Annotated in this window: 50 protein-coding genes (1 of these 50 cut by a window edge); 7 read left to right on the top strand and 43 right to left on the bottom strand. The window is 38.7% G+C overall.

All coding sequences use genetic code 11. The features are described 5' to 3' along the window. From atpD to BM350_RS20900, 15 genes are all read right to left on the bottom strand, one after another. On the bottom strand, window positions 1-729 hold the 5' portion of the coding sequence (gene atpD / locus BM350_RS20820; protein ID WP_090917907.1) for a F0F1 ATP synthase subunit beta. Its footprint begins 666 nt before the window's first position; 729 of the gene's 1,395 nt are visible here — the first part of the coding sequence; the start codon lies at window positions 727-729; its stop codon lies beyond the left edge, outside the window. A 219-nt stretch (window positions 730-948) separates the two neighbouring features. Then, complete coding sequence (gene atpG, locus BM350_RS20830) at window positions 949-1,806, bottom strand: ATP synthase F1 subunit gamma (RefSeq protein ID WP_090917911.1); 858 nt, start codon at window positions 1,804-1,806, stop codon at window positions 949-951. A gap of 453 nt (window positions 1,807-2,259) precedes the next feature. Beyond that, a complete protein-coding gene (gene atpA / locus BM350_RS20840; protein WP_090917913.1) occupies window positions 2,260-3,768 on the bottom strand; it encodes a F0F1 ATP synthase subunit alpha in 1,509 nt (502 codons plus the stop codon). Between the two features lie 11 nt (window positions 3,769-3,779). Beyond that, complete coding sequence (locus tag BM350_RS20845) at window positions 3,780-4,322, bottom strand: F0F1 ATP synthase subunit delta (RefSeq protein WP_090917914.1); 543 nt, start codon at window positions 4,320-4,322, stop codon at window positions 3,780-3,782. Further along, window positions 4,319-4,828 carry a F0F1 ATP synthase subunit B gene (atpF, locus tag BM350_RS20850; RefSeq protein ID WP_090917916.1) on the bottom strand — a complete coding sequence of 170 codons (510 nt, stop codon included), beginning with the start codon at window positions 4,826-4,828 and terminating at the stop codon, window positions 4,319-4,321. The genes BM350_RS20845 and atpF overlap by 4 nt, the downstream gene beginning before the upstream one ends. A gap of 126 nt (window positions 4,829-4,954) precedes the next feature. Next, entirely contained in the window at window positions 4,955-5,173 is a 219-nt protein-coding gene (gene atpE, locus BM350_RS20855) for a F0F1 ATP synthase subunit C (RefSeq protein WP_020061436.1), read from the bottom strand. Window positions 5,174-5,230: 57 nt separating this feature from the next. Further along, on the bottom strand, window positions 5,231-5,950 hold the full coding sequence (gene atpB / locus BM350_RS20860; protein ID WP_090917918.1) for a F0F1 ATP synthase subunit A: 720 nt from the start codon (window positions 5,948-5,950) through the stop codon (window positions 5,231-5,233). A 7-nt stretch (window positions 5,951-5,957) separates the two neighbouring features. Next, the gene (locus BM350_RS20865) at window positions 5,958-6,350 is read right to left on the bottom strand and encodes an ATP synthase subunit I (protein WP_090917920.1); all 393 of its coding nucleotides are present in this window, start codon (window positions 6,348-6,350) and stop codon (window positions 5,958-5,960) included. After that, window positions 6,350-6,574, bottom strand: a complete 225-nt coding sequence (locus BM350_RS20870; RefSeq protein WP_139207717.1) for an AtpZ/AtpI family protein — start codon at window positions 6,572-6,574, stop codon at window positions 6,350-6,352. The genes BM350_RS20865 and BM350_RS20870 overlap by 1 nt, the downstream gene beginning before the upstream one ends. A 482-nt stretch (window positions 6,575-7,056) precedes the next feature. Beyond that, window positions 7,057-7,686, bottom strand: a complete 630-nt coding sequence (gene upp, locus BM350_RS20875) for a uracil phosphoribosyltransferase (protein ID WP_020061432.1) — start codon at window positions 7,684-7,686, stop codon at window positions 7,057-7,059. A gap of 1,163 nt (window positions 7,687-8,849) precedes the next feature. Then, window positions 8,850-10,091, bottom strand: coding sequence for a serine hydroxymethyltransferase (gene glyA, locus BM350_RS20880; RefSeq protein WP_139207718.1), 1,242 nt, complete (start codon window positions 10,089-10,091; stop codon window positions 8,850-8,852). Between the two features lie 189 nt (window positions 10,092-10,280). Next, window positions 10,281-10,853 carry a TIGR01440 family protein gene (locus tag BM350_RS20885; protein ID WP_090917925.1) on the bottom strand — a complete coding sequence of 191 codons (573 nt, stop codon included), beginning with the start codon at window positions 10,851-10,853 and terminating at the stop codon, window positions 10,281-10,283. 66 nt (window positions 10,854-10,919) lie between these two features. Beyond that, window positions 10,920-11,363, bottom strand: a complete 444-nt coding sequence (rpiB, locus tag BM350_RS20890) for a ribose 5-phosphate isomerase B (RefSeq protein WP_090917926.1) — start codon at window positions 11,361-11,363, stop codon at window positions 10,920-10,922. Between the two features lie 162 nt (window positions 11,364-11,525). Continuing rightward, the gene (locus BM350_RS20895; protein WP_090917927.1) at window positions 11,526-11,966 is read right to left on the bottom strand and encodes a low molecular weight protein arginine phosphatase; all 441 of its coding nucleotides are present in this window, start codon (window positions 11,964-11,966) and stop codon (window positions 11,526-11,528) included. A gap of 374 nt (window positions 11,967-12,340) precedes the next feature. Next, a complete protein-coding gene (locus tag BM350_RS20900; RefSeq protein WP_090917928.1) occupies window positions 12,341-12,838 on the bottom strand; it encodes a PTS sugar transporter subunit IIA in 498 nt (165 codons plus the stop codon). A 509-nt stretch (window positions 12,839-13,347) separates the two neighbouring features. Here BM350_RS20900 and BM350_RS20905 point away from each other — a divergent pair. Together BM350_RS20905 and BM350_RS20910 are read left to right on the top strand one after the other, a co-directional pair. Then, window positions 13,348-13,734: a DoxX family protein gene (locus BM350_RS20905; protein ID WP_090917930.1), complete on the top strand. Its 387-nt coding sequence runs from the start codon at window positions 13,348-13,350 to the stop codon at window positions 13,732-13,734. 153 nt (window positions 13,735-13,887) lie between these two features. Further along, window positions 13,888-14,496: a flavin reductase family protein gene (locus BM350_RS20910; RefSeq protein WP_090917932.1), complete on the top strand. Its 609-nt coding sequence runs from the start codon at window positions 13,888-13,890 to the stop codon at window positions 14,494-14,496. 324 nt (window positions 14,497-14,820) lie between these two features. Here the strand turns inward: BM350_RS20910 and BM350_RS20920 are convergent, their stop codons facing one another. From BM350_RS20920 to BM350_RS20980, 13 genes are all read right to left on the bottom strand, one after another. Continuing rightward, window positions 14,821-15,381: a manganese efflux pump MntP gene (locus BM350_RS20920; RefSeq protein WP_090917934.1), complete on the bottom strand. Its 561-nt coding sequence runs from the start codon at window positions 15,379-15,381 to the stop codon at window positions 14,821-14,823. A gap of 57 nt (window positions 15,382-15,438) precedes the next feature. After that, window positions 15,439-16,482, bottom strand: a complete 1,044-nt coding sequence (locus tag BM350_RS20925) for an L-threonylcarbamoyladenylate synthase (protein WP_090917935.1) — start codon at window positions 16,480-16,482, stop codon at window positions 15,439-15,441. Between the two features lie 106 nt (window positions 16,483-16,588). After that, window positions 16,589-17,047, bottom strand: coding sequence for a GNAT family N-acetyltransferase (locus tag BM350_RS20930; protein WP_090917937.1), 459 nt, complete (start codon window positions 17,045-17,047; stop codon window positions 16,589-16,591). Between the two features lie 53 nt (window positions 17,048-17,100). Beyond that, window positions 17,101-17,934, bottom strand: coding sequence for a stage II sporulation protein R (gene spoIIR, locus BM350_RS20935; protein WP_090917939.1), 834 nt, complete (start codon window positions 17,932-17,934; stop codon window positions 17,101-17,103). Between the two features lie 423 nt (window positions 17,935-18,357). Next, a complete protein-coding gene (prmC, locus tag BM350_RS20940; RefSeq protein ID WP_090917941.1) occupies window positions 18,358-19,206 on the bottom strand; it encodes a peptide chain release factor N(5)-glutamine methyltransferase in 849 nt (282 codons plus the stop codon). Next, window positions 19,206-20,273 carry a peptide chain release factor 1 gene (gene prfA, locus BM350_RS20945; protein ID WP_139207720.1) on the bottom strand — a complete coding sequence of 356 codons (1,068 nt, stop codon included), beginning with the start codon at window positions 20,271-20,273 and terminating at the stop codon, window positions 19,206-19,208. The genes prmC and prfA overlap by 1 nt, the downstream gene beginning before the upstream one ends. 391 nt (window positions 20,274-20,664) lie before the next feature. Further along, entirely contained in the window at window positions 20,665-21,249 is a 585-nt protein-coding gene (locus BM350_RS20950) for a thymidine kinase (RefSeq protein WP_090917945.1), read from the bottom strand. Window positions 21,250-21,554: 305 nt separating this feature from the next. Then, entirely contained in the window at window positions 21,555-21,800 is a 246-nt protein-coding gene (locus BM350_RS20955) for a type B 50S ribosomal protein L31 (RefSeq protein ID WP_034635411.1), read from the bottom strand. A 141-nt stretch (window positions 21,801-21,941) separates the two neighbouring features. Then, complete coding sequence (gene rho / locus BM350_RS20960) at window positions 21,942-23,213, bottom strand: transcription termination factor Rho (protein WP_020059786.1); 1,272 nt, start codon at window positions 23,211-23,213, stop codon at window positions 21,942-21,944. A 381-nt stretch (window positions 23,214-23,594) separates the two neighbouring features. Then, on the bottom strand, window positions 23,595-24,560 hold the full coding sequence (glpX, locus tag BM350_RS20965; protein ID WP_090917947.1) for a class II fructose-bisphosphatase: 966 nt from the start codon (window positions 24,558-24,560) through the stop codon (window positions 23,595-23,597). A gap of 90 nt (window positions 24,561-24,650) precedes the next feature. Beyond that, the gene (locus tag BM350_RS20970; protein WP_090917948.1) at window positions 24,651-25,940 is read right to left on the bottom strand and encodes a UDP-N-acetylglucosamine 1-carboxyvinyltransferase; all 1,290 of its coding nucleotides are present in this window, start codon (window positions 25,938-25,940) and stop codon (window positions 24,651-24,653) included. Between the two features lie 261 nt (window positions 25,941-26,201). After that, window positions 26,202-27,059: a class II fructose-bisphosphate aldolase gene (locus BM350_RS20975; RefSeq protein ID WP_090917950.1), complete on the bottom strand. Its 858-nt coding sequence runs from the start codon at window positions 27,057-27,059 to the stop codon at window positions 26,202-26,204. A 211-nt stretch (window positions 27,060-27,270) separates the two neighbouring features. Next, window positions 27,271-27,639, bottom strand: coding sequence for a response regulator (locus BM350_RS20980; protein ID WP_090917952.1), 369 nt, complete (start codon window positions 27,637-27,639; stop codon window positions 27,271-27,273). A 191-nt stretch (window positions 27,640-27,830) separates the two neighbouring features. Here BM350_RS20980 and BM350_RS20985 point away from each other — a divergent pair, with 191 nt between their 5' ends. Further along, on the top strand, window positions 27,831-28,358 hold the full coding sequence (locus BM350_RS20985) for a DUF2529 domain-containing protein (RefSeq protein WP_090917954.1): 528 nt from the start codon (window positions 27,831-27,833) through the stop codon (window positions 28,356-28,358). A gap of 38 nt (window positions 28,359-28,396) precedes the next feature. Here the strand turns inward: BM350_RS20985 and pyrG are convergent, their stop codons facing one another. The 8 genes from pyrG to BM350_RS21025 form a co-directional block, all read right to left on the bottom strand. Beyond that, window positions 28,397-30,004, bottom strand: a complete 1,608-nt coding sequence (gene pyrG / locus BM350_RS20990) for a CTP synthase (protein WP_090917957.1) — start codon at window positions 30,002-30,004, stop codon at window positions 28,397-28,399. A 256-nt stretch (window positions 30,005-30,260) separates the two neighbouring features. Beyond that, window positions 30,261-30,791: a DNA-directed RNA polymerase subunit delta gene (gene rpoE, locus BM350_RS20995; protein WP_090917959.1), complete on the bottom strand. Its 531-nt coding sequence runs from the start codon at window positions 30,789-30,791 to the stop codon at window positions 30,261-30,263. 149 nt (window positions 30,792-30,940) lie between these two features. Then, window positions 30,941-31,582 carry a TetR/AcrR family transcriptional regulator gene (locus BM350_RS21000; protein WP_090917961.1) on the bottom strand — a complete coding sequence of 214 codons (642 nt, stop codon included), beginning with the start codon at window positions 31,580-31,582 and terminating at the stop codon, window positions 30,941-30,943. 245 nt (window positions 31,583-31,827) lie between these two features. Further along, window positions 31,828-32,967: an acyl-CoA dehydrogenase AcdA gene (acdA, locus tag BM350_RS21005; protein WP_090917964.1), complete on the bottom strand. Its 1,140-nt coding sequence runs from the start codon at window positions 32,965-32,967 to the stop codon at window positions 31,828-31,830. A 13-nt stretch (window positions 32,968-32,980) separates the two neighbouring features. Then, a complete protein-coding gene (locus BM350_RS21010) occupies window positions 32,981-34,111 on the bottom strand; it encodes an acyl-CoA dehydrogenase (protein WP_090917966.1) in 1,131 nt (376 codons plus the stop codon). 76 nt (window positions 34,112-34,187) lie between these two features. Further along, window positions 34,188-35,039, bottom strand: a complete 852-nt coding sequence (locus BM350_RS21015; RefSeq protein ID WP_090917968.1) for a 3-hydroxybutyryl-CoA dehydrogenase — start codon at window positions 35,037-35,039, stop codon at window positions 34,188-34,190. Between the two features lie 18 nt (window positions 35,040-35,057). Next, window positions 35,058-36,254, bottom strand: coding sequence for an acetyl-CoA C-acetyltransferase (locus BM350_RS21020; protein ID WP_244548055.1), 1,197 nt, complete (start codon window positions 36,252-36,254; stop codon window positions 35,058-35,060). Between the two features lie 108 nt (window positions 36,255-36,362). After that, a complete protein-coding gene (locus BM350_RS21025) occupies window positions 36,363-38,471 on the bottom strand; it encodes a (Fe-S)-binding protein (RefSeq protein ID WP_090917995.1) in 2,109 nt (702 codons plus the stop codon). Between the two features lie 337 nt (window positions 38,472-38,808). Between BM350_RS21025 and cls the strand changes: the two genes are divergently transcribed. After that, window positions 38,809-40,002, top strand: coding sequence for a cardiolipin synthase (gene cls, locus BM350_RS21030; protein ID WP_090917972.1), 1,194 nt, complete (start codon window positions 38,809-38,811; stop codon window positions 40,000-40,002). A 255-nt stretch (window positions 40,003-40,257) separates the two neighbouring features. On the opposite strand, the gene BM350_RS21035 is transcribed toward cls, so the two are convergent. Next, window positions 40,258-40,404, bottom strand: a complete 147-nt coding sequence (locus BM350_RS21035) for a quorum-sensing peptide PapR (RefSeq protein ID WP_090917974.1) — start codon at window positions 40,402-40,404, stop codon at window positions 40,258-40,260. 87 nt (window positions 40,405-40,491) lie between these two features. After that, a complete protein-coding gene (locus tag BM350_RS21040) occupies window positions 40,492-41,349 on the bottom strand; it encodes a helix-turn-helix domain-containing protein (protein WP_090917975.1) in 858 nt (285 codons plus the stop codon). Between the two features lie 168 nt (window positions 41,350-41,517). Between BM350_RS21040 and BM350_RS21045 the strand changes: the two genes are divergently transcribed. Further along, entirely contained in the window at window positions 41,518-43,278 is a 1,761-nt protein-coding gene (locus BM350_RS21045) for a M4 family metallopeptidase (RefSeq protein ID WP_090917977.1), read from the top strand. Between the two features lie 42 nt (window positions 43,279-43,320). Here the strand turns inward: BM350_RS21045 and BM350_RS21050 are convergent, their stop codons facing one another. The 4 genes from BM350_RS21050 to BM350_RS21065 are packed head-to-tail and all read right to left on the bottom strand — an operon-like array spanning window position 43,321 to window position 46,682. Then, window positions 43,321-43,923, bottom strand: coding sequence for a response regulator transcription factor (locus tag BM350_RS21050; protein WP_090917979.1), 603 nt, complete (start codon window positions 43,921-43,923; stop codon window positions 43,321-43,323). Next, on the bottom strand, window positions 43,920-45,047 hold the full coding sequence (locus BM350_RS21055; protein WP_090917981.1) for a sensor histidine kinase: 1,128 nt from the start codon (window positions 45,045-45,047) through the stop codon (window positions 43,920-43,922). The genes BM350_RS21050 and BM350_RS21055 overlap by 4 nt, the downstream gene beginning before the upstream one ends. A 1-nt stretch (window position 45,048) precedes the next feature. Next, complete coding sequence (locus BM350_RS21060; protein ID WP_090917983.1) at window positions 45,049-45,783, bottom strand: ABC transporter permease; 735 nt, start codon at window positions 45,781-45,783, stop codon at window positions 45,049-45,051. Beyond that, window positions 45,780-46,682: an ABC transporter ATP-binding protein gene (locus BM350_RS21065; RefSeq protein WP_090917985.1), complete on the bottom strand. Its 903-nt coding sequence runs from the start codon at window positions 46,680-46,682 to the stop codon at window positions 45,780-45,782. The genes BM350_RS21060 and BM350_RS21065 overlap by 4 nt, the downstream gene beginning before the upstream one ends. Before the next feature lie 146 nt (window positions 46,683-46,828). Here BM350_RS21065 and map point away from each other — a divergent pair, with 146 nt between their 5' ends. Next, window positions 46,829-47,623 carry a type I methionyl aminopeptidase gene (map, locus tag BM350_RS21070; protein ID WP_090917987.1) on the top strand — a complete coding sequence of 265 codons (795 nt, stop codon included), beginning with the start codon at window positions 46,829-46,831 and terminating at the stop codon, window positions 47,621-47,623. A 294-nt stretch (window positions 47,624-47,917) separates the two neighbouring features. After that, window positions 47,918-49,318 (top strand): M28 family peptidase, encoded by a 1,401-nt coding sequence (locus tag BM350_RS21075; RefSeq protein WP_090917989.1) that lies wholly within the window; start codon window positions 47,918-47,920, stop codon window positions 49,316-49,318. Window positions 49,319-49,500: 182 nt separating this feature from the next. Here BM350_RS21075 and BM350_RS21080 read toward each other — a convergent pair. Continuing rightward, the coding region (locus BM350_RS21080) for a Cna B-type domain-containing protein (RefSeq protein WP_090917991.1) at window positions 49,501-49,842 on the bottom strand (342 nt) is incomplete at its 5' end.

The raw sequence follows: 49,842 nt of genomic DNA on the forward strand, positions 1-49,842 counted from the left end.
GAACAGAAGTACGTCTTGTCCTTGCTCATCACGGAAATGTTCAGCCATTGTTAAACCTGTTAACGCAACACGTTGACGTGCTCCAGGTGGCTCATTCATTTGTCCGAATACCATCGCTGTTTTCTTGATTACGCCGGAATCACTCATTTCGTGGTATAAGTCATTACCTTCACGAGTACGCTCACCTACACCAGCGAATACAGAGATACCACCGTGCTCTTGTGCGATGTTGTTAATTAATTCTTGGATTAATACCGTTTTACCTACGCCGGCACCACCGAATAGACCGATTTTACCACCTTTAATATAAGGAGCTAATAAGTCTACTACTTTAATACCAGTTTCAAGAATTTCTACTTTTGTAGATAACTCTTCAAATGCAGGTGCTTGGCGGTGAATTGGATCACGGCGTACATCCGCTGCTACTTCTTCACCTAAGTCAATTGCATCACCTAATACGTTAAATACACGACCAAGTGTTGCATCACCAACTGGAACAGAAATTGGTTTACCAGTGTCTTCTACTTCTGTACCACGAACAAGTCCGTCTGTAGAAGACATTGCTACTGTACGAACTGTATTATCACCAAGATGAATCGCAACTTCTAAAGTTAAGTCGATTGCGTCTTCTTTAATTCTAAGGGCATTGTAGATTTCAGGTAGCTTTCCGCCGTCAAACTTAACGTCTACAACCGGACCCATGATTTGCGTAACGCGCCCTTTATTCATCGGGTTCCCTCCTAGCTTTCTTTAAATTAACCGGCTTTTCTGCGAACAGTCGGTTTTATTTTTTATATTTTGCATCGAGACTATCGATTCCGCTTTTTTATCAATCCAGCTCCAGTGGCTAGAATGGTCGGTGGCTTCGCTTCTTCCTGCGAGGCAAAGAACGCCTCTATGTCTGAAGCTCCATCCTCCTCCCATTCTGAGCGAGCCGCTTCCGCTTTTTTATTCTAACGCTGCTGCACCGCCGACGATTTCCGTAATTTCTTGCGTAATCGCTGCCTGACGAGCGCGGTTGAAGGAAAGTGTAAGTGTATCGATAACTTCCATTGCGTTGTCTGTAGCACTTTTCATTGCTGTCATACGCGCTGCGTGCTCACTTGCTTTACCGTCTAGCAATGCACCGTACACTAAGCTCTCTGCGTATTGTGGCAATAATACTTTTAAAATATCTTCTTCAGATGGTTCAAATTCATATGAAGTTGTTGCTTTGTCAGATGCCACATCCGTAAGCGGTAAAATTTTCTTCTCCGTTACTTCTTGTGAGATCTTACTTACATAATGATTGTAGTAAATATACAATTCATCATAAGCACCATCAGTAAACATAGAAATTGCTCTTGAAGCAATATCTTTAATATCAGCGAATACTGGTTGATCAGATAATCCAATTACTTCATCAATGATATTAAAACCACGACGTTTTAAGTAATCACGTCCTAGACGTCCAAGTACAATAATTGCGTATTGGTTTGCATCCATGTTGTGACGCTCTTTCACTACGTTGCTTACTGCACGTAAAACGTTACTGTTATATCCACCTGCTAGTCCGCGATCCGATGTAATAACGATGTATCCTGTTCGTTTCACAGGACGCGCTGTTAGCATTGGGTGATTTACCCCGCTACCTTGCGCTATGCTCGCTACTACTTCTTGAATCTTATCCATATACGGAACGAAAGATTTAGCATTTTGTTCTGCACGGTTTAATTTTGATGCAGATACCATCTCCATCGCTTTCGTAATTTGACTCGTTTTCTTTGTCGAGTTAATTTTCGCTTTTATATCGCGTAAAGATGCCACAGGTTTTCACCACCTTTTTTCCGGAAGTTGGCATGATCAGAAAGACTTCCATTTTGTCGATCTTCCTAATCGTTATACTTGTTCATGATTGAAGGAAAAGAATAGGTGCACCTACTCTTTTCCTCTTCATATCCGTTAGCACTCCTTGTAAGAGCGCCTATTTATATAGAAGTGGAGCGGCCTAACGAGCCGGCTCCGCTTTTTGTTTAATCTAGCTTTGCCTCCTAGCCCCTTCCGTCTAAGAACCTTCCCCACGAGAAGGTAAAAAGCACCTTCTGTGGGAAAGAACCTTAGCCGACGGGGCTAAACAGTCGGCTCCGCTTTTTGTTATAATCTAGCTCCAGCAGCTAGAAAGGTCGGTGGCTTCGCTTCTTCCTGCGAGGCAAAGAACGCCTCTACGTCAAAAGCTCCATCCTCCTCCCTTTCTGAACGAGCTGCTTCCGCTTTTTGTTATTATTCAGACGCCACAAAAACTTTTTTGAAGCCGTTAATAGCAGTTGCCATTTTTTCGTCTTCAGGAAGTTTTGTTGTTGTACGAATTTCAGTTAATAATTCAGCAGCATTTGTATCTAACCAAGCATGGAACTCGTCTTCGAAACGAGTGATATCTACTACTGGGATATCATCTAAGAATCCCCGTGTTAATGCGTAAAGAATCATAACTTGCTTCTCTACTTTTAATGGCTTATGTAAGCCTTGTTTTAATACTTCTACTGTACGTGCACCGCGGTTTAATTTCGCTTGTGTTGCTTTATCAAGGTCAGAACCGAACTGAGCGAACGCTTCTAATTCACGATAAGATGCAAGGTCAAGACGAAGTGTACCAGATACTTTGCTCATCGCTTTAATCTGAGCCGCACCACCAACACGAGATACAGAAGTACCTGCGTCGATCGCTGGACGTACACCAGAGAAGAATAGATCAGATTGTAAGAAGATCTGTCCATCCGTAATAGAGATTACGTTTGTTGGGATGTAAGCTGATACGTCCCCTGCTTGTGTTTCGATGAAAGGTAATGCTGTTAAAGAACCAGCGCCTTTTGCATCACTTAATTTCGCCGCACGCTCTAGTAAGCGGGAGTGTAAGTAGAATACATCCCCTGGATACGCTTCACGACCTGGAGGACGACGTAATAATAATGACAATTCACGGTATGCAGCCGCTTGTTTTGATAAGTCATCATATACAACTAATACGTGTTTGCCGTTGTACATAAATTCCTCACCCATTGTTACACCAGCATATGCAGCTAAGTATAATAATGGAGCAGGTTGAGAAGCAGATGCAGTTACAACGATTGTGTACTCTAATGCACCGTGCTTACGTAATGTTTCAACTACGTTACGAACTGTAGATTCTTTTTGTCCGATTGCTACATAGATACAAACCATATCTTGATCTTTTTGATTCAAGATTGTATCAAGTGCAACAGCTGTTTTACCAGTTTGGCGGTCACCGATGATTAACTCACGTTGTCCGCGACCGATTGGTACAAGAGCGTCAATCGCTTTAATACCAGTTTGAAGTGGCTCATGAACAGATTTACGATCCATTACACCTGGTGCTGGGCTTTCGATTGGACGAGTTTTTGTTGTGTTAATTGGACCTAAACCGTCTACTGGTTGTCCTAGTGGGTTTACAACACGACCAATTAATTCTTCCCCTACTGGCACTTGCATGATGCGACCTGTACGACGTACTTCGTCACCTTCACGAATTTCAGTATAAGGTCCTAAAATAATGATACCTACGTTATTTTCCTCTAAGTTTTGTGCTAGTCCCATAACGCCGTTAGCGAACTCAACAAGCTCACCAGCCATAACGTTATCAAGACCATGAGCACGTGCAATACCGTCACCAACTTGAATAACTGTACCAACATCGCTAACTTCGATCTCAGACTGATAGTTTTCAATTTGTTGCTTAATCAGTGCGCTAATTTCTTCAGCTCTGATGCTCATGCGCTTCACCCCTATCTATTCTTCATAAGTTCACGCTGAATACGTGCTAATTTTCCTTGTAAACTGCCGTCGTAAATGCGGTTTCCAATGCGTACTTTAATACCGCCTAGTAAATCTTCATCTACAACATTTTGAACGCGAATTGCATCTTTTCCTGTTTTCTTTGCAAATGCTTCTGCAATGCTAAGCTTCTCATCTTCTGATAAAGAACGAGTAGAGTAAACCGTTGCATCAGCTACGTTACGCTCTTCATTGGCAAGTGCAACATACACATCTACAATTTCAGGTACTAATGTTTCGCGATGATTATCGATTAAAAGATATAACGTGCTTAAAATTGGCTGAGAAACAGTAGAAAACACGCTAGAAAGAAATTGTTTTTTCTTTTCTGCTGAAATGTTTGGTTGCCCTAAAAAAGTATGTAGTTCTTTACTACTTACAAAAGCACTTTGCACAAGGCGCAGTTCTTCCTCAAACATTTCTAGTACATGTTTTTCTTTTGCGATTTGAAAAAGAGCGACAGCATAACGTTTAGCTACAATCTCATTGCTCATCGCGCTTCTCCTACCTCTTTAATATAATCGCGAATTAATTGAACTTGGTCTTCTTCTTTCAGTTCTTTTTGCATAACTTTAGAAGCAATTTGGACAGATAAAGAAGCAACCTGTTCTTGAAGAGCAGTAATTGCTTGCTCTTTTTCGCGTTGAATTTCTTGTACAGCAGATTCTTTAATAGATACCGCTTCCTCTTTGGCAGCAGCAATAATACTTTCTTTTTGATCTTCTGCTTGTTTTTTTGCTCTCTCGATTAATTCTTGCGCTTCAATACGTGATTGTTTTAACATTTCACGTTGTTCTTCTACTAACTTTTTCGTCTCTGCATTGTTCTTTTCTGCAGCGTCGATTTCGCTAGAAATATGATCTTCACGTTCCTTCATAATTCCCATTAAAGGTCCAAATGCATATTTACGAAGTAATGCTAATAGAATTAGGAAAACGACAATTGTATAAATTACTGTTCCGTATGGGACAGCAGCAGCTCCTAATAATAGAGTTGGCACAAGGATTCACTCCCTTCAAAAATCTAAATTAAACAAATGAAAAGACAAGTAATGTTTCATTCATAAAGCAATGGCGAAGAAGGTCTCAAAACGATCTTCGCCACTTATTGTAAGGGGAGCTATCCCTTATTTGTTTAATACGATAAACGCGATTACTACACCGATGATTGGAAGCGCCTCAACTAACGCTACCCCGATGAACATGATTGTTTGAAGTACACCACGTAATTCTGGTTGACGAGCAACACCCTCAACTGTGCGAGATACGATAAGACCGTTACCAATACCAGCACCTAATGCAGATAAACCAATTGCAATTGCAGCTGCGATTACACCTAAACTCATTTTAAAAGTCCTCCTTTTTATCAATAAAAAATAAATTTTGTACTTACTTTAAATATATTAATGGTCGTGGCTTACTTTATGAGCCATGTATACCATCGTTAACATTGTAAAGATAAATGCTTGGATAGCGCCTACGAAAATACTGAAGCCCATCCATGCTAACATCGGCAGAACAGCACCTAATGCGCCAAACGCACCGCTTGCTCCTAATTGAGCAAGTAACGTTAATAAAATCTCACCCGCATAAATGTTACCAAATAAACGCAGACCTAACGTCAATGTATTCGCAAATTCCTCAATTACCTTTAAAGGGAATAAGAATTTCATTGGTTGAATATAGCCTTTTAAATATTCTTTCGTACCCTTCATTTTAACTCCATAATAATGGGTGAGGGCAACTACCATCACGGCTAAAGTTAGAGTAACTGCTGGGTCAGACGTTGGAGATCTCCACCATGCAATATGCTCTCCGCCTTCAGCTGTCGCAATCATGAACGGCAAACCGAGCATGTTTGCTACAAAGATGTACATAATGAGTGTAACTCCAAGCGTTAAAAAGCGTCCACCTGTTTGCCAATCCATCGTACTATTAATCATACCTTTTACGAAGTCCATAACCCATTCAAGGAAATTTTGTATTCCTGTTGGACGTAGAGCTAAGCGACGGGTACCAATAACAGCGATGATAAATACGATTACTGCCGCAACAGTCGTCATCATAACAGAGGACAAGTCGAACGTTAAACCTAGAAATTCAACTAATTTACCGTGTTCCACTAGTAATTCACCTCTCTTCCCTGCTCTTATACTGTAGATAAAGAAAATCTATGATCATGACAAGATATCCTGTCAGTAATCCTAATCCTAAGCTCCACATCGCCATTAAATGTTGATATTTTGCTGCAAATAAAATTAATAGCCCTATCGCGGCTAATCTCGAATATGTACTCACTGCGGTCGCTTTATACTTCACTGTCTCTCCTTGTGTAACGCGATCTAACAGCTTGTCCGTCTTGTGTGCAACGATGCGCAAACTAAGAAAACCGAAAATCGTTCCGATAATCAGTCCTAGAAAGACATCTTTGTATGAGGTAAAGCCCCATCCTAATACAAAGAGTGCGAGAAGGTTGTACATATATTTCTTTTGTCTTTGGACAAGTTCATGTACTTCTATCATCATTGCTCTCCCGAATAAAATTGTCGAATGAGTCGAATCATAGCATAAACCCCTGTTCCAAGTCCTAGTAATAACCCGATTACTAGAAATAATGGAAACGTTCCAAGCTTACCATCAATCCATTGCCCGCCAAAAATTCCAACTAAAATAGCGCCAACGAGCTGAGAAAGAATTCCAGTCATTAAAGCATACGCCTTAAATTGACTACGCTTGTTTCCCTCCAAGGATTCATCCCTCCATATGTAAAGCCTCATTCACTATGTGTTAAGAATGTGTTAATAATAACTCATTTTTTTGCATAAATCCTATTTAAATGAGAAAATTATTTTTTTTGTCAAAGAATAGACGAAAATTTGTCAATGAAAACCCTACCATCTATCCCCGTTGTTAGCATACAATAGGGTATTAAACAGTGTCAACGTCAAATCGAAAAAAATCAAAAAATTTGAGTATTAGGTATTTATTCCCATAACTGAAAACGTTCTCCTTCAAAATAATGTTAAAAGACGTCTAATTTCTAGACCTTTTCTCTTTATAATAGAAGAAAAAAGTTCACAAGTTTGTCACTATTACACCTTCTAGATATATAAATTTTCACATTTCATATGACTTTCTCAAATGAGAAGTTTCTATATTATATGCAATTTCACTATATAATATGTTGCATAAAAAAACAGACGAGAAGGGTGTCTTCTCGTCTGTTGTCTTACTTCGTTCCAAATAAACGGTCGCCAGCATCTCCAAGACCTGGTACAACATATCCATGATCGTTTAATTTTTCGTCTAATGCAGCCACGTAAATATCCACATCAGGATGGTCTTCTTGAATAACTTTTACCCCTTCTGGTGCACCAACAATACACATTAATTTAATATGTTTTGCACCGCGCTTCTTTAAGGAAGTAATCGCTTCTGATGCAGAGCCGCCTGTCGCTAACATTGGATCAAGTACGATAAAATCACGTTCTTCTACATCAGTTGGAAGTTTCACATAGTATTCTACAGGTTGTAATGTTTCTGGATCACGGTATAAACCGATATGACCTACTTTTGCTGCTGGAATTAATTTTAAAATCCCATCTACCATTCCTAAGCCTGCGCGTAAAATAGGAATTAAACCAAGCTTCTTACCTGCAATCACTTTTGTTTTCGCTTTACTTACAGGTGTTTCAATTTCAATTTCTTCAAGTGGAAGATCGCGTGTAATTTCAAACGCCATCAAACTTGCTACTTCATCTACTAGTTCACGAAACTCTTTCGTACCTGTATTCTTATCGCGAATATATGTAATCTTATGCTGAATTAAAGGGTGATCAAAAACATACAGTTTTCCCATGTGAATCGCTCCTTCAGATGATATTGATGCGTGAGGTCACGCTGTTTTTACACTATGTACGATTGTAAAGAAAACGCTTCTAATATTCAAGGGTGAATTTGGAATATAGATGTAAAACAGCTGTCATTTTTTATTTATCTTTCTTATTTAGACAAAAAACATACTTTTTCTCTTCTCTAAAGGAGATACATGGACTCAATATAGGAACGTCTACTCAAAAACGAGAAACGTTTGGACATCGGTAAATGTTCTCGTAATAACTTAGCAATATCACGACAAGAATAGATTTTTTTGGATAATAAGAGAAGAACAAGTCATCACTTATTGGTTCCTCCATGCTATTGATCATTTCTTACTACATGATCTTATGGAATTAATTTCTATATCCCATTGGTAGAATTAACTGATCCATGCTATAAAAATGAAAGCAGCTGAATTGTTACTCATAAAAAGAGGTTGTCCCATAAATCAGTTACACAGACTTATGAGACAACCCTTTTTATCTACTTGGACTTTTGTTTTGACTATTTACCCTTGAAATGAAATAAGGTATATAGCTTTGTTAGAACCTTTCAACTCCTATTATTATAACCCTTTCAACAACTTACCTTTCATGCAATATTGCATATCAAAATAAGTTGTAAAGTTTATTACCCTAAAGTATACTAAAATTATAAATAAATAATTAAATATTCAGAAAAAAGGAGAGATTGTTTATGCAAATCGCAATGGCAGTTTTAAAATTTCTAGGTGCAGTAATTCCATTAGTAGCAGACCTTTTAAAATCAGTAATGTAAGTAGTATTTATTGCCATTATATTATTTTATAAATATTATACAAATAATCTGTATATCGAACAAATACTATTTTGATATACAGATTATTTGTATGAGTTTTTTATTTTTCTCTTCTTATTCTATATAAACTAAAAGTTCTGTATTAACTTCTCATGCAAATGGATCTGTTAGTGAAGAAATCACAAAATGTCTAGTAGCAATGACTAAACAACAAGTTAGTGGTGAATAAGTTAATGAATAAAAAGGAAAGGCAACTTTCCGTTCAAGGTTGAATGGAAAGTTGCCTTTTAGCTTTACATACTTTTTATGAAATTAAAAACGTATGTTTTTCGGTGTCCTCTATGTTCACCATCTCTTTTCTCTATCTTATAGCTCTTTATACATTGGGAATTTATCTGTTAAAGCATTTACACGTACGCGTGCTTCTTCTAACGCTGCTTCATTATCATGATTTTTTAATGTGTACGCAATAATTGATGCGATTTCATCCATTTCAGCAAATCCGAAACCTCTTGATGTTACAGCTGCAGTTCCAATACGAACGCCGCTTGTTACAAATGGGCTAGCTGGATCAAATGGAATTGTATTTTTGTTTACTGTGATACCAACTTCATCTAATACATGCTCTGCAACTTTTCCAGTAATGTTTAAATTGCGAACATCAATTAAAATTAAGTGGTTGTCCGTTCCACCAGAAACAAGAGTAATACCTTCTTTTTGTAGACCTTCTGCTAAACGATTTGCATTGTTAATAATGTTTTGTGCATATACTTTGAAGTCGCTCTGCAATGCTTCTCCAAATGCAACTGCTTTTGCTGCGATTACATGCATAAGCGGTCCGCCTTGAATACCAGGGAAGATGGATTTATCAATTTGCTTTGCAAATTGTTCTTTACATAAAATCATACCGCCGCGTGGTCCGCGTAATGTTTTATGAGTTGTTGTTGTTACAAAATCAGCATATGGTACTGGATTGGGGTGTAAGCCTGCTGCTACAAGTCCTGCGATATGTGCCATATCTACCATTAAATATGCACCAACTTCATCAGCGATTTCACGGAATTTCTTGAAATCGATCACACGAGGATATGCACTAGCACCGGCAACGATTAATTTTGGTTTATGCTCTTTCGCTTTTTCTAATACGTCCTCATAATTAATGCGATGTGTATCAGGATCTACACCGTATTCAATGAAGTTATATTGTACACCACTAAAGTTAACAGGACTTCCGTGTGTTAAGTGACCGCCGTGAGATAAGTTCATACCAAGCACTGTGTCACCTTGCTCTAGAATTGTGAAGTATACAGCCATATTTGCCTGTGCACCAGAGTGCGGTTGAACGTTTACGTGCTCTGCGCCAAAAATTTCTTTTGCGCGATCACGTGCGATATCTTCGGCGATATCTACATGTTCACAACCACCATAATAACGTTTCCCAGGATACCCTTCTGCATACTTGTTCGTTAATACAGACCCTTGCGCTTCCATTACTGCTTCGCTTACGAAGTTTTCAGATGCAATAAGCTCGATTTTTGAACGCTGTCTTCCTAATTCTAATTCAATTGCAGCAAACACCTTTTCATCTTGACGTTTTAAATGCTCCACCAAAATCCCCCTTTTCTGAACGAACTACACCTATTTCCGATATTTTCTCTTCATTTTCTAAGAAAAAACGAAAGTTCTAGTTGTAATTCTTTTAAATCTTCACATTTTCAACTACATTCTAACACGACTCCACACATGATAAAAGAAAAAAAGACCAAATTTGGCCCTTTTTTATTAGAAGTTTATTACTTAACTACAAGTAAACGTTTCCTCTTTTATTGCATATGCTGCACGCGCTCCACCAATTAACTTCGGACGCGTTTTTGCCATCGTTACATGAGCATGCCCAATCTCTTTCACTCGCGTGCGTACCGGAACAGCTACATGTTTTAAATGCATACCGATAAATGTATCTCCAATATCAATACCTGCATCCGCTTTTACGAACTCTACGATAACAGGGGCTTTCATATTATGATATGCATATGTTGCAAGAGCCCCACCCGCTGATCTGACAGGCGTAACAGTTACAATCTCAAACTGATGCTTTTCTGCGACTTCTCTTTCTACCACTAAAGCACGGTTTAAATGTTCACAGCACTGAAATGCTAGGGTAATGCCACACTGCTCTTGAAAGTGTTTTAACTCAGAAAAAATTGCCTCTGCTACTTCCATCGTTCCCGATGTTCCAATTCTTTCACCAAGCACCTCACTCGTACTACAGCCCACAACAAAAAGGTTCCCATTTCGCAGCGTGGCTTGCTCTTGAAACTCAAAAAGCGCTGTTTGCAACTGCTCTTTTAATTGTAATATTTCACTCATTACGCTCTTCCTTTCGCAGGTAGGTTCAACAAATTATATTACTTCTTACTAGAAGTTAGAATACAATTACTTCGCTTCGTATGCTTTAATTTTTCCTACACGATTTTCGTGACGGCCGCCTTCATAGTCCGTTGTTAACCAAATTTTTGCGATATCGCGTGCTAAGCCAGCTCCAATTACACGCTCACCCATCGCTAACATATTCGTATCATTATGTTCTCTCGTTGCTTTTGCACTAAATGTATCATGTACTAATGCGCAGCGAACGCCGTGTACTTTATTTGCCGCAATTGACATACCAATGCCTGTTCCACAAATTAAAATACCGCAATCTACTTCACCATTTGCAACCATTTCTGCTGCTGGAAATGCAAAATCAGGATAATCTACTGAACCCGCCTCACACTCACAACCCAAATCAATATATTCAATGTTCAATTCTTCTAATAGACTCACGATTTCTTTACGAATATTCATTCCGCCATGATCAGACGCTACAACTACTTTCATTCTAAATCCCTCCAAATATAAAGTGAAACTTCCATCAGTGAAGATTGCTTCTTTCCACTGACAGTGAAATAAACAATATCTTCCGCCTCATACCTCTGAGAATAGAAGATATATTACCCATTAAATCAGCATAATCTCCAATATCGTATTATACACGAAACATCAACCTTCTGAATGCTTTTTCACCAAAGTGTGCACAAGTTGTTCCATTTCTTCCAGCGTTGCTTTATATATAGCAAGCGAACCACCAAAAGGATCAGAAATATCCTTATTTGTACCTTCTACAAATTCATATAATGTATACACTTTTTCACTTACTTCTGGATGGTGCGCTAATAAAAGTTGACGATGTCCTGTTGTCATCGTCAATACAACATCGGACCACTCTAGCAACTCTGCCGTCACTTGCTTTGAAGAATGTGCAACCCGGATACCTTTTTCTTGTAGCGCATTTTTAGCATGAGTAGATGCATCGCTACCAACCGCCGCAAAAACACCAGCAGATTGCACGTCAAACTGCTCCTTACCATGATGACGTAATAGCGCCTCTGCCATTGGGCTGCGGCACGTATTGCCTGTACAAACGAATAATACTCGCTTCACCAAACACCACTCCTTATGATGAATATCTATTTTCATCATAACTCACAATGGTAACGAAAAAAAGAAATGTATATATAAGTTAAAAAACTGACATAAAAAACCTTTCTTTTTAGGGGAGAACGGGAGCGTCTGGCCGTGCATAGAAGCGGTCAGGGCCTTCTCCTGCCACATGCGAGGTTTCAAACAAAAGGAGCAAACAAGGAGCAATCATGTTTTATTCTGTATAGCAACAGCTTATATGTCAGAAAATTAAAATGGATATATAGTAATATAAGAAAACAAAAAATCCACCACTATTCCCCACTCCAACACCATCCACAAAAAAAAAAGGAATCCATTCCAATTATGAAATGGATTCCTGACTCATCAAACGATTATTTCATTGTTACTTTCATTACTCCAGTTGAGCCTTTTGTAGCTGTTACACCTACAGTTGTTTCAATAGATTCTGTTGCATCTGTGTTTGTAATAACGATTGGTGTGATTGTACTTTTAGCTTTTTCACGAATTAATTCTAAATCGAAAGAGATTAATTTATCGCCAGCTTTAACAGCTTGCCCTTCCGATACATACGTTTCGAAACCTTCGCCTTCCATTTTTACAGTTTCTAACCCAACATGGATTAAGATCTCTGCACCGTTTTTCGCTTTAATACCTACAGCATGTTTTGTGTGAAATAGTTGTACAATCTCACCATCTACCGGAGATACTACTACACCTTCAGTTGGTTCGATTGCAACACCGTTCCCCATCATACGACCAGCGAATACTGGATCTGGTACTTCTTCAATATTTTTCACTTCTCCAGTTAATGGCGATACAATTGTTTCTGCATTTGTTTTAGAACCAAAACCAAATAATTTTTTAAACATAGGATAATCCTCCTTATAATCCTTACTCAACAATAAACCTCATATAGCTCACTGCTTTAGTGGCATAAAAACATTCCCATATAAAAAAATGAAGTTATCAACCCGCCTCTTATTGTATCGCCTTGCAAAATTCCGGTCAATTCAGACTGTCTGAATTCAATCGGAAAGGAAGTAAACTTCTTTTGCTTGTTTCCCACAAATTGTCTAAAAATCTTAACATGACAACATCATTATTTTTTCATTTACTATTTATCCCGCATTAACGGGCAGTAATACTCCCACCTCAAAATTCAGCGAAAGCAAAGAAGTTAGGTGGGAGTATTACTGCCCGTAAAAGCCCGATTGGTTCAACTAATAATCAGTGGGGGATGAAGAAAACCCCCACTGATTAAAGTTTCACTTTATAAAATTTATTTTCGTTTTTTATAAAATCTACTTGACTAAAGTAAGTAACTATTTTATCATCACTTACATAAGATAAGTAAATAACTTTTTGGAGGTTTTATAAAATGATGAACATTGGTCTTCTTATTATTCGTCTTATTATCGGGATTACTTTCATGGGGCATGGCGCTCAAAAATTATTCGGCTGGTTTGGTGGTCACGGTTTAAAAGGAACTGGCGGCTGGATGGAATCAATCGGCTTACGCCCAGGCGTATTTATGGCATTTATGGCCGGGGCAACTGAATTACTAGGCGGTTTCTTATTTGCTGCTGGTATTTTCACTTGGGTAGGTGCTCTATTTATTGTTGGTACGATGTTAGTATCTATCATCACAGTTCACGGTAAAAACGGCTACTGGGTTACACAAAATGGTTTTGAATATAACCTTGTTTTAATCACAGTTGCAGTTGGCGTTGCGCTTATTGGACCCGGCGCTTACACTTTAATTTAATTAAATATCTTGAATTCAAGATAAAAAAACCTCACAATTGTGAGGTTTTTTTCATACCCTTTACAAAAATATATTTTTTCAGCAGGAGTTTTCCCCCTTTATCTTGTAAACAAACAAAGAAGCGTTACAGATATAAGAAGGGAGATTACATATATGCTGTCTATTAATCCAAATGAACAAACTGAAAAAGACAATTACAAATTACTAACGGGAAGTATTATTCCGCGCCCAGTTGCCTTCGTTACAACTGTTACAAATGACGGGGTACTAAACGGCGCCCCATTTAGCTATTTTAATATTGTTGCTGCGAATCCGCCTCTTATCTCAGTTTCTGTACAACGAAAAGACGGAGAACCAAAAGATACAGCACGAAATGCGATGGAAAAAGAAGAATTTGTCGTTCATATTTCTGATGAATCTTATGCAGAAGCCATTAACGAAACAGCAGCTAATCTTCCTCCGAATGAAAGCGAAATTAAACTTGCGAAACTAACACCAATTGATAGCGATGTAATTTCCGTACCAGGGGTACAAGAAGCAAGTATTCGTATGGAGTGTGTATTAGAACGCGCTCTTCAATTAGGCGGAACAGAAGATTCCCCGGCATGCGATCTATTAATCGGTCGCATTGTACGGTTCCATATCGCTAAGCACTTATATGAAAATGGACGCATTCATGCTGAAGAACTAAAACCAATAAGCCGATTAGCTGGACATAACTACGCAAAGCTTGGAGAGCAATTTGAACTTGTAAGGCCATAAATAAAAGCGGAAGCGGCTCGCCCAGAACAGGAGGGGGATGGAGCTTCTGACATAGAGGCGCTTTTTGCCTCAGCGGAAGACGCGAAGCCACCGAATGTTTTAGCCGCTGGAGCTAGATATTAACTGGAGACCTCCAACCAAGAAGTATATTTTTGTCGTACATTATAGAAGCGCCGATATATTATGTATATACTATAAAAGCCCAGCTACTTATCGTAGTTGGGCTTTTATGCTATAACTTTTCACAAAATGATTCTATTTCTTCTTTCTTCGGTTTCGCTAATTTAACCATAACCGTGATCCCCTCTAAGAAGTTGGCTGCGTTCATACCGAAAACAATAATTTTATTCCAAATCCAACAAGTATAATGCCGCCAAGTACTTCTCCATATGTTCCAAGAATACTATGTGCCTTACGGCCAATTAGCAATCCGAACCAAGTAAGCATCATACTCACAACACCAAATATGAGAATTGTGACAAACGTACGCGCTCCATAAATACCGAGACTTAAGCCGACAGAAAAGCTATCCATACTCACACTAAAAGCAAACAATAGTAAACTCGCCCCGGCCGGAACATTTCTATGCTCATCATCGTGAGACATTGACGTATACACAATGTGAAATCCTAATCCCATTAATAAAATACTACCTATAATAGTGGCAATGGAGCCAAATTGCTCTGATAAAAAACGGCCAAGTATCATACCGATAAAAGGCATAATTATATGAAATGTACCAATTGTAATGCCGATATAAAAGATTTGACGCAGCTTAAGCGTAATCATCCCCATACCGAGACTAACAGAAAACGCATCAAGCCCTAGCGCAAATGCCATAATACATAGCGGCAACAATTCGCTTATAATATGTTCAATTGTCATAATGTCCCCCCTCGGACTTGCTACTTCACAATATGCACGTTCGAGGAGAGATAGAATTTATTTTTCGAAGATGATTTGGTGACCTGCCGCTTTTGTTAAACGATTCATGATGGCACTACCAATCCCTTCACTTGGGAACGACTCACTAAAAATAATATCGACACCACTTGCATCAAATGTACGCAATACATCATAAAGCTTTGTCGCAACGGTTGCTAAATCACTGCGTTTTCCACAAGAGAGAACAACGTCTGCTTTATATACATGCTCATATTCCTCTGTTGTTAATACACCTACTTTATAACCTTCTTGCTTTTTATTATCCACAAGTTGCTGAATAAATGTACGCGATCCCTCAACAATACTAAGCGGGGCTTTCGGTGCATAATGTGTATATTTCATCCCCGGCGATTTTGGTTTTTCCGTTGCATCTTTTAATGCTGGATCTAATAAAACAGGACCAATCACTTCTTCTAGTTGCTCTTTTGTAATACCGCCTGGGCGCAAAATTGTCGGTATTTCACTCGTACAATCTACTACAGTAGACTCAACACCGACACCAGTTGCCCCGCCATCAACGATACCAGCAATTTTTCCGTCTAAATCTTCATATACATGAGAAGCAAGAGTTGGGCTAGGACGCCCAGAACGATTCGCACTTGGGGCTGCTACCGGTACACTCGCTGCTTCAATAAGTGCTAATGCTACCGGATGATCCGGCATACGAACTGCCACGGTCTGTAATCCAGCCGTTACTTTTTCAGAAATCCCTTCTTTTTTCGGGAAAACAAGTGTTAAAGGTCCTGGCCAAAAATGCTTCATTAACACATTTGCAACTGGCGGAACATGAGCCACAATACCATTTAATTGTTCTTCCGTACCAATATGTACAATAAGCGGATTATCGCTTGGTCTTCCTTTTGCTTCAAAAATTTTTGCAACAGCCTCATCACTTAATGCATTCGCACCAAGTCCGTACACTGTTTCAGTCGGAAACGCTACTGCTTCATTTTCTCGTAATAAATGCGCTGCTTCTTGTAATTGTGGATAATCTTTTTTTATTTCCACAACATTATCCACAGTCCACATTTTTGTATTCATTTTTTCCACGTCCTTTTCTGCCATGAAATGCTTGTTATTTATAGTTTACTATGAAATTTATCCAAAAGCCAAATAAGGTTTATCCACAAAATGTGGATAAATCCATTTAATCAGTGGATAACTTTGTGAATAGCTGACAATTTAGTATAATTACATTTGGTTGATTTACATTTTTACAAAAATGTTCTAATGTCTGTATTTCTTTTGATACAACATCCTTTTCCACAGTTTCAAATTGAAAAAACTTAAATATTGTAACAGACTGTGGACTATTCGTGAGTAAATATAATTGTTCAATACTTTTCTCTTTCATATACTGCAAAAACGTTTCGAAAAAATGTAAGAACGTAGCTTTATCCACAGTAGGTGTGAATAAACACGAACGAAGAAGCGCATCACTTCCAACTCGCTCATATCCAACAGCCGCTTGAATTTGCCCTTCTTCTTCTAATATCATAAAATTCCTATATAATCGATCCAGACGTTCTTCCTTTATATGAGCTTGTCCAAAAAAGGTTTCCAGTCTTTCTACATCTGTTTTTGTAGCAAAGCGTATTTGCTTCATACATAAATCCCTCCCCATACTTTTATATATGAGGAAGGGTTATCTTTTAGAACTTATTTTGAAAATAAAGATGTAAATGCTTCCACGATAAACAATTTAACCTCTGGCTTTTCTTCCATTTCTTCTACTACCTTCACTTGCTCTTCTTTTTGAATAGTACGCGGTTCTTCTTGCTTTACTTCTTCTTGTTCTCGTAATTCTTTCTCGGCACGGTTTTCTCGCACAGACTCTACTTTCACGTTTTGTTTAGGTGCGATGTTTGTCCCTTTCTTAGCTTTAAGAGATTGTTTTACTTCTTCTTTTACAATTTCCTTTTGCAAATTATTTTCTTCTACATCCACCTCGTCAATTGTTTCTGCCTTTACCACACGCTCTTCTCGTTTCACTGCTGTACCGCTAGAGAAATCTAAGAAACACATTGGAGGAAATAGTACACACCACCAATTTGCTCCTTCACCTTTCCCAATTGTCACAAGTACTGCTTCATACTCTCCAGCTGGATAAATAAAATTCCCATATACTTTCGTCGGAAATTTTATATGTTTATTAAACCGAACTGTAAAAGTGTCCTTACTACCTTCTCGTTTTAACGTGTTTGCAACTGTTTGTTCAAGTTCTGGGATGCGGCCTTGGATGATACGACGTGCGTCTTCAAATGATTTTAAATCTTCCACCCAACCATCGATTTGCGCTTTCACTTCATCACGCACTTTACGTTTTAACTCTTGATCTTCCTTCGAATCACTATTAGCCAAAATACGTAATCGAATCGCTTCTTTCGGAATCACGACAGGTTCCTTTGCATCAACTTTCATATATCCAAAATACGCAATCATTTGCGCACCGATTAATAATAAAAGTAAGTAAGCAATCGCTTGTTTTTTCATCTTATCTCCACCGCCCCTTCAGTAAAACAGTGTAGACAAGTTTTTTTCTTTCTAAACTACTAAATTCAGAATCTATTCGTTTTTTAGGTGATTATATAAATATAAATTGAAAAACGAGCAAAAAACCCTTTTCTTTTTAGATGGGTGAGAGCGTCTGGCCATGCATAGCAGCGGCTTTTATGTAGAAAAATTAAAATATACTTATATATAAATACAGATTGAAAAATCCTTTTCCTGCTACGGGTCAAAGAAAACCGACTCAAAAGGGATGTAGATTTCTTTGGGAGGTTAATTCCTTCTTACATGCCCATTGATATATCGGCGATTTGATACAACATAAAGATCCTTCAACAATGTTCGACATGCTTGATACACTAAAGGGAGCTGACAAAAGTCCATTTTCAGGTCAGCTCCAAATTAAAATTACATTTCGGCAAAGACCATACGATCTTTCCCATTAATATCAAAGACCACTTCCACATGTGCATGTGGGAATGTTTCTTTCAATAAAGCACGCACATCTTCACCTTGTCCTACGCCCACTTCAAAAGCAACAATCGCCTCTTCTTGCAGCACCTTTGGCAATTCCTCCATAAAGCGTCTATAGAAATCAAGTCCATCTTGACCACCAACAAGCGCACGCTTTGGCTCATGCTCTTTCACTAAAGAAGAAAGCCCTCTCCAATCCTCTTCTGGAATATAAGGTGGATTTGACACAACGACATCTAGTTTTTGCTTCGTTTCCTGGAATGGCGACAATAAATCACCGTGATAGAACGTTACATTCGCCTCAAGTTCTGCCGCATTTTTCCGCGCCACTTCAATTGATTCCGTGGCAATATCGACTGTGTATACATGTAAATGCGGATTTTCTAAAGCCAGAGTAATGGAAATTGCACCGCTGCCAGTACCAATGTCCGCCACATGGATGTGTTTATTCCCAAATTTACGGCGAATACGTGTTAACACCCCTAGCACAAGCTCTTCTGTTTCCGGCCTTGGAATTAGCACTTCTTCATTAACGAAAAATGAACGTCCATAAAACATTTCATATCCAATTAAATACTGAACAGGTATGCCCTCTACATGCTTGTGGATAAAGTCTGCAAAAGTGCGCTCTTGTTCTGCCGTTAATTCTTCACGCATGTTCATCATCAAACCTGTTCGATTCGTCTTTAATACATGACAAAGGACAATTTCTCCCGCATTTTCATCACGTCCATGTTCACGTAAAAAAGAAGAAGCCCATTTCAGGGCTTCATAGACACGCATTACTCAGCTGCCTCCATCTTTTGCGCCTGATCTTCCATCACTAAGGCGTTGATGAAATCATCTAACTTACCTTGTAAGATTTGATCTAGCTTTTGAATCGTTAAACCGATTCGATGGTCTGTAACACGGTTTTGCGGGAAGTTGTACGTACGAATACGCTCAGAACGGTCTCCCGTACCAACAGCTTGTTTACGGTTTTGATCGTACTCAGCTTGTGCTTCTTGTCTAAACTTATCATAAACACGTGCACGTAATACTTTCATTGCTTTTTCTTTATTCTTAATTTGGGACTTTTCATCCTGACAAGAAACAACTACACCAGTCGGTAAATGCGTTAAACGTACCGCTGACATCGTTGTATTAACACTTTGTCCACCAGGGCCACTAGAAGCAAACGTATCAACACGAACATCTTTTTCATGAATATCGATTTCTACTTCTTCTGCTTCTGGTAATACAGCTACAGTTGCTGTAGAAGTATGGATACGTCCGCCAGATTCTGTTTCGGGAACACGTTGCACACGGTGTGCACCATTTTCAAATTTCAATTTTGCGAAAGCGCCTTTACCGTTGATCATAAAGATAATCTCTTTATATCCACCTAGTTCTGTGTAACTCGCTTCAATAATTTCTGTTTTCCAGCCTTGAACCTCTGCATAACGGCTATACATACGGTATAAGTCACCAGCAAATAAAGCAGCCTCATCGCCACCAGCAGCCCCACGAACCTCAACGATAACGTTTTTATCATCATTCGGGTCCTTTGGAACAAGTAAAATTTTCAGACGCTCTGATAATTCCTTCTCTTGTCCCTCTAGCTCAGAAACTTCTTCTTTTACCATTTCACGCATGTCAGCATCTAACTTCTCTTCTAACATCGCTTTTGCATCTCTTAATTGTTCACGAACATCTTTATACTCACGGTACACCTCTACCGTTTCTTGCATATCAGATTGTTCCTTTGAATATTCACGCAGTTTATTCGGATCACTAATAACCTCTGGATCACTTAGAAACTCGTTTAACTTTTCATAACGATCTTCTACAGCTTGCAAACGATCTAACACACCATTCACCTCAACATCCTAGTCTCTAATACACATAGTATATGGTACATAACAAAAAAAACGCAAATTATATTTTAAAAGTGGAGCCGACTGTTTAGGCCCGGTTACTAAGGTTCTTGCTCGCAGAAGATGCTCTTTATCTTCTCGCGGGCAAGGTTCTTAGACGCAAGGGCCTAGGAGGCGGAACTAGATATCCCCTTAAAAGCGCAGGCGGCTCGCTCAGAATGGGAGGAGGATGGAGCTTCTGACGTAGAGGCGCTCTTTGCCTCGTAGGAAGAAGCGAAGCCACCGACCATTCTTGCCGCCGGAACTAGATATCAACCTAAAAGCGCAGGCGGCTCACTTAGCCACCGCGCATTTTCTAAAAAAACCCGCCTTATGTAGCGAGTTTTTATCTCTGTTTAATTGGTACAGCATGACAATGACGACAACGTGGTTCATATGATTCTGATGCACCTACTAAAATAATTGGATCATCAAAAGACGCTGGTTCCCCATCGATTAAACGTTGCGTACGACTTGCAGGAGATCCGCATTCAGCACATACTGCTTGCAGTTTTGTTACATGCTCCGCAATTGCCATAAGCTGAGGAACTTGTCCAAATGGTAGACCACGGAAATCTTGGTCTAAACCAGCAACAATTACACGATAGCCGCGGTTTGCCAATTCTTGCACCACTTCCACAATGTCCCCATCAAAAAATTGCACTTCATCAATTGCTATAACATCAATATCTTCCGTTACGTGCTCAAACATATCTTTTGAAGCCGCAACAGGAACTGCTCTTACTTTCAATCCATTATGCGACACAACATCTTCTTCACTATAACGATTATCAATGCACGGTTTAAATACAATCACGTTTTGCTTGGCGAATTGCGTACGGCGCACACGGCGGATGAGCTCTTCTGATTTCCCCGAGAACATGCTTCCACAAATCACTTCAAGCCAACCGTGTTGATTTATTAAGTACATAAAAGCTCCTCCTTTCACCTATATGAACCCATTTTGATTTTTCGACATATAGATTGCTGCTATGCAGGTAAAAAGGAGCCTTCTACTTTCTTTCTCCCTTTGTTTGAACTTCGCATGTGGCAGTAAAAGGCCCTGACCGCTTCTATGCATGGCCAGATGCTCTCGCCCACCTAAAAAAGATGGTTTTATGTCGTTTTTTAATTTAGATTTACCTACTTATTCTTACTCTAAGTAGGTAAAGGTTTATATTTTCGCAAAAAAAACAGACAAGCGGATATATACACTTGCCTGCTTTATGTTTGTTATTACTTAAGGCCGTATTTCTTGTTGAAGCGGTCAACACGTCCGTCTGCAGTAGCAAACTTCTGACGTCCTGTGTAGAATGGGTGAGAATCAGAACTGATCTCAACTTTTAGTAATGGATAAGTATTACCATCTTCCCACTCGATAGTTTCGTTAGAACCTTTTGTAGATCCGCTTAAGAATTTGAAGCCTGTGTTTGTATCCATAAATACAACTTTCTTGTAATCTGGATGGATTCCTGCTTTCATTCTTTTCATCTCCTTCCGCCCTGAATCATTTTCGAAACAGAGTTTTTTCATCGTTAGCTGCAATCACAACTATAGCGATGAAACGCACATGATGAAATTATAACAAGGCTATCTGCATTTTGCAACTACCTGTTTTTAGCATTACTTCATCGTGACATATCTCTTTGAATCTGCAGGGATATTTTGTAGAAATTCTTCATTTGTCTTTGTTTGACGTAGCTTACGCAAGAAGCTTTCTATGAAGTCTGGCGTATCTCTCATTGTTTTACGAATACCCCATAACTTGTCTAAATGTTCTTTTGGAATTAATAAATCTTCTTTACGTGTACCAGAACGACGAATATCAATAGCTGGGAAAATACGACGTTCCGCTAAAGAACGATCTAAATGAAGCTCCATATTTCCTGTTCCTTTGAACTCTTCATAAATAACGTCATCCATACGAGACCCTGTATCAACAAGAGCTGTTGCTAAAATTGTTAAACTACCGCCCTCTTCAATATTACGAGCCGCTCCGAAAAAGCGTTTCGGTCTATGGAATGCCGCTGGATCAATACCACCAGATAAAGTACGTCCGCTTGGCGGAATCACAAGGTTGTAAGCACGCGCTAAACGGGTAATACTATCCATTAAAATGATAACGTCTTTTTTATGTTCAACAAGACGCATCGCACGCTCTAGCACAAGCTCAGCTACTTTAATATGGTTTTCTGGGACTTCATCAAAAGTAGAACTTACAACATCACCTTTTACAGAACGCTCGATATCTGTTACTTCCTCTGGACGTTCGTCAATTAAAAGTACAATCAGTTCTGCTTCTGGATGATTTGTTGTAACGCTGTGCGCAATTTCTTTTAACAGTATTGTTTTACCAGCCTTTGGAGGCGCAACAATTAGACCACGTTGCCCAAACCCAACTGGTGCAATTAAATCCATGATGCGTGTTGATAATTTCTTCGTTTCCGTTTCCAATTTCATTTGACGATTTGGATATAACGGTGTTAACGCAGGGAAATGCACACGTTCTTTTGCCGATTCCGGATCATCTCCATTAACCGCTTCAACTTGCAGCAATCCAAAATAACGCTCATTTTCTTTCGGAGGTCGCACTTTACCAGAAACCTTATCTCCATTACGCAAATCAAAACGACGAATTTGCGAAGCTGAAATATAAATATCTTCAGAACTCGGAGAATAGTTGATTGGACGTAGGAATCCAAATCCTTCTGATTGAATAATTTCCAGTACACCTTCCATGAAAAAGAAACCTTCTTTTTCTGCTCGTGCTTTTAAAATTGCAAAAATTAGCTCTTTCTTCGTTAATTTGCTGTAATAAGAAATCTTAAATTCTTTTGCAAGTTCATATAACTCTTTTAACTTCATGTTCTCTAATGCTGAAATTGTTAAATTCATTCGGACACCACACTTTAATATTATTCTCTTTTTCATTGGGTAAAGGTAATTGCGGAAGGCTAATACATATAAAATGAAAGGCAATAAGTACAAGTAGAGTAATATTCACTATTGTAACCCTTTTACCTCATTTTAATCAATATGTTACGAGACAAATACAAGAAGCGAAGACAACAAAATTTGTCTTCGCTCTATCCATCACTTGCATACTTCTTATTTTATCTATACAGACAGCCATATTTCCATTTCATAAACATCTTCTGCCCGTGTTCAAAATTCTGCAAAGTCAAAGAAGATAGGTGAAGATGACTGCCCACAAGAGCACGATTGGTTATAATTTCCAGTAGCAAGGATGAAGAAAAATTCCCACTAATAGAAGTTTTATTTCATAACTAAATTTGGTTTTTTATTTAAACTGTGACGCCCGTCAACAAAGCGAACTGTTCCCGATTTCGCACGCATAACAAGGGAATGCGTTGTACCAGTACTTCCTTTAAATTGAACACCACGCAGTAATTCACCGTCCGTAACACCTGTTGCTGCAAAGATTGCATCATCACCTCTTACTAAATCTTCCATACGAAGAACGCGGTCGATATCACTAATCCCCATCTTTTTGCAGCGCTCTAATTCCGCTTCGTCTTGTGGAAGGAGCTTTCCTTGAATTTCTCCGCCTAAACATTTTAATGCCACGGCAGCTAAAACTCCCTCAGGTGCACCGCCAGATCCAAATAAAATATCAACACCTGTGCGATCAAACGCTGTGTTAATAGCACCAGCTACATCACCATCATTAATCAATTTAATGCGTGCTCCCGCTTTACGGATTTCCTCAATAATTGCCTGATGACGTGGTCTATTTAAAATAGTTGCTACAACATCTTCAATATCTTTATTTTTTGCTCTCGCAACAGCACGTAAGTTATCAATAACTGGTGCATTAATATCAATAGCACCAACCGCTTCTGGGCCAACCGCAATTTTATCCATGTACATGTCAGGTGCATGTAGTAAGTTTCCATGGTCTGCTACTGCAATAACTGCTAATGCATTCCATCCTCCTGCTGCAACGATATTTGTTCCTTCTAATGGATCAACTGCTACGTCAACGCGCGGACCATATCCAGTTCCTAATTTTTCACCGATATATAGCATTGGCGCTTCGTCCATTTCCCCTTCACCAATTACTACAGTTCCTTTCATCGGCACTGTGTCAAATACATCGCGCATCGCTGAAGTTGCAGCTCCATCCGCTTCATCCTTCTTACCGCGTCCCATCCAACGTGCTGATGATAACGCTGCAGCCTCCGTTACACGTACTAATTCCATGGATAAACTTCTTTCCACTATAATCCCTCTCCTTTAAACCTTAATATTTCTCCCACAATTAACATTTAATACCTTTTACCTTATGTCGCTTTACCTATGCAAAGCTCTTTAGGCATTTTTCATCTGTTCAATCTCTTGGCTTGTCATTTTTTCACGCCAAATTTTCGCTCCAAGACCTCGGAGCTTGTCTTCTAAATTTTCATAGCCGCGATCAATATGTTCTAATCCCGTAACTTCTGTAACCCCTTCTGCCATTAAACCTGCAATAACAAGAGCAGCTCCGGCACGTAAGTCACTCGCTTTTACTTTAGCTCCTTGCATTAAAACAGGCCCTGTCACGATAGCAGAACGACCTTCTACTTTAATTTGCGCATTCATTCTTCTTAATTCATCTATATGTTTAAAACGCGCTCCGTAAATAGTATCCGTTACAACTGCCGTTCCACTTGCCTTCGTTAATAGCGTCGTAAACGGTTGCTGTAAGTCAGTTGGAAATCCTGGATATACGAGTGTTTTTACATCCACCATTTTTAGCTGACGGTCCCCATCTACCACAATTTGATCATCGTGTGTTTCTACTCTTACACCCATTTCTCGAAGCTTAGCCGTTATAGATTCTAAATGCTGCGGAATCACATTATCAATTACAACTTCACCGCCAGAAGCCGCACCCAAAATCATATACGTTCCAGCTTCAATGCGATCAGGAATAATAGAATGATAACAACCATGAAGCGATTCAACACCATCAATACGAATCACGTCTGTTCCTGCCCCTTTAATACGAGCTCCCATGCTTGTAAGAAGTGTTGCTACATCAATAATTTCTGGCTCTTTCGCTGCATTTTCAATGACTGTTCTACCTTTTGCGCGCACTGCAGCAAGCATAATATTAATTGTCGCGCCTACGCTAACAACATCTAAATAAATACGTGCTCCCCGCAGTTCATCTGCGCGTAAATATATTGCACCTTGCTCATTAGTTACTTGTGCTCCAAGCGCTTCAAAACCCTTAATATGTTGATCAATTGGCCTTGGTCCTAAATGACATCCACCAGGAAGTCCAATTACTGCTTGTTTAAAACGACCAAGCATTGCTCCCATTAAATAATAAGAGGCACGCAATTTTTTTACCTTTCCATTTGGAAGAGGCATTGCTACCATTTTCGAAGGATCAATTGTCATTTCTTCGTCTGGATGATATGTGACAGATCCACCAATTTCCTCCAATAAATCACCGAGTATTTTCACATCAGAAATATTAGGTACACCACCGATTGTAACTGGTGTATCTGCTAAAATGGTCGCAGGAATAAGCGCGACAGCACTATTTTTTGCGCCGCTCACACGAATCGAACCATGTAAGGGCACACCGCCTTCAATTAGCAACTTATCCATCTCAAACCCCCTTCTTGTGAATTCATTCCCCGATCTAATCCCTATTTAAACGGGTAATTTCACTATTTCGGATACGTTTTTACACTTGCGAGTATGTCCATGCTATTTGTTTCCTTTATTTTTACACAATTACAAAAATATTTCTCTTTAAATGCCCTAACAAGTAGAAATTTGTCTATTCTATAAAATGTTCACGCTTTCATTATACAACGAAACGAAACCGTCTAAAAGGCTAGACGGTTTCTAAAGTCATTTTTAGAATTATGCTTGACCGTTAGAACCAAACTCACGGATTTTACCGATTACAGTCGCTTTAATTGCTTCACGGCCAGGTCCGATAAATTTACGAGGATCGTAAGCTTCTTGGTCTTTATTTAATACTTCACGAACCGCTTTTGTAAACTCGATTTGGTTTTCTGTGTTTACGTTGATTTTAGAAGTACCTAAAGAGATAGCTTTTTTGATGTCAGCTGTTGGGATACCAGTACCACCGTGAAGTACTAAAGGTACACCAGTTAAGTCACGAACTTCTTCCATTTCTTTGAATCCTAAGTTAGGCTCACCTTTGTAAGGACCATGTACAGAACCTAATGCTGGAGCAAGGCAGTCAATACCTGTTGCAGCTACTAGTTCCTTACATTCCTCTGGATTAGCGTAGATAACACCTTCAGCTACTACGTCGTCTTCTTGTCCGCCAACTGTACCAAGCTCAGCTTCTACAGATACGTTACGAGCATGTGCATATTCTACTACTTTTTTAGTAGTTTCAATATTTTCTTCAAATGGATGGTGGGAAGCATCGATCATTACAGATGTGAAACCTGCATCAATTGCTTCTTTACATTTTTCGAAGCTTGAACCATGATCAAGGTGAATCGCAACAGGAACAGTGATGTTCATTTCTTCGATTAAAGCTTTAACCATAGCTACAACCGTTTTGAAGCCAGTCATATGACGAGCTGCACCTTCAGATACACCTAAAATTACAGGAGATTTTTCTTCTTCCGCAGCAGCTAAGATAGCTTGTGTCCACTCTAAGTTATTCATGTTGAATTGACCAACTGCGTATTGTCCTTCTAGCGCTTTGTTTAGCATTTCTTTCATGGAAACTAAAGGCATGGTAAATCCTCCTAAAAACGTTTTTTTGTATCCGATAAGTTCTTATCGGTGGTAGTATGACCACGATAAGGGAAAATATGTATAACCACATACCGGACTTTTTTCTACACTCCATAGGATACCAACTTGTACTCAAAAACTCAACCGCATTCACCTGCTCATCAGTTCATGAAAACGCTTTTTTTCATACTTTTTAATAAAAAATTCACGATTATGCTTGTACAGCGATTTCTTTTCGCACGGCTCCCCGAATTTCATCAATATCAAACGGCTTTGCAAAGTGCATTAACGCACCGAGTTCTTTTGCTTCTTGAATCATATCTAATTCACCATAAGCCGTCATTAAAATCACTTTAATATCTTGATTAATTTCTTTCACATGTTTTAAAATTTCAATTCCGTCCATACCCGGGATTTTCATATCTAAAATAACTAAATCCGGACAATCTTTTTTCACAATATCAAGGGCTTGAAAACCGTTTGCTGCTTGGAATGTTTCGTAACCTTCCTTTTGAAACACCTCATGTAATAAAACACGAATGCCGTATTGATCATCAACGATTAAAATTTTCCCTTCCATGCTCCCCAACCTTTCTATAATAAACGCATAATTTATATTTCTCGCATCTCTTTCGATTATTTTCGCTACATTTTATCAAATTCCTTCCTATTCTTTCTTATTTTACCGCTTCCTATTTCCTAGCGCTAGCACCGTTATGAATAAATAAGCTATAATGAAAGCCGGCAAGCATGCTAGAAAGGAGCATCACCATGTTTAAAATTTTTTCCACTCAGCTAGGTGGCTATTTCACAAAAATTGCTCAGAAAGAAGAAATGAATATAGAAGATAGCGCTCGTTTACTTGCACAAGCATTAGTCGGAGATGGGTACATTTATTTGCACGGTACGAAAGAGATGGAAGGTGTAATTTACGAAGCCCTATACGGAGCCGAGCCTATGCAAAATGCAAAACGTTTATTTGAAGACGGTAAACAAGCAGACGTAACCGCTGCCGATCGCGTACTACTTATTAGCCGTTTTTCCACAGATGAAGAGATTATTTCACTAGCAAAACATTTGCAGGAAAATGGTCATTTTATTGTTGGTATTTCAGCTGAACAAGAAGGCGAAATGTCATTAGAACAATTCACCGATGCACATATCGATACAAAACTTGTAAAACCATTAATTCCAGATGATGATGGCTCTCGTTATGGCTTTCCAAGTTTAATGACAGCTTTATTTGCATATCACGGATTAAAATTTACAATCGATGACATTATAAATGAATATGAGTAACAGAAAAAGGCGCCCTATAGTAGGACGCCTTTTTCTCATTACTTACCTTCTTTATTAATAATAGAAGCTTGTACGAAGTCATGGAACAACGGTTGTGGACGGTTTGGACGAGATACAAGTTCTGGGTGGAACTGTGCTGCCACGAACCAAGGATGTTCTTTTAATTCGATAATTTCTACTAAACGACCATCTGGGCTTGTACCAGAGAAGATGAACCCTGCATTTTCCATGTCTTGACGGAATTGGTTATTGAACTCATAACGATGACGATGACGTTCATATACAACCGGTTCGTTATACGCATTATAAGCATTTGTTTCTGGTGTAAGCTTACATGGGTATAAACCAAGACGAAGTGTACCACCTAAATCTTCGACATCTTTTTGTTCTGGTAATAAATCGATAATTGCGTAAGGTGTGTCAGGATTAATTTCAGAAGAGTTTGCACCTTCTAATCCTAATACGTTACGTGCAAATTCGATTGATGCAAGTTGCATTCCTAAGCAAATTCCTAAGAATGGAACTTTGTTTTCACGTGCATATTGAATTGCAGCGATTTTACCTTCAACGCCACGGTCCCCGAAACCACCTGGTACAAGAATACCGTCTGTATCGCCAACTAATTCTTTCACATTTTCTGCTGTTACGTGCTCAGCATTTACCCATTTCACTTCTACATCTGTATCAAATTTATAACCTGCATGACGAAGTGCTTCCACAACAGAAATGTATGCGTCTTGAAGCTCTACATATTTACCAACAAGAGCAATTTTTGTTTTCTTAGACAGATTGCGTACTTTTTCAACTAACGCATTCCATTCTGTCATATCTGCAGCTGGATTGTCTAATTTTAAATGATCACAAACAATTTGGTCCATGTTTTGCTCTTGAAGAGATAATGGAACTGCATATAATGTATCTGCATCGAGTGCTTCAATTACTGCTTTTGGATCAATATCGCAGAATAATGCTAGCTTATCTTTCATATCTTGAGAAACAGGAAGTTCTGTACGAACAACGATAATGTTCGGCTGAATACCTAAGCTGCGAAGTTCTTTAACACTGTGCTGCGTTGGTTTTGTTTTCATTTCACCCGCTGCTTTTAAGTACGGAATTAACGTACAGTGGATGTACATTACATTGTCACGGCCAATATCACTCTTAATTTGGCGAATTGCTTCTAAGAATGGTAAAGACTCAATGTCACCAACAGTTCCGCCGATTTCTGTAATTACAACGTCCGCATTTGTTTCACGGCCCGCACGGAATACGCGCTCTTTAATTTCGTTTGTAATGTGAGGAATAACTTGAACTGTTCCTCCTAAATATTCACCACGGCGCTCTTTTTGAAGAACAGAAGAGTAAATTTTACCTGTTGTTACGTTGCTGTATTTATTTAAGTTAATATCAATGAAACGCTCATAGTGACCAAGGTCTAAATCTGTTTCTGCACCATCGTCTGTTACGAATACCTCACCATGTTGGTATGGACTCATTGTCCCTGGGTCTACGTTAATATACGGGTCAAACTTTTGAATTGTTACATTTAAACCACGATTTTTTAATAGTCTTCCAAGGGATGCTGCTGTGATCCCCTTTCCTAGAGACGATACTACACCGCCTGTTACAAAAATATACTTAGTCATGAATGTACTCCCTTCCACTTTGCTGTTATATAATTACCGCTGCAAATCACAACGGATGTAGATAACACTTACCTTATCTTATTGTTAGACTCTTTCGTTTTTCTAAACAAAAAACAAAAAAGAAAATTGCTCCCTTTATCACAAAAAGTAATAAGTAGGGAGCAATTTTCTTTTATATTTACACGTAAAAGTTGTTATCGTCTTTTTTAAAGAGCCCAAAAATGATTCTACATGGACGATAATGAAAAGTCAAGAACTACAGCTCTTCCTCTTCTTCTTCTGATTCGTCGTATTCTAATTCATCTTCATCAACGAAGTCTTCATCATCATCATCTTCTTCTTCTTCTAAATCATCAAGATCATCATCTTCTTCAAGAAGTTCATCAAGATCTTCTACTTCTTCTTCTTCTTCTCCGAAGTCTTCATCATCTTCGAAGTCTTCATCATCACCGATGTAGTCATCTAATTCATCTTCTTCCACTTTACGTTTCTTCTTAGACTTCGGCTGAGGTAAAATTTCTTCATCAATTTGCTCGTATGGGTACCATCCACGTAGTCCCCAACGATTTTCTCCAAGATTGATAAAGCGCCCATCGATATTTAAATCTGTATAAAATTGTGCGATTCTCGCAGCAACTTGTTCTTCAGATAGTTCCAGTAATTGAGCAATTTCTTGAACTAGATCATGAAACGGTGTTGCTTGTTTTTTTTCCTCTAACAAGCTATGTACAACTTCGATCATGGACAATTCTTTTAGCTCTTCTGGTGAAAATTGCTTTAAATTCACTTGTGCGACACTTCCTTTCTTAAAATATATCCTAATTATATAAAGGCCTGTTCAAAAAAATCCATACTATTCATTATAAACAAAACTGCACCAAATATGCCACAAAAAAAATAGGGAATCATAAAGTGATTCCCTATGTATATTAAAGGTTATTTTCCTTTTTCGTTTTGAATCATATGAGCACCATTTAATACATAACAAATTTGCATCTCTGTATACTCTTCCAGAGTATACAGTTTCTGCAATGCCCAGCGACGAAATCCCCACATTTGTCCTTGAATAAAAATATTATGAGCAAGCAGTTGAATCTCTTTTTTTGTTAAAGTAAATACTTTATTTTGAACACATTGCTGCAAAATATCTTCGAACATCCCCACCATTTGAAATTCTTTCTCTAATACGTAAGGCAGCGATTCTTTTGGTAGAAAACGAACTTCTTGATACATAATAAGAACCTCTTCTTGTAATTCATCCATAACTTTAAAATAGTTTGTAATCGCTGCTTTTAAGCTATCAACATTTCCTTTTTCTCTGCACAACACTTGCTCTAAGCGCTCTTTTACATGTTCATAAATGCTATCGCACACTAAATAAAGTACATCATCTTTCGTTCTAATATATTCATAGAGCGTACCAATGCTAAAACCTGCCGCTTTTGCGATTTCTCTTGTTGTTGTACGAGGAAATCCTTTTTGTTTAAAGAGCTGCACAGCACCTTTAATCATTTGCTCACGCCGAAGTGCAATAAGTCTTTCATCTTTCACAGATGCTTGTACATTGCGCTTAACCATCTCCTTCACTCCTTTTTTCTCAATTTGCAGGAAGAAGCGTAGGATATTCCCTACGCTTCTCATAAAATGAAACTTCCATCAGTGAGGGGTCTTCATCCCCCACTGATAGAAAGCCCGCCCAATCGGGCACATGCCAGCAGTTATCCCCCACCTAGCTTCTTTAGAAAAGCGGAGGCAAAGCTGAACAACGCTTTTCTCTGCATCTTGAAGTGGGGGCTTACTACCCACGAATAGCGGGATAATTTCTACTTCGTTAACATACGTGAAATAACAAGGCGCTGAATTTCTTGTGTTCCTTCGTAAATTTGCGTAATCTTTGCATCACGCATAAAGCGTTCCACTGGATAATCTTTTGTATAACCGTATCCTCCAAATACTTGCACAGCCTCTGTTGTCACTTTCATTGCTGTATCTCCTGCAAATAATTTCGACATTGCTGATTCTTTTCCATACGGCAGACCTTCTGATTCAAGCCAAGCTGCTTGATATGTTAACAAACGCGCCGCCTCTACTCCAGTCGCCATATCCGCTAGTTTAAAGCCAATTCCTTGTTGCGCGGCAATTGGTTTCCCAAATTGATGGCGTTCCTTCGCATAATCAGCAGCAGCATCAAGTGCGCCTTGTGCGATACCAACCGCTTGCGCCGCAATACCATTACGGCCGCCATCTAATGTTTGCATTGCAATTTTAAATCCTTGCCCTTCCTCGCCAAGTAAGTTCTCAGCAGGAATGCGGCAGTCCTCAAATATAATCTCCGTTGTCGGTGAAGAACGAATACCAAGCTTGCTCTCTTTCTTCCCAACGGAAAATCCCGGTGTACTGCTTTCCACAATAAATGCACTTGTACCGCGCTGCTTTGATTCTGGGTCTGTCAGTGCAAATACAACATAAATATCCGCAATTCCGCCGTTTGTAATGAAAATTTTTGAACCGTTTAAAATATAATGATTACCATCACGCTTTGCTGTCGTCTTCATTCCACCAGCATCAGAGCCAGAACCCGGCTCCGTTAAGCCATAAGCACCTATTTTCTTTCCTTCTGCCATTGGGCGTAAATATTTCTGCTTTTGCTCCTCTGTACCAAATTTAAAAATTGGCCATCCTGCAAGCGATGTATGCGCCGATAACGTTACACCTGTAGATGCGCAAACGCGTGACAGCTCTTCTACCGCAATCACATAAGCCAAGTAATCGCTTCCAATTCCGCCGTACTCTTCAGGCCACGGAATACCAGTTAAACCTAGCTCCGCCATTTGATCAAACAAGGCGCGGTCAAAGCGTTCTTCTTCGTCGCGCTCCGCTGCCGTTGGTGCAACTTCATTTCTCGCAAAATCACGAACCATTTTCCGAATCATTTCGTGCTCTTCTGATAGTTTAAAATGCATCTCTATCTCCCCCTTAAAGCGCTCTACTAATAACTAAGCGCTGGATCTCGCTTGTTCCTTCATAAATCTCACATATTTTTGCATCGCGGAAGAAGCGCTCCGCAGGATAATCTTTTGTATAGCCATAACCGCCAAGCACCTGCACACCTTCAACAGCAACTTCTACTGCTGTTTTGGAAGCAAATAATTTTGCAATTGACGCTTCCTTCCCGCACGGTAAACCTTGTGCTCTTAATGATGCAGCGCGGTATACGAGCAGGCGAGCTGCCTCGACAGCTGTTGCCATATCCGCTAGCTTAAATCCTAATCCTTGCTGCGCAGCAATTGGTTTGCCAAATTGATGACGCTCTTTCGCATAATCAGTAGCACACTCCAGCGCTGCCTCAGCGATACCAAGTGACTGTGCCCCGATACCGATGCGACCAACATCTAAATTTGCCATCGCCACTTTAAAACCTTGACCTTCCTCGCCAAGCAAATTCTCAGCAGGAACTTTCATATCTTCAAACGTTAATTGCACGGTACGAGAGCCTAATAACCCCATTTTGTGCTCATCTTTTCCAACAATTAAACCCGGTGTATTTTTTTCAACAATAAATGCCGATATACCGCGCGTACCCGCATCTGGATTCGTAGAAGCAAAGACAATATATGTATCTGCCTCGCCGCCGTTTGTGATAAATACTTTCGAACCGTTAATAACATACTCATCACCTTGCCTAACTGCTCTTGATTTCAAGCTCCCAGCATCTGATCCCGCACTTGGCTCTGTTAATGCAAATGCCCCTAAATATTCACCAGCTGCCAACTTTGGAAGATATTTTTGTTTTTGCTCTTCTGTTCCAAAATATAAAATAGGATTCGTTCCAACAGAGGTATGTACCGCTAAAATCACCCCTACGGTAGCGCTTACTTTTGAAATTTCATGAATGGCTAAAATATACGAAATAAAATCCATTTCCGCTCCGCCGTATTTCGCTGGAATCGGTATCCCCATTAGTCCAAGCTCACCCATTTTCTTTAGGACTTCTCGAGGAAACACCCCTTGTTCCATAGTAGGAACAAAGGGAGCAATTTCCTTCCCGGCAAAGTCCCGAACCATTTTCCGCATCATTTGCTGCTCTTCTGTAAATTGAAAGTTCATCTGCTCCACCTCAAATTATTTTCTATTGTGATTGAACGATTTAGTAAGACCACTAGTACGCCGAAAGAAGTGTTTATTATTCATAAACGTAAAAACCGCGTCCTGTCTTACGTCCTAACCAGCCTGCGTTCACATATTTACGTAGGAGCGGGCATGGTCGATATTTGCTATCTCCCAATCCTTCATGCAGTACTTCCATAATGTATAAACACGTATCTAAACCGATAAAATCAGCAAGTGTCAACGGTCCCATCGGATGATTCATCCCAAGCTTCATAACTTCATCGATTGCTTCTTTCGTTGCCACGCCTTCATATAACGTATAAATTGCCTCATTAATCATTGGCAATAAAATACGGTTAGAAACAAACCCTGGAAAGTCATTTACTTCAACTGGGACTTTGCCGATTTTTTTTGTAATATCCTCAATCGTTTCATATACAGCGTCCTCTGTTGCTAAGCCGCGAATAATTTCGACAAGCTTCATAACCGGAACTGGATTCATAAAGTGCATACCGATGACTTTTTCTGGACGATTTGTAACAGCTGCAATTTCAGTAATTGGCAGCGAAGATGTATTTGTTGCCAAAATCGTATGCTCCGGTGCTAATTCATCTAAGTTCGTAAAAATTTGCTTTTTAATGTCCATTCTTTCCACAGCCGCTTCGATGACAAGGTCTGCTTCTTTTACACAATCTAGTGTAAGCGTTGCTGTCAGACGATTTAACGTTGCCTGCTTATCCTCTTCGCTCATGCGGCCCTTCTCAACTTGTCTAGATAAATTTTTCGTAATAATCCCAATTCCGCGGTCTAACTGCTCTTGTTTTAAATCTTGCATATATACGTCATACCCTGCCATCGCACACACCTGTGCAATTCCAGAACCCATTTGCCCCGAACCAATTACGACAATCTTTTGTACTGTCATGTTTATAACCCCCTTTTTTTACTGAACCTCAATCATGATTGCGTCGCCTTGACCACCGCCGCTGCAAATAGAAGCGATTCCGATTCCGCCGCCGCGCTGCTTCAATGCATGAATAAGAGTAACGATAATGCGCGCCCCGCTTGCTCCAATTGGATGCCCCATCGCAACCGCTCCGCCGTTTACGTTAATCTTCTCTGGATCAATGCCTGCAATATTTGCACTTGCAATTGCTACAGCAGCAAACGCTTCATTAATCTCAAATAAATCAATGTCTTCCACTTTCTTGCCTGTTTTCTTTAATAACTCGTTAATGGCATAGCCTGGTGTTCTTGGAAAATCCTTTGCTTCAACCGCAATTGCTGTATGCCCTAAAATCGTTGCAAGGGGTTTTCTTCCTTCCGCCTTCGCACGCTCTTCACTCATTAATACGAGCGCTGCTGCCCCATCATTTAAACCTGGTGCATTCCCAGCCGTAACCGCTGCATCCTTATCAAATACAGGTTTTAGCTTTGCTAATTTTTCAAGTGTTGTATCTTTGCGCGGTGCTTCGTCGTACGCTACGACTACCGGTTCTCCTTTTCGCTGCGGCACAGATACAGGGACAATTTCTTCTTCAAAGCGGCCTTCCTTTTGCGCTGCAGTCGCACGCATATGACTTCTGTACGCCCACTCGTCTTGCATTTCACGAGAAATACCGTCTTCTTTCGCAACATCGCCGCCGTACACACCCATATGTATGCCGGTAAATGAGCACGTTAAACCATCTGCCACATTTAAGTCGACAACTTCGTTATGCCCCATACGATATCCCCAGCGTGCGCCGCGTAAAATATATGGACTATTGCTCATCGATTCCATGCCGCCTGCTACAAGTAACGAATGATCGCCAGTACGAATAATTTGATCTGCTAACGTTACAGCACGAAGTCCGGATGCACAAACTTTATTCACTGTTTCTGTACGAGTCTCCCACGGAATCCCTGCCTCTCTAGCTGCCTGGCGAGATGGAATTTGCCCTTGTCCTCCTTGAATAACCGCTCCAAATACAACTTCTTCAATATCACTTGCTGCAACATTCGCGCGCTCTAATGCCGCTCCAATTGCAATTCCTCCAAGCTCCGTTGCCTTTACATCCTTTAAAGCTCCCCCAAACTTTCCAACAGGTGTTCTTGCAGCACTTAAAATTACTGTTCTTGTCAAAACATATTCCCCCATTTCTTTTTATTACGGCGTTGATTGAACGCTCGTTCAGTGCAGCTGTTGTGAGAAAGAGGTGCACGGTTTGCACCTCCTTTTATCTAAAGTTGTACGGATTCTTATATGTTACATTGCTTCTTTCTTCGGTCCGATGACAGAGCGCTCTAAAATCTCTGTTATATCAAGCGTTTGCACGCGCTCTTCTACTTCTTTCGCCTTCGTACCATCGCTGATCATCGTTAAGCAATACGGACAGCCCGTACCGATCATCGTCGGCGATGTAGCAAGTGCTTGTTCGGTACGTGCCACGTTAATACGCGAACCAGCAGTCTCTTCCATCCACATCAGACCGCCGCCAGCTCCGCAGCACATTCCTGTTTCGCGATTACGTTCCATTTCAACAAGCTTCACACCTGGAATCGCTTTTAAAATATTGCGCGGCGCTTCATATACTTCGTTATAACGTCCTAAATAACAAGAATCGTGATACGTAATCGTTTCTTCTACGCGGTGAACTGGCTTTAAGCGCCCTTCTTTCACCCACTGTGCTAACAATTCTGTATGATGATAGACTTCTGCTTGTAATCCAAAGTCCGGATACTCATTTTTAAACGTGTTATACGCATGCGGATCGATTGTCACAATCTTCTTTACGCCCGCTTTCTCGAACTCTTCAATATTCTTACTTGCCATCTCTTGGAAAACAAATTCATTTCCAAGGCGGCGCGGTGTATCTCCTGAGTTTTTCTCTTTATTTCCGAGGATCGCAAAGGAAATACCAGCTTCATTCATTAACTTCGCAAATGATAACGCAATTTTCTGGCTTCGGTTGTCATAAGATCCCATAGACCCTACCCAGAATAAATATTCAAACTCTTCGCCTGCTTTCGTTTTTTCTTTCACAGTTGGAATGGAAACTTCTTCTTCCATCGTACGCCACGTTTCACGCTCTTTACGATTTAATCCCCAAGGGTTTCCTTGACGCTCAATATTTGTCAGAGCACGCTGCGCCTCTGGATCCATTTTTCCTTCGGTTAAAACGAGGTAGCGACGTAAATCAATAATTTTATCAACGTGTTCGTTCATAACCGGACATTGATCCTCACAGTTACGGCACGTTGTACAAGCCCAAATTTCCGTTTCCGTAATGACATCGCCAATTAAACTTGGATTGTATGTGAGCGTTGCTGCCGATTCATGTTGTCCATCTCCAGCTGCCATCATCGCTAATTGGTTGCCTTTTGTATTGTTAAATGCAACGGTTGGTACCCACGGTGCGCGCGACGTTACTGCTGCACCTTTATCTGTTAAATGGTCACGCAATTTTAAAATTAAATCCATTGGCGACAGCATCTTACCAGTTCCTGTTGCCGGGCACATATTCGTGCAGCGGCCGCACTCTACGCATGCATATAAATCAATAAGCTGCGTTTGTTTGAAGTCTTCAATTTTCCCAACGCCAAACGTTTCTTGTGTTTCATCTTCAAAATCAATTTTTTCTAATTTCCCTGGGTTTGTTAAACGGCTAAAGTATACATTTGCTGGTCCTGCAATTAAATGCGCGTGTTTCGATTGTGGAACGTAAACTAAAAACGTTAACAAAATAAGTAGATGCATCCACCACGCAAAATAGAACAGGGCGATTGCAGCTGTTTCGCCAATCCCAGAAAATAAGTAAGCGATTGCAGAAGCGATCGGTTCACTCCATGATAATTCCTCGCCATGCCAAATGATGCCCATTCCATTACCAAGGAGAACAGATAACATTAAGCCGCCGATAAAAATTAAAACTAGCCCTGCTTTAAAGTTCCTCTTTAAACGAACAAGCTTCTCAATATACCTTCTATAAAAAGCCCAAAAGACTGCGATTAAAATGATAAGTGTGACGATTTCTTGGAAGAATGTAAATGCAGAATATAGTGGTCCAAGTGGAAGATGTGATCCTGGTGCTAAGCCTTTCCATATGAAGTCAATTGCTCCAAACTGGACAAGAATAAATCCGTAAAAAAACATAACGTGCATGATGCCGCTTTTTTTATCTTTGAGTAGCTTCTTTTGTCCGAAGACATTCCCTTTAATCAGATCCCATCTTTCTTTAAAGCGGCGATCAAACTCTACTTTCTTTCCTAATCGTATGTAGGTAATTCGTGTTCGTATAAGATACACAAATAAATATGCTGCATACGCTATGATGGCAATTGTCGCTAACCAATTTACAATTAATAAGCTATTCATAATTTCTGCCAACCCCTCTCCATGTAGTATGATTTTTATTTTCGAATCTTCGAAAATAAATAATTTTCTGAATTTGTTACCCCTACTCCCATTATATGATGAGTGAGCATTCAGTCAACAGTTTTTTGTTATACAACAATATATTTTTTCATAAAGCTTTTTATTTCGGTGAAACTATAAAGCGACGCTTCCATCAGTAGGGTTTTTTCATTCCCATTGATGATTAGTTGAATCAATTCAGCTCATGCCAATGCCAGTAGCCTTTGAATATTCAGGGGTGGGGATTACTGTCTTCGAATAGCAGGATAAAAATGAATATAGAGGGGGGAATGATTACATGAACTTTTTATTTCTCGTCCTTATCTTTCTCTTACTGTGGGCAACTTTTGACTTCATCTATGGAAGAAAAATTCATTTGAACAATCTTAAACCGCGTTCCTTTCCTGTACGCCATAGTAATTTTAAACTTTACACATATGGTCAAACATTATATAAGGAACTATTTACTGATATACAACACGCTAAACACCATGTACATATTTTGTTTTTTATCGTAAAAAATGATGAGATTAGTCACACATTTTTACAGCTTTTAATGGAAAAAGCAGAGCAAGGTATTGAAGTGCGCCTTCTTCTTGATCGAATCGGCAGCCATCATTTATCAAAACAAACGATTTGTAAATTAAAACAACACGGTGTGCACTTTTCATTTTGTCATAAAATTCGCCCTCCATTTCTCTTTTTCTCCGTTAACCAAAGAAATCATAGAAAAATTACAATTATTGATGGAAAAATTGGGTACATTGGAGGATTCAACATCGGGGAAGAATATTTAGGGCACAACCAAGAACTAGGGCCTTGGCGTGACTATCATCTACGCCTTACTGAAGAAGGTGTACAAGATTTACAAACGCAGTTTCTACATGATTGGCGCGATGATACAAATGAAGACTTATTGTATCAAAATTGTTATTTTCCAATACTAAAAAAAGGAGAAACTTCTCATCGGTTCATACCAACTGACGGTGCATATTTACAACAAACATTTCTCGATCTTATTGAAAAGGCCACAAAAGAACTGTATATTGGTACGCCCTATTTTATTCCTGGAAAAAAACTAATGAACGCATTGCTGCGCGCTCGAAAAAGAGGCGTTCGTATTATTATACTCGTTCCTAAAAAAGCAGATCATCCATTTGTTCGTGAAGCAAAACTTCCATATTGTCGGAAGCTTATTAAAGCAGGGTGTCATATTCATGAATTTCTAGATGGATTTTTTCACGCAAAAATTGTAATGGTAGATGGCTGTATTTGTGATATTGGAACTGCAAATTTTGATAAGCGAAGCTTATATATTAATCATGAAATCAATTGTATATTATATGACTCACCGTTTTTAGAACAAGTAAAGAAAGAAATTGAGCAAGACTTAAAAGCTTCCATCTTACTTTCTATGGATGATGTTTCTTCTCTATCCCTTTTTGACAAAGGAAAGGAATGGATCGGAACATTATTTTCTTTTTTTCTATAAATACAGAAAAGGCGGGGTACCTATGCAAATAAGATTTGGTTATGTCGCACATGCACTTGCATTGTGGGACTGTTTTTCTGCTAAAACAATACCTTTACGACTAGTAATATTAGGGGAATAAAAACTAGAGAACCCTTGGATGGTAAATCTATGCTGAAGAAGTATAGAGATTATTACAAAAGGAAAGACACATTTAGAAAAAGACCTTAAAAAAGAAACAGCCGTCTCTAGATTAGACGGCTGTTTCTTTCTATTTTAATACTCATATGGTAAATCTGAAGCTAATTGTACTACATCACTATGGTTTGTTACTGCTTGATTTTGATCTACTAGTGCGCCGCCAAATGAAATACCTGCTAACATCGCTAATGTCAATAAACTACCAACAAGAAGTTTCTTCATATTCCATTCCCTCCATATCTTTCTTTTAATATAACATGAAATTTTATCCACAAAACATGCAATTATGCATATCCATTTTTGTCATATTTAAACATTTATTTTTTTTAAAAGCGTCTTTTTGTAAGAACATAAATCTAATAGTTCAAAAAAGAAAAGAGCTTTTTCATAAGCAATTCTAATATCATCTTCTGAATGCCCTAGCTTTTCAAGACATTCTCCTTTTTGATAAAACAGCTGCCCAATGAGTGTCATGTTACTATTACGGCATGATGTTTCAATTGCTTTTTCAACTTGCTTAAGCGCTTTCTCATACTGTTCATCTGAATACAATGTCTTAGCATAATTATAGCCAACCTTTATAGCAAATTCCTCGTTACTATGTAACGACTCCAACTGTTTTAAAATATCTTGATAAAGTTTAATACTTTTTTGGAAATATCTATTTTCTGCATAAATATTTGCAATTGAATTTTCGATATATAAATTTTGAAATACATCTATACCTACTAATTGCTGATTTATTAATTTTTTTAATTCCAAAATGCAGTATTCATAATTCACTTTTTTCAACACATACGCTGATAAATGATAGTGCCAAAAAAGAAACTGTTGAAACTCCGGATGATCTTCTTCTTTCTTTAATTCATCCCATACCTTTTTATAAATTTCTTCATATTTCTTTTGTTTGCATAGCGATTGAATCTGATCCTTAAATTGTTTTTTTCGTTCAATATCAGAATAAGCCAGTACTTCATAAAAATGAATGATAGGTACTTTTAGCTTCGCTGCAATTCCCTGAAGTATGTCCATGCTTGGATATACTACTCCTGATTCAATTCTACTTACTTCCGACTGATGACATATGTTATCAGATAGTTGCTTTTGTGTCAAACCTCTCATTACTCTAATGTTTTTAATTTCGGCTCCCAGCTTTTGTGCGTGCATGTTAGCTCACCATCCCGTTTATAACAGTTTATTTTTTAAAGTGGTCATACCACTACAATAAGGCCCTTTCGACAATTTTCGATATGAAATATTGCATAATTTATATAAAATTTAGCAACTTCCTCTTACAATTTATCTCATACAAATACAAGATTAGGAGTGTTAGAGATGAATTATAAAAAAATGACTAGTGCCCTTCTTACTTTCGGTCTACTCTGTCCTTTATCAACTGAAGCAATTCATGCTCAAGAAATTAATAATAACCAAGTAAAAGTTGAAGTTGCTCAGCCCGGTCTAACAATCGGAAAATTAACAGAACCTCAAAATGACACGAAAGAAAACATCGCGAAAAAGTACTTAAAAGGTGAAGTGCAAGGGTCAAAAGCACAACAAGAACAAGTTACCACTGAAAAAAGCGTTGATTTCCAACCGACAAATAAAGAGACAAAAGAAAATCAAACAGAAGTACGTCTTACCCAAACTTATAAAAGCTACAAAGTATACGGCCAAGACTTAATTGTAAAAGTAGATAAAAATGGAGTAATTACAACTGTCAGCGGTAAGGTTGCCCAAAATTTAGCACAACAACCTAATCTTACTATAACAAATTTTTTGTCGAAAAATGAAGTGAAAACTTTCTTACGAAATGCTCTTCAAACTCCAAATGATGCGTTAGAAAAAGAATTTACTAGTGAAACTGTCATTTATAAAAAACAAGACGGCAGCTACACATATGCAGATGTTATTACATTTACATATGAAAATAATGATCAAATCATTAACGGTCAAGCAATTATTGATTTAATCCATAGTGAAATGTTATTCCAAGAAAAAATCGTAAAAAATAAAGAAAAACAACCTGTTCCACAAGCTGGGATTCCGCAGTTATCTTCAGTAAAAAAACACGGAGCTGGTGTAAACGCACTACTAGAAAAGATATTATTTAATATCGCAAAAGGAACTGATGGAAAATTTTATTTAGCTGATTTAACGCGTGGTAATGGTATTTATATTTATGATGCAAACTATGCAGATTCACAAGGCGGATATGATCAAGCTGGTTATCCTGGTACACTCGTTTCTAGTACATCAACTACATTTGCAGATAAAGAAGCTGTTGGTGTTATGAAAAACATGAGTGCTATTTATGATTATTATAAAACGAAACACAATCTAAAAAGCTACGATAATAAAGATGCAAAAATTGTTGCAAGCGTACACGGATTTGATTCTACTGAAGTAAGTGATGGTGTAAAAACAAACTATGAAAACGCCTTTTGGCATCCAGGTTGGAACCAAATGGTGTTTGGCGATGGCTTAAACGGAAAATTAACATCTGCTATTGATGTAACCGCACATGAATTTGGACATGCTGTATTTAGCGGAACAACTAAAAATAAAGTTGTAAAATATCCAAACGATGAAACAAATGCATTAAATGAAGGGCTTGCGGACTTCTGGGGAACACAAATAGAGTTTTACGTAAAGAAAGACAAAGGAAACTGGATTATGGGTGATACATTAGACGGCCCAACAATTCGTGATATTCCAAACGAAATTGGTGACCATGGTAAAAAACTATATACAAACTTACAAGATTTCTATAATGATGGAAACAACCAAGAGTCTCATCAAAATTCAGGGATTATTAGTCACGTTCTTTATCAATTGGTAGAAGGAAAAACATATAACGGTGTAACAGTTGCAAAACAAAGTAACGATAAAGTAAGTAAAATCGTTATGCGTGCCCTGCAAAACTATGCAACATCAGCAGAAGATTTCGAATCTCTTCACTCTCACATTGTACAAGCTGCAAAAGACTTATATGGTAATGCCGTAGCAACAGAAGTAGACAAAGCATTCCTAGCGCACGGTTACAAAGCATTACCACAAGTGAATGAAGTGATTGATGTACAAAATAAAAAATAATAAAAAAGATGTTTACCGATTCACATTGGTAAACATCTTTTTTCATATCCACCCTTTTTCTTCTGCAATCGTAATCGCCTCAATCCGATTTTTTGCATCCAACTTCGTTAAAACATCCGAAATATAATTTCGAACGGTTCCAGATGAAAGATATAGTGTTTTTGCGATTTCATTTGTCGTCTTTCCTTCTTTCGCTAATAGGAGAACTTCTTTTTCCCGATCTGTTAACGGATTTTGTTCTTGCCATAGTCCAAACATAAGCTCAGGAGAAATTTCTCGTTTTCCATTCATAACATTACGAATTGCCGCTGCAAGATCTTCACTCGGACTATCTTTTAATAAATATCCATGTACATTTGCTTTCATTGCGCGCTCAAAATAACCAGGACGAGCAAATGTTGTTAAAATCATAACTCTGCACGATGATTGCTGCTTCCGTAATGTTTCAGCAACATCCAGCCCGCTTTGAATCGGCATTTCAATGTCCATAATACTAATATCCGGCTGCAATGTTTCAATTAGCTTTAAAGCCTCTTCTCCGTTTTCCGCTTGCCCAACAACTTCAATATCATCCTCTAAATCTAGCAAAGCTCCTAACGCTCCGCGAAGCATACGCTGATCTTCTGCAATGATGATTCGGATCATGCTCTCACGCCCTCTTTCCCTGTTCTTATAACAATTGGAACATGTATCGTTAACATCGTTCCATTATGAATATCATCTAATTTAAGTACTCCATCAATAAGAGCCAATCGCTCCCTCATGCCAAGAATACCATTCCCATCGTGATTTTTTTGTAATCCAATGCCATTATCCTTTACTTGCACAATCAATTTCCCCTGTGCTTCAAGTAACGAAATTACGCACTCTGTTGCCTTACTATGCTTCACAACATTTGTCACCGCTTCACGTATACACATTCCTAAAATGTTTTGTTCTAGCGACGATAATACATTCGTACTTGTCTCCTGCTGCACTTCTAATGATATACTAGCCGCTTGAAGAATCACCTTCACTTGCTCTAGCTCTTCTTCTACAGTAATCATCCGCATATCAGAAATTAATTCTCGTAATTGTTTTAACGCCGTTCTTGATGTTTGCGTAATTTCCTTTGCCTCTAGACAAGCGCGTTCCGGATTTTTCACAATCAGCTTCTCAACAAGCTGACTTTTTAATGTAATAAGCGATAACGTATGTCCTAACGTATCGTGTAAATCTCTTGCAATACGCTGACGTTCTTCGCGCTTCACTAGATCGCGAATTTGTTCATTTGCTTCACTTAATTGTGTTCTTAATACTTTTTTCTGGTTAAAATTCCGCATACCAAATGGTGTAACAATCATTAAAATAAACATCGGGATTGCATTTATAACAGACGAATCTGTAAGCTCGCGCATGCTTATCAACATAAAAGAACCAATCATTACGATCAAAAGGCAAAACAACAATCGAAATTGTTTATTTGTCGGTGCAAATCCCATTGCATTGGCTGTATAGAATCCAAAGAAAATCATATATGGATTATAAAACACACTAAATAAGAATATAATTACAAGCTGGATACAGGCCCACATAACAAAATTCTTTGGCACAAAATAAAGCTGGCGGTATGCAATAACAAAGAGTACAAGCATCCCGCCTCCTAATATCAATTTCCACCCTGATTGCCCCATCAAGTAGTAAAGAGGGAACAACAAATACACGAGCCATATATAAGGGAAAAACCCCATATGTTTTGGAAAAATTTCAAACTGCTTCTTTTCAATCATTTTATACCGCTTCCTGTCTCTTTCTTATATATATTGATAGTACAACAAAAGCGATAAAATAACCTCCTAAAATTGCCGCATTTTCCCAACCAATTGTCTTACCAGCAACAATGTCCCAAGCGCCGCTTCCGAAATGGTATGTCGGTGTCCATTCTCCAATACTTCTTAACGTCTTTGGAAGTACTTCAATTGGCATCCACAAGCCGCCTAGAATCGCTAAACACATATTTAATATATTCGCTAGTCCCGTAGCCGCATCCGCTTTCTTAATCGCACCGATAATTGTTCCAAGTGCTAAAAATGGTGTAACACCAACCAATAACCATAATCCAGCGCCAACCCACTGTCCAATTGTTAACTGTACATCATTCATGACTATACCCGCGATGAAAATAACGATGATTGAAAAAGCATTTACAACCGTTTGAGCAATAATTTTAGCTGCTAAATACACTCCCTCTGGCAGCGGTGTAATTTGTAAAAGCTGTGTCCACCCTTGCCCTTTTTCTTGTGACAGACGAACACCAAAACTAAAGAGTGCTGTTCCTACAATACTAAAAGTAGCCATCGAAATTAAATAGTGTGCTTTCCATGCATCTCCGTTTTGCGGTACTGACACCACATTGGTAAAAATGTAATAAAACATAACCGGCATTAATAATGAGAAAAAGATAAATAATTTATTGCGAAACGTACGTAATATTTCTATTTTGCATTGCATCCAAAACGCTCTCATGCAATTCCCTCCTTCTGATTTGCAACAAACTGTTCAAAAGCTTCATCCAGGCTGCCGCGCTCAACAGCAATATCCACAACAGGTAAGTTTTTATGAAAAATTGCTTGAAGCGTAGCATCTGTATCATCTGTTGTTAGTACCACACGCTTTTCATTGCACCGGACATTTGTAACATGAGGTAAGCTGCGAAGCATACTCGTCGGCACTTCCTCTTTTACATAAAACGAAATTGTTTTTTGAGAAATTGTTGCTTTCATCTCATCTGGTGTTCCATCAGCAATCACTTTTCCATTTGCAAATAATAAAATTCGATCTGCTAATGCATCTGCTTCTTCTAAGTAATGCGTTGTTAAAATGATTGTTTTTCCTTCATCCGCCAATTTTTGAATTGTATCCCAAAATCTTTTTCTAGACGTGATGTCCATCCCTACTGTTGGTTCATCTAGGAATAGCAAATCTGGATTTCCAGCAAGTGCGAGTGCAAAATTTAAACGTCTTTTTTGCCCGCCAGATAGCTTTTCACACCTTTGCTTTCTTTCTGATTCTAAATTGGATAACTTAAGTAATGTTTCTTTTGCAATTGGATTCGTATAATAACTACGAAACAAATCAATTGCTTCTTCTACTGACACACTATCAATGACGCTCACTTCTTGCAGCATTGCTCCAAGGCGATTGCGAACATCTCGGTGTTTTGGGCTCTTACCGAAGATAGAAACTTTTCCTTCTGAAGGATCCCTTAATCCAAGCATCATCGAAATTGTTGTCGTTTTCCCCGCTCCGTTCGGTCCAAGTAATGCAACGATTTCTCCTTTCGCTACTGTAAATGAAACGTTATTTACTGCTTTTTTATGTTTAAATGTTTTTGAAACACCATTTACTTCAATTATCTGTTCCATTTCTCCACCTCCGTCGTTCTTATATTTATATTGTATAAATTGGAAGAGGTGGAAAACAGTATGAGACGTCATAACATGAATATGACAAATGTCAGGAAATCTTGAAATGAGTGACTTTCCACGTCAGTAGCAGGACAAAAACAAACATGATACAATCATGTGAGATGTACATTCGAGGAAGGACAGTGGTTTTCATGATTATTCGCAATGAACAAGATTTAGAAGGCTTACGAAAAATCGGCCGCATCGTTGCGCTTGCTCGCGAGGAAATGAAAAAACAAGCGAAACCAGGCATGACAACAAAAGAGCTTGATTTAATCGGTAAGAAAGTATTAGATGAGCACGGTGCTATTTCTGCACCTGAAAAAGAATATGATTTTCCAGGGACAACTTGCATTAGCGTCAATGAAGAAGTTGCACACGGCATCCCAGGAGACCGTGTCCTAAAAGAAGGCGACTTAGTAAACGTCGACGTATCTGCGGCACTTGATGGTTACTATGCAGATACAGGTATTTCATTTGTTCTTGGACAAGACGAAGCAAAAGAAAAACTTTGCGCTGCTGTTGAAAGTGCATTTTGGGCAGCCATGAAAAAAGTAAAAGCTGGTGCAAAACAAAATCAAATTGGTCGTGCGGTTGCCAATGATGCTCGTAAAAATGGTTATACGGTCATTCAAAACTTAACAGGACATGGCATTGGTCTTAGCTTACACGAAGCACCAAATCACATTTTAAACTATTTTGATCCAATGGATAACGCTCTCTTAAAAGACGGACTTGTCTTAGCAGTAGAACCATTCGTATCGATGGGCGCAGATCATATTATTGAACGCGGTGATGATGGCTGGACATTTGTCACACCAGATAACAGCCTTGTTGCACAGTGCGAGCATACAATCATTGTAACTCGCGGTGAACCAATTATTTTAACTAAACTATAAATACTAAATAAAAGGAATGCACTCAAAAATGATGCGTTCCTTTTTCTCTACATAATCTACAGTTTGAGTACAATAGACATACAATTTTGGGGCTTTCAAACAAAAAAGCGAACCCTTCTCTAAGATGGTATCATATATATTATAAACTAAATATATAAATTTAAATATATAATCGTCCTTGTATTTATTTCTCAATATCAATTGATTGAAAATACAAAAAATAAGAGATAAAATAAGGTCGTTATCCGTCTTCTTTTGTCAGTCAGATAGAATAGAAGAATGGGAGAAGAAAATATGAAGAGATCATTAAAACAAAAAGTAGTAAGCTCTTTGCTTGCTATATCACTCACTGCCGGATTAGCCCCTCTTGGACAAGCAAAAGCTGATTCCCCTTCAGAAAATGGAAAAGTTTCACCTATTATTGAAAAAGTTGATTCCAACCGTGCAATTGAACATGTTCGCTTTTTATCTGAAACAATTGGCCCCCGCCCTGGCGGAACTCAAGCAGAACAGTGGGCTTCCCGTTATGTCGGAATGAAATTAAAAGAAATGGGATATGAAGTAGAATATCAACCATTTGCTGTACCAGATCAATACGTGGGATTTATTGATTCTCCACTATCCCATTCCCGAAATTGGCAAACAGGTGCTGCACCAAATTCTCTTATTTCAACTGAAGCTGTTACTGCTCCTCTAATCTTTGTTCCAAATGGGACAAAACTAGAAGAAATCCCGAATGAAGTAAACGGAAAAATTGTATTATTTGAAAAAGGAGAAACAGTAGAAGACTATAACAAACAAGTGGAAAATGCTGTAGCAAAAGGTGCAAAAGGCGTTCTCTTGTATAGTTTAATTGGCGGACGTGGCAACTATGGACAAACTTTCAAGCCAAGATTAACAAAAAAACAATCAATTCCTGTATTTGGCCTTGCTTATGCACAAGGAAATGCCTTCAAAGAAGAATTAGCAAAAAAGGGGAGTACAGTTCTTTCTTTAAAGGCACGACATGAATCAAACTTACAATCTCTAAATGTCATCGCAAAAAAGAAACCGAAAAATAGCGCCGGAAATGAAAAAGCTGTCATCGTAAGTTCTCATTATGACAGCGTTGCCGGGGCACCAGGGGCAAATGATAATGCTTCTGGAACTGGATTATTATTAGAATTAGCTCGCACATTCCAAAATGTAGAAACTGACAAAGAAATCCGCTTTATTGCTTTCGGTTCAGAAGAAATGGGGCTTCTTGGTTCTGAGCACTACGTTGATAACTTATCAAAACAAGAACGTGATCGTATTTTAGGTGTTTTCAATGCTGATATGGTTGCTACAAATTATGATAAAGCAAAAAATTTATATACAATGACTCCTGACGGTTCTACGAATCTTGTAACAGATGCAGCATTAAATGCTAGTAAACAGTTAAATAATGACCTTGTTCTTCAAGGAAAATTTGGTTCCAGTGACCATGTGCCATTTGCTTACGCTGGCATCCCTTCAGCATTATTCATTTGGATGGGGGTAGATAGCTGGGATCCACTTATCTATCACATTGAAAAGGTATACCACACACCACAAGATAATGTGTTAGAAAACATTTCACCAGAACGTATGAAAATGGCGTTAGAAGTCATTGGTACTGGTGTCTATAATGTTCTTCAAAAACCTGCTGTACAAAAAGAACAAAAAGCTGCTTAATTATCCTCAAAGCCACCATCTAGAACTGGTGGCTTTTTTATTGAGGAACGAATTGTATTATTAAGTGCGACATCTAAAGAAAAGACAAAAAAGCCCCTTCAAGATTCATTCTTCCCTCCATCTTTCCATGAAGTTTTTTGAATGATTCTCTAAAGGGAATATTAATAATAACCTAAAGTTTTTTATTGTTTAATTCGTTGACGAGCGAATAGAATTCCACCTAAAACGAACAATACCATACCTCCAACAATTGAAATCATTTCCGCTGGTGCTCCTCCTGTATTAGGAAGTAATACTGTCGTCTTATCGTTTTCTTTATTAAATGGAACTTTTGGATCGTTATTTGTGTTTGTATTTATGTTCGGATCTTTTGAATCGCTATTTGTGTTTGGATCTTTTGGATCTACATCTGTTTCGTCCTTGATTTTTGTATTCGTGATATCATAACCTTTTACTTCTGATTTATATCCGTCTACTGGTTCTTCTTTCACTTCATACTTGTATGCTACTCCATTCGCATCGTA

Source organism: Bacillus sp. 103mf (assembly GCF_900116295.1).
Classification (GTDB): domain Bacteria; phylum Bacillota; class Bacilli; order Bacillales; family Bacillaceae_G; genus Bacillus_A; species Bacillus_A bruguierae.

Bases quoted from the DNA above. Each gene is read 5' to 3' on its own strand.
- atpA (WP_090917913.1), bottom strand. From the start codon at position 3,768: ATGAGCATCAGAGCTGAAGAAATTAGCGCACTGATTAAGCAACAAATT.
- BM350_RS20845 (WP_090917914.1), bottom strand. From the start codon at position 4,322: ATGAGCAATGAGATTGTAGCTAAACGTTATGCTGTCGCTCTTTTTCAA.
- atpE (WP_020061436.1), bottom strand. From the start codon at position 5,173: ATGAGTTTAGGTGTAATCGCAGCTGCAATTGCAATTGGTTTATCTGCA.
- BM350_RS20865 (WP_090917920.1), bottom strand. From the start codon at position 6,350: ATGATAGAAGTACATGAACTTGTCCAAAGACAAAAGAAATATATGTAC.
- upp (WP_020061432.1), bottom strand. From the start codon at position 7,686: ATGGGAAAACTGTATGTTTTTGATCACCCTTTAATTCAGCATAAGATT.
- BM350_RS20885 (WP_090917925.1), bottom strand. From the start codon at position 10,853: ATGAGTGAAATATTACAATTAAAAGAGCAGTTGCAAACAGCGCTTTTT.
- rpiB (WP_090917926.1), bottom strand. From the start codon at position 11,363: ATGAAAGTAGTTGTAGCGTCTGATCATGGCGGAATGAATATTCGTAAA.
- BM350_RS20900 (WP_090917928.1), bottom strand. From the start codon at position 12,838: ATGTTTAAAAAATTATTTGGTTTTGGTTCTAAAACAAATGCAGAAACA.
- BM350_RS20905 (WP_090917930.1), top strand. From the start codon at position 13,348: ATGATGAACATTGGTCTTCTTATTATTCGTCTTATTATCGGGATTACT.
- BM350_RS20910 (WP_090917932.1), top strand. From the start codon at position 13,888: ATGCTGTCTATTAATCCAAATGAACAAACTGAAAAAGACAATTACAAA.
- BM350_RS20920 (WP_090917934.1), bottom strand. From the start codon at position 15,381: ATGACAATTGAACATATTATAAGCGAATTGTTGCCGCTATGTATTATG.
- BM350_RS20925 (WP_090917935.1), bottom strand. From the start codon at position 16,482: ATGAATACAAAAATGTGGACTGTGGATAATGTTGTGGAAATAAAAAAA.
- BM350_RS20930 (WP_090917937.1), bottom strand. From the start codon at position 17,047: ATGAAGCAAATACGCTTTGCTACAAAAACAGATGTAGAAAGACTGGAA.
- spoIIR (WP_090917939.1), bottom strand. From the start codon at position 17,934: ATGAAAAAACAAGCGATTGCTTACTTACTTTTATTATTAATCGGTGCG.
- prmC (WP_090917941.1), bottom strand. From the start codon at position 19,206: ATGCGTGTCTATGAAGCCCTGAAATGGGCTTCTTCTTTTTTACGTGAA.
- BM350_RS20950 (WP_090917945.1), bottom strand. From the start codon at position 21,249: ATGTACTTAATAAATCAACACGGTTGGCTTGAAGTGATTTGTGGAAGC.
- BM350_RS20955 (WP_034635411.1), bottom strand. From the start codon at position 21,800: ATGAAAGCAGGAATCCATCCAGATTACAAGAAAGTTGTATTTATGGAT.
- rho (WP_020059786.1), bottom strand. From the start codon at position 23,213: ATGAATTTAACAATTTCAGCATTAGAGAACATGAAGTTAAAAGAGTTA.
- BM350_RS20970 (WP_090917948.1), bottom strand. From the start codon at position 25,940: ATGGATAAGTTGCTAATTGAAGGCGGTGTGCCCTTACATGGTTCGATT.
- BM350_RS20975 (WP_090917950.1), bottom strand. From the start codon at position 27,059: ATGCCTTTAGTTTCCATGAAAGAAATGCTAAACAAAGCGCTAGAAGGA.
- BM350_RS20980 (WP_090917952.1), bottom strand. From the start codon at position 27,639: ATGGAAGGGAAAATTTTAATCGTTGATGATCAATACGGCATTCGTGTT.
- BM350_RS20985 (WP_090917954.1), top strand. From the start codon at position 27,831: ATGTTTAAAATTTTTTCCACTCAGCTAGGTGGCTATTTCACAAAAATT.
- pyrG (WP_090917957.1), bottom strand. From the start codon at position 30,004: ATGACTAAGTATATTTTTGTAACAGGCGGTGTAGTATCGTCTCTAGGA.
- BM350_RS21000 (WP_090917961.1), bottom strand. From the start codon at position 31,582: ATGGTTAAGCGCAATGTACAAGCATCTGTGAAAGATGAAAGACTTATT.
- acdA (WP_090917964.1), bottom strand. From the start codon at position 32,967: ATGCATTTTAAACTATCAGAAGAGCACGAAATGATTCGGAAAATGGTT.
- BM350_RS21010 (WP_090917966.1), bottom strand. From the start codon at position 34,111: ATGAACTTTCAATTTACAGAAGAGCAGCAAATGATGCGGAAAATGGTT.
- BM350_RS21015 (WP_090917968.1), bottom strand. From the start codon at position 35,039: ATGACAGTACAAAAGATTGTCGTAATTGGTTCGGGGCAAATGGGTTCT.
- BM350_RS21020 (WP_244548055.1), bottom strand. From the start codon at position 36,254: ATGGGGGAATATGTTTTGACAAGAACAGTAATTTTAAGTGCTGCAAGA.
- BM350_RS21025 (WP_090917995.1), bottom strand. From the start codon at position 38,471: ATGAATAGCTTATTAATTGTAAATTGGTTAGCGACAATTGCCATCATA.
- cls (WP_090917972.1), top strand. From the start codon at position 38,809: ATGAACTTTTTATTTCTCGTCCTTATCTTTCTCTTACTGTGGGCAACT.
- BM350_RS21035 (WP_090917974.1), bottom strand. From the start codon at position 40,404: ATGAAGAAACTTCTTGTTGGTAGTTTATTGACATTAGCGATGTTAGCA.
- BM350_RS21040 (WP_090917975.1), bottom strand. From the start codon at position 41,349: ATGCACGCACAAAAGCTGGGAGCCGAAATTAAAAACATTAGAGTAATG.
- BM350_RS21045 (WP_090917977.1), top strand. From the start codon at position 41,518: ATGAATTATAAAAAAATGACTAGTGCCCTTCTTACTTTCGGTCTACTC.
- BM350_RS21050 (WP_090917979.1), bottom strand. From the start codon at position 43,923: ATGATCCGAATCATCATTGCAGAAGATCAGCGTATGCTTCGCGGAGCG.
- BM350_RS21055 (WP_090917981.1), bottom strand. From the start codon at position 45,047: ATGATTGAAAAGAAGCAGTTTGAAATTTTTCCAAAACATATGGGGTTT.
- BM350_RS21060 (WP_090917983.1), bottom strand. From the start codon at position 45,783: ATGAGAGCGTTTTGGATGCAATGCAAAATAGAAATATTACGTACGTTT.
- BM350_RS21065 (WP_090917985.1), bottom strand. From the start codon at position 46,682: ATGGAACAGATAATTGAAGTAAATGGTGTTTCAAAAACATTTAAACAT.
- map (WP_090917987.1), top strand. From the start codon at position 46,829: ATGATACAATCATGTGAGATGTACATTCGAGGAAGGACAGTGGTTTTC.
- BM350_RS21075 (WP_090917989.1), top strand. From the start codon at position 47,918: ATGAAGAGATCATTAAAACAAAAAGTAGTAAGCTCTTTGCTTGCTATA.